27 protein-coding genes and 4 tRNA genes are annotated in these 47120 nt (G+C 55.4%); 21 read left to right on the top strand and 10 right to left on the bottom strand.

Features of this window, described 5'->3' with window-relative positions; translation table 11 throughout:
• Positions 1-645: 645 nt before the first annotated feature.
• The 11 genes from QZ170_RS04675 (at position 646) to QZ170_RS04625 (ending at position 14209) form a co-directional block, all read left to right on the top strand.
• Positions 646-719: transfer RNA gene (locus QZ170_RS04675), tRNA-Asn, on the top strand.
• Between the two features lie 650 nt (positions 720-1369).
• Positions 1370-1445 (top strand) — tRNA-Gly (locus QZ170_RS04670).
• Between the two features lie 378 nt (positions 1446-1823).
• Positions 1824-2528 carry a hypothetical protein gene (locus tag QZ170_RS04665; RefSeq protein WP_297177858.1) on the top strand — a complete coding sequence of 235 codons (705 nt, stop codon included), beginning with the start codon at positions 1824-1826 and terminating at the stop codon, positions 2526-2528.
• Positions 2529-2686: 158 nt separating this feature from the next.
• Positions 2687-3883: a tetratricopeptide repeat protein gene (locus tag QZ170_RS04660; protein ID WP_297177855.1), complete on the top strand. Its 1197-nt coding sequence runs from the start codon at positions 2687-2689 to the stop codon at positions 3881-3883.
• Positions 3880-5124 carry a peptidase T gene (pepT, locus tag QZ170_RS04655; protein ID WP_297177852.1) on the top strand — a complete coding sequence of 415 codons (1245 nt, stop codon included), beginning with the start codon at positions 3880-3882 and terminating at the stop codon, positions 5122-5124. The genes QZ170_RS04660 and pepT overlap by 4 nt, the downstream gene beginning before the upstream one ends.
• The gene (locus QZ170_RS04650) at positions 5124-6296 is read left to right on the top strand and encodes a 1-deoxy-D-xylulose-5-phosphate reductoisomerase (protein WP_297177849.1); all 1173 of its coding nucleotides are present in this window, start codon (positions 5124-5126) and stop codon (positions 6294-6296) included. The genes pepT and QZ170_RS04650 overlap by 1 nt, the downstream gene beginning before the upstream one ends.
• Before the next feature lie 22 nt (positions 6297-6318).
• The gene (rseP, locus tag QZ170_RS04645; protein ID WP_297177846.1) at positions 6319-7638 is read left to right on the top strand and encodes an RIP metalloprotease RseP; all 1320 of its coding nucleotides are present in this window, start codon (positions 6319-6321) and stop codon (positions 7636-7638) included.
• 18 nt (positions 7639-7656) lie between these two features.
• Positions 7657-8571 carry a ribonuclease Z gene (locus tag QZ170_RS04640; RefSeq protein ID WP_297177843.1) on the top strand — a complete coding sequence of 305 codons (915 nt, stop codon included), beginning with the start codon at positions 7657-7659 and terminating at the stop codon, positions 8569-8571.
• 121 nt (positions 8572-8692) lie between these two features.
• On the top strand, positions 8693-11710 hold the full coding sequence (locus QZ170_RS04635) for a tetratricopeptide repeat protein (RefSeq protein WP_297177840.1): 3018 nt from the start codon (positions 8693-8695) through the stop codon (positions 11708-11710).
• Between the two features lie 13 nt (positions 11711-11723).
• On the top strand, positions 11724-13523 hold the full coding sequence (locus tag QZ170_RS04630) for a hypothetical protein (RefSeq protein WP_297177837.1): 1800 nt from the start codon (positions 11724-11726) through the stop codon (positions 13521-13523).
• A 612-nt stretch (positions 13524-14135) separates the two neighbouring features.
• Positions 14136-14209: transfer RNA gene (locus QZ170_RS04625), tRNA-Met, on the top strand.
• A gap of 350 nt (positions 14210-14559) precedes the next feature.
• On the opposite strand, the gene QZ170_RS04620 is transcribed toward QZ170_RS04625, so the two are convergent.
• The 5 genes from QZ170_RS04620 to QZ170_RS04600 all read right to left on the bottom strand — a co-directional run bounded on the left by QZ170_RS04620 (position 14560) and on the right by QZ170_RS04600 (position 22657).
• Positions 14560-15117, bottom strand: a complete 558-nt coding sequence (locus QZ170_RS04620; RefSeq protein WP_297177835.1) for a pyruvoyl-dependent arginine decarboxylase — start codon at positions 15115-15117, stop codon at positions 14560-14562.
• A 554-nt stretch (positions 15118-15671) separates the two neighbouring features.
• Positions 15672-15742 (bottom strand) — tRNA-Cys (locus QZ170_RS04615).
• Positions 15743-16119: 377 nt separating this feature from the next.
• Entirely contained in the window at positions 16120-18273 is a 2154-nt protein-coding gene (scpA, locus tag QZ170_RS04610) for a methylmalonyl-CoA mutase (protein WP_297177832.1), read from the bottom strand.
• Between the two features lie 20 nt (positions 18274-18293).
• Entirely contained in the window at positions 18294-20153 is a 1860-nt protein-coding gene (gene mutA / locus QZ170_RS04605; RefSeq protein ID WP_297177829.1) for a methylmalonyl-CoA mutase small subunit, read from the bottom strand.
• Positions 20154-20482: 329 nt separating this feature from the next.
• Entirely contained in the window at positions 20483-22657 is a 2175-nt protein-coding gene (locus tag QZ170_RS04600) for a polyribonucleotide nucleotidyltransferase (protein ID WP_297177825.1), read from the bottom strand.
• Positions 22658-23524: 867 nt separating this feature from the next.
• On the opposite strand from QZ170_RS04600, the gene QZ170_RS04595 reads away from it, so the two are divergent.
• From QZ170_RS04595 to QZ170_RS04575, 5 genes are all read left to right on the top strand, one after another.
• Positions 23525-26104: a TonB-dependent receptor gene (locus QZ170_RS04595; RefSeq protein WP_297177822.1), complete on the top strand. Its 2580-nt coding sequence runs from the start codon at positions 23525-23527 to the stop codon at positions 26102-26104.
• A gap of 598 nt (positions 26105-26702) precedes the next feature.
• The gene (locus tag QZ170_RS04590) at positions 26703-29768 is read left to right on the top strand and encodes a carboxypeptidase regulatory-like domain-containing protein (RefSeq protein ID WP_297177819.1); all 3066 of its coding nucleotides are present in this window, start codon (positions 26703-26705) and stop codon (positions 29766-29768) included.
• A 24-nt stretch (positions 29769-29792) separates the two neighbouring features.
• Entirely contained in the window at positions 29793-31388 is a 1596-nt protein-coding gene (locus tag QZ170_RS04585; protein WP_297177816.1) for a RagB/SusD family nutrient uptake outer membrane protein, read from the top strand.
• A 17-nt stretch (positions 31389-31405) separates the two neighbouring features.
• Positions 31406-32557 carry a substrate import-associated zinc metallohydrolase lipoprotein gene (locus QZ170_RS04580; RefSeq protein ID WP_297177813.1) on the top strand — a complete coding sequence of 384 codons (1152 nt, stop codon included), beginning with the start codon at positions 31406-31408 and terminating at the stop codon, positions 32555-32557.
• A gap of 2 nt (positions 32558-32559) precedes the next feature.
• Positions 32560-33879: a DUF4302 domain-containing protein gene (locus QZ170_RS04575; RefSeq protein WP_297177810.1), complete on the top strand. Its 1320-nt coding sequence runs from the start codon at positions 32560-32562 to the stop codon at positions 33877-33879.
• 97 nt (positions 33880-33976) lie between these two features.
• On the opposite strand, the gene QZ170_RS04570 is transcribed toward QZ170_RS04575, so the two are convergent.
• The 4 genes from QZ170_RS04570 to QZ170_RS04555 form a co-directional block, all read right to left on the bottom strand.
• Positions 33977-34663 carry a GNA1162 family protein gene (locus QZ170_RS04570; RefSeq protein ID WP_297177806.1) on the bottom strand — a complete coding sequence of 229 codons (687 nt, stop codon included), beginning with the start codon at positions 34661-34663 and terminating at the stop codon, positions 33977-33979.
• A 135-nt stretch (positions 34664-34798) separates the two neighbouring features.
• Complete coding sequence (locus tag QZ170_RS04565) at positions 34799-35500, bottom strand: outer membrane beta-barrel protein (protein WP_297177803.1); 702 nt, start codon at positions 35498-35500, stop codon at positions 34799-34801.
• A gap of 210 nt (positions 35501-35710) precedes the next feature.
• A complete protein-coding gene (locus tag QZ170_RS04560) occupies positions 35711-37996 on the bottom strand; it encodes a BamA/TamA family outer membrane protein (RefSeq protein ID WP_297177801.1) in 2286 nt (761 codons plus the stop codon).
• Positions 37983-38783: a shikimate dehydrogenase gene (locus tag QZ170_RS04555; protein WP_297177799.1), complete on the bottom strand. Its 801-nt coding sequence runs from the start codon at positions 38781-38783 to the stop codon at positions 37983-37985. Before QZ170_RS04555 ends, QZ170_RS04560 begins: the two co-directional genes overlap by 14 nt.
• Before the next feature lie 1035 nt (positions 38784-39818).
• Between QZ170_RS04555 and QZ170_RS04550 the strand changes: the two genes are divergently transcribed.
• Together QZ170_RS04550 and QZ170_RS04545 are read left to right on the top strand one after the other, a co-directional pair.
• Entirely contained in the window at positions 39819-40256 is a 438-nt protein-coding gene (locus QZ170_RS04550) for a hypothetical protein (RefSeq protein WP_297177796.1), read from the top strand.
• Between the two features lie 278 nt (positions 40257-40534).
• Positions 40535-40900, top strand: coding sequence for a hypothetical protein (locus tag QZ170_RS04545; protein ID WP_297177793.1), 366 nt, complete (start codon positions 40535-40537; stop codon positions 40898-40900).
• A 193-nt stretch (positions 40901-41093) separates the two neighbouring features.
• Here QZ170_RS04545 and QZ170_RS04540 read toward each other — a convergent pair whose 3' ends face one another.
• Positions 41094-42146: an endonuclease/exonuclease/phosphatase family protein gene (locus QZ170_RS04540; protein WP_297177790.1), complete on the bottom strand. Its 1053-nt coding sequence runs from the start codon at positions 42144-42146 to the stop codon at positions 41094-41096.
• A gap of 133 nt (positions 42147-42279) precedes the next feature.
• On the opposite strand from QZ170_RS04540, the gene QZ170_RS04535 reads away from it, so the two are divergent.
• The 3 genes from QZ170_RS04535 to QZ170_RS04525 form a co-directional block, all read left to right on the top strand.
• A complete protein-coding gene (locus QZ170_RS04535; protein WP_297177787.1) occupies positions 42280-45054 on the top strand; it encodes a TonB-dependent receptor in 2775 nt (924 codons plus the stop codon).
• Between the two features lie 11 nt (positions 45055-45065).
• Positions 45066-45884, top strand: a complete 819-nt coding sequence (locus QZ170_RS04530; protein ID WP_297177783.1) for a DUF5689 domain-containing protein — start codon at positions 45066-45068, stop codon at positions 45882-45884.
• Positions 45885-45924: 40 nt separating this feature from the next.
• Positions 45925-47120, top strand: a 1196-nt coding sequence (locus tag QZ170_RS04525; RefSeq protein WP_297177779.1) for a BACON domain-containing protein, incomplete at its 3' end; no start/stop codon positions are given.

The raw sequence follows: 47120 nt of genomic DNA, 5'->3' as shown, positions 1-47120 counted from the left end.
TGTGTACACGTGGGTATACAGTTGTGTACACACGTGTATACTCATCCCTCCTAGGCAGGAGGTATACGCTGGGGATCTCTACACCTAGGACACGGATACTTCTATCTTCGGCGTATACTCCTTCACGACCTTGCCCTCGCACTATAGTGATTTCATGCGTCAGCCCTGGGGAGCCCCGCCCCCTCCCCGATCGGTCACTCATCCTTACCCATTCATTGACGCTCCGCACAGGGCTCCCTCTAGTGCACCAAGCCCCTTCCCTTAACACACTCTGTATCCCATATATCGAGAGGGGCACTAGAGGACATACCGAGAAGGGGGATATAGAACATATAATGAGCGCCTCCATCACCTATGTAAGGTGATGGAGGCGCTCATACCGAGAGCGCACTTGCGCTCTCGGTATGAGCGTTTTTGCCCTCTCGGTAGGCCTGATACCTAGCGTGTTACGTAGGGTGGATCTCGCCCCCCTCCGTTCCTAGGGGAGGGGGACAACCTCCCCCCTCTAGGCTGCGGCACTGGAGGCGGAGAATATAAAGCGACAGGGGACAGAGAACGAGAAAAGAGTACCATCATCTGCTCTGACTATTGCAAGAGTGAGGAAGTTGTACTACCTTTGCGGTGTCGAAAAGACGCTTTGAACACTCTTCCTTAGCTCAGTCGGTTAGAGCATCTGACTGTTAATCAGAGGGTCCTTGGTTCAAGTCCAAGAGGAAGAGCAGAGAGGCTGATAAAGCCTCTGTACAACATCCTGATCCCAAGGCTATATGGATAGCCTTGGGATCTTTGCTTTTCCTAGGGCTAAGTATACCCGTCCCCTTCTCTCGAGCGTACCCTCGTCCTCAGAGGAGATGCAGGACGGATAAGCACGGTCTCCAGCGAGGCAAGATACTCCCTCACACTCAGGAGGGCCTCCCCTACACTCCTCCGATAGGCTACCCTCTGAGCCCCCATCATACCACCCAAGCTACATACAGGCACTGCTCCTATACATTATTATATAGCTGACTCAGGATGTCAGGATAATGCTCTCGATACACTAATATATATGTAGAGAGCCCCTCTGTGCATCCCACGTCTCTCTCCCACTATGCAGACAGACACCCCCAAAGGCTCCTCTCATAGCCCCCGATCGGAGCACTAGAGAGCCGAGCTAGTGCTGTGGAAGGGTGCTGCAATGCCGTCCACCTAGCCCGGAAGTACCGAATTCTCCAGTGAGGCTATTCGTCTCACTATCACACATCTTAGGTAATAGATCTAGCAAGAAATCCGGTATAACTTTCAGAAGTATTTGGTCAGTTCAAAAACTTGCATTACCTTTGCAGTGCAAAAGGGAAAGGCAAGCCTCCCTGAGCAAGATTGAAATACTGCGGAAGTAGCTCAGTTGGTAGAGCATAACCTTGCCAAGGTTAGGGTCGCGGGTTCGAGTCCCGTCTTCCGCTCCACAAAAGGTTTCCATAGTTTTGATGTGTATTTGTTTGATGAGGCATTCTGAGATTACTTGTTAGTATCTTAGGATGTTTCCTCTTTTTATACTCCTATTTTATACTCCTAGCTATATCGGCCACTCCTCCCCCACCCTCCCAGAACCTCTGTCCAGAGAGCAGAAAGAGAGCTCCCCATCCACACCGCCCCTAGGCTACTCTGGAAGCCATACCAGGAGACAAAGAGGAGGTACACTCACCCTCGCTGGCATCCTTATTAGGGGAAAGTCACTATCTTTGCCCCTCAGAACTCTCCTAAGCTCCCCCTTCCCCTGAGGATGAGTGAGCTGGGAAGTGATAAGCATAGAACAAAAACGATTAAACATCCAGACAACAACAATGAAGAGATTACTGCTCCTCGCCCTAGGGCTTTTCGCTTGTGTGCAGCTCACCTTCGCCCAGAAGACTGTAGAGGCCGTTCACCTCAAGAATGGCAACGTCATCTATGGCACAATCATAGAGCAGATCCCAGGCCAGCGTGTGAGGATCCAGACCAGCGACGGATCGATCTTCACCTACACAGCAGAGGAGGTCAACCGCATCACACGCGAGAAGGCTCCCCAGCAGCAGCACGAGATCGTCTACCTAGACCGTAGCTATCCTCTACTAGCCGCTCATGCCGAGCTCGGTATCACGGGCTTCGGCAAGGATATGCGCCTAGAGCTCCTGCCCTCTGTAGGTGCCTATATCAATCGCCACATCTACCTCGGTGCAGGCATCGGGCTCAACTTCTCCACATGGAAGTATGCCCCCGATAGCAAGAGCTTCTGGCTTCTCCCCATCTATGCACACGGACGTGGTATCCTCCCCCTTGGGACAAAGTACTTCACTCCCTTTGCCGACCTCAAGCTCGGCTATAGTGCAGGGCTGACGAACTCGCAGCTCAGCGGGCTATACTTCTCGGCTGCACTCGGGGTAGCCGTGACGAAGTACACCTTCAGCGTCGGATACGGCTCTCAGTCTGTCAAGATCGGTACCCTCAACAATGCCACCACGACGGCTAATATGAGTGGCCTCTCCATCAAGCTCGGGATGACCTTCTAGCTCGACGAGTGCCCTTTACGTCCCGCCCCTAGAGGACGGGAGGCTATCCATTCGCCCCCGCATGAGGAGTTTGCTCCTCCTGTGGGGGCGTACTTATATCTATTCCTTTACAATATCGTATCTTTGTCACTGCATAAATTTTTGACAAGACGATCAATATGAGAAAGTATCTTGCCTGCATCGCGACGCTCTGCCTCCTCACCTCCTATCGTGGGGTAGCACAGCGTAGCAATGTACGCGCCGCTGATCGCCTGCTACAGAGTGAAAAGCCCAACTTCGCAGAGATCGATAGGCTACTCCGAGAGGCTGCAGCACACGAGGAAACGAAGAACGACCCCTATACCTACTATGTCATGGGGCTCGTCGAGCACAACAAATCCAAGGCTGAGTATCGTAAGCTCATCACCCCAGGGGTGTCCGGAGACACAGCGAGCATGTTCCGCTCCGTCGTGGCCGAGATCTATGGTTGGCGGAAGACCGACAGCCTAGAGCGTACCCCCGACAAGACCGGACGCATCAGCCTAAAGTACCTCAAGAAGGTACAAGACTACGTGAAGGAGGACAAGGACAGGATCTACAGCGCAGGACTCTTCTGGCTTGACCGCAAGAGCTACCAGGAGGCAGTCAATGCCTTCACCGCAGCCCTTAGTGCCCAGCACATCCTCCTCCCCCTAGGCGAACAAGACCTGCCCGCTGACTCCACGACAGCCAACCTCACCTACTATGCTCTGGTCTCTGCCTACACGGGCAAGCTCTACCCCGAGGTCATCCGACTGAGCAGGTACAAGGATCGGGCTGCCAACCGCAACGAGGTCTACCAGTTCGTCGCACGTAGCTATCTAGCTGAGGGGGACACCCTAGGTGCTATGCCCATCCTAGAGCGTGGGGCAGAGCTCTTCCCAGAGACCTCCTTCTTCTTCGGGACGATGATCTCCATCCATCAGGCACGCAAGGAGTACGACAAGGCTGTCGCCCTCATTGACCGAGCCCTGAAGGTCGCCCCCACAAACCCCAACCTCCTAGTGCTACGAGGTAATGTCTACTTCCTAGCACAGGACTGGGCACGAGCTACCGAGATCTACAAGCAGGTGCTCCAGCTCAGCCCAGACAACTACGATGCCCTCTTCAACCTCGGGCAGGTCTACTACAACAATGCAGTGACCCTCCTATCCAAGCCCCTCAGCACCAAGCTCGATGAGCACAAGGCCAAGGAATACTTCCGTCAGTCACTCCCCCACCTAGAGGCCGCCTACAAGCGTTCCCCTGACCAAGTGAGAGATCTGCTGGGCAACGTCTACTACCGCCTAGGCCTAGAGAAGAGGTACGAAGAGCTCTATAACGAAGCAAAGAAATGAACCAACCATCCATAGCCCATCAGGTACGTCAGTCCCTGCTCGACCGCTTCCTCAGCTATGTAGCGATCGACACCCAGAGCGACCTCAAGAGTACCAGCTATCCCTCCACAGAGAAGCAGCTCACCCTACTGCGCCTGCTACACGACCAGCTCCTAGAGCTAGGGGTCACCTGTGTGACCCTTGAGCCCAAGGGGTATGTCCTAGCACAGATACCTGCTACGGCAGGCTATGAGGATCGTCCTGCACTAGGGCTGATCGCACATGTGGACACCAGCCCTGACTTCTCTGGGCAGGATGTACGTCCACAGATCATCGAGGACTACGCAGGTGAGGCTATCCCTCTAGGCACGACAGCTGAGCTCACAGTTCGGGAGTTCCCTGAGCTCATGGAGCTACTAGGGCATACCCTCATCACCACGGATGGGACGACCCTCCTAGGAGCTGACGACAAGGCAGGTGTGGCTGAGATCATGGAGGCTGTACGCTATATCATGGCTCACCCCGAGCTCCCACACGGCAAGATCTGCATCGGCTTCACACCCGATGAGGAGATCGGAGCTGGTGTAGATCACTTCGATGTAAAGAAGTTCGGGGCGGACTTCGCCTTCACTGTAGATGGAGGGCGAGAGGGCGAACTGGAGTATGAGAACTTCAACGCTGCCTCGGCCAAAGTCGTCGCTACAGGGCGTAGCATCCACCCAGGCTATGCCAAGGGGAAGCTGGTCAATGCCATCGAGGTGATCTACCTACTACATGCCTCACTCCCCCACTATGCACGCCCCGAGTTCACGGAGGGCTATGAGGGCTTCTACCACTTGACCCACTTCAGTGGGGACGTAGAGCATGCAGAGGCCGAGTACATCATCCGTGACCATGATCGAGGCCTCTTCGAGGAGAAAAAGACCTACCTCGAGCAGATTGCAGCCGAGATCAATGCCGCCTACAAGCGCCCCGTCATACAGGTAGAGATCAAGGATAGCTACTATAATATGTACGATCAGGTAGCACCGCATGCCGAGATGATCGAGCGTGCCAAGCAGGCAATGGCTCAGGCAGGGGTCACCCCTCTCATCTCTCCCATCCGAGGGGGGACCGACGGAGCACGTCTCTCCTATATGGGACTACCCTGCCCCAATCTCTTCACCGGTGGAGCGAACTTCCACGGCAAGTATGAGTATGCCTCACTAGACACGATGTGTCGTGCGGTAGAGACGCTCGTTCACCTAGTCACCGAAGCCTAGTGAAAGAACCAAAGAGGCGTATCGCACTGCTGGGCTCGACGGGCTCTATCGGGACGCAGGCCTTAGACATCATCCGGGATCATAGAGAGGAGTTCGAGGCTACCCTTCTCGTAGCACGTAGCAGTGTAGACCTACTGATCGTACAGGCTCGGGAGTTCCATCCACGGGCTGTCATGATCGCAGACGAAAGCCTATATACCTCCGTCCACACAGCCCTATCTCCCCTCGGGATAGAGGTCTATGCTGGTAGTGCGGCTATCGAGGAGGCTGTCCAGCACCCCGACATAGATATCGTACTGACAGCTATGGTCGGCTATGCAGGGCTACGCCCTACGATGGCTGCTATCCGTGCAGGTAAGACCATTGCGCTGGCGAACAAGGAGACCCTCGTCGTCGCTGGTGAGCTGATCATCCGAGAGGCGAAGGCTCATCAAGCACGTATCATCCCCGTAGACTCGGAGCACTCGGCTATCTACCAGTGTCTCGTAGGAGAAGATACAGGTACAGAGTCCTCAGTCGAGAAGATCCTACTAACGGCCTCTGGAGGCCCCTTTCGTGGCTATAGCGCCACAGAACTCGAGCAAGTCACCGTAGAGCAAGCCCTACGACACCCCAACTGGGTCATGGGAGCCAAGGTGACGATCGACTCAGCCTCGCTCATGAACAAGGGACTCGAGATGATCGAGGCTCGTTGGCTCTTCGACGTTAGCCCCGAGGATATAGAGATCCTCGTACATCCACAGAGTATCATTCACTCGATGGTGCAGTTCCATGACGGCTCGATCAAGGCACAGCTCGGTCAGCCAGATATGCGCCTACCGATTAGCTATGCTTTAGGCCTAACAGAGCGTGTAGCCAATAGCTACCCTCGCCTAGACTTCACCCAGCAGAGCTTCACCTTTGAGCGCCCCGATATGGAGACGTTCCCCAACCTGGGACTGGCCTATGAGGCGATCCACCGAGGAGGGACAGCACCCTGTGTGCTCAATGCAGCCAATGAGATCGCCGTAGCGGCGTTCTTAGAGGGGCGTATAGGCTTTAGGCGAATGAGTGAGCTGATAGAGCATGCACTCGCCATCCATACCACCACTCCGCACTACGACCTAGAGAGCCTAGAGGGGATAGACCTAGAGGTGCGTAGGCACAGCACAGAGTGGCTATCAAGACATTAGAATTCCCCCTACCGACAAAGCAATGGATATAACGATTCGTATACTTCAGCTTCTCTTCTCCCTCTCGATCCTCGTCTTTATACACGAGCTGGGGCACTACTCGATGGCTCGCTTCTTCGGAGCACGAGTGGAGAAGTTCTACCTCTTCTTTAACCCTTGGTTCTCACTCTGCAAGTGGACCTCCAAGCGTAGCGGTACGACCTATGGTATCGGTTGGCTCCCTCTCGGGGGCTACTGCAAGATAGCAGGGATGATTGATGAGTCCATGGATACCGATACAATGAAGAGTGAGCCTAAGCCAGATGAATTTCGCAGCAAGAGTGCCTTCGCTCGCCTCATGATCATGGCTGGTGGTGTGCTCTTCAACGTGATCCTAGCCTTCATCATCTACACAGGCATCATACTCGTCTGGGGGAACAAGGTACTGCCCAGCGATCGAGTAACAGCAGGGATGACCTTCTCTGAGACGGCGAAGTCCGTAGGCTTCGAGGACGGAGACGTGATCCTACGTGTCGATGACCGGGTGTCACCTAATGTCCTTGACTCTCGCTTCATCTCCTCCCTGATCAAGGCCAAGAGTGTCACTGTACGTCGTGGGACAGAGGAGCGAGTGATCCCTATCCCCGAGGATATGATGACCCGACTACTGAAGGCCGAGGAAGGCTTCGGCGCACTGCGTCTACCCTTCGTCATCGACTCTGTGATGCCTACGAGTCCAGCCAAGGGACTACTACAGCATGGCGACCACATCATCGGTGTGGATAGCCTAGTCTGCTCGGACATCGCCGAGGTACAGCAGGCACTACAAGCAAGGAAGGGACATGAGGTACAGCTCCTCATCGACCGCTCCGGCAGCCCGATAGCACAGAGGGTACAGCTCGACTCCCTCGGCAACATAGGGGTACTGCTACAGAGTGCAGAGCACCTCTATCCCATAGAGCACGTGAGCTACAACATCCTCTCTGCCGTACCAGCTGGTATCGACCGAGCTGTACAGACGACCTCGAGCTATATCAGTGGGCTGAAGTACATCTTCACCAAGGAAGGGGCTCGGCAGATGGGTGGTCTAGGCACGATGGGCAAGCTCTTCCCCTCAAGCTTCGATTGGCAGAGCTTCTGGTCGATCACGGCCTTCCTCTCGATCATCCTTGCGGTGATGAATATCCTCCCGATCCCAGCACTTGATGGGGGACATATCCTATTCATCATCATCGAGATGATCCGTAGGAAGCCACTTAGCGACAAGGCGATGACCTATATCCAGACCGTAGGCCTTGTCCTGCTGATGGCGCTGATGCTCTACGCCAATGGGAACGACATCTACCGAGCCTTCTTCAAGTAAGGCCATCGCCACCATACGATGAGTGACTTCAAGGTACATATCCTAGGCTGTGGGTCTGCCCTACCGACCGTAGCGCACTACCCTACCTCGCAGGTCGTAGAGCTGCGGGACAAGCTCTTCATGATCGACTGCGGGGAGGGTGCTCAGCGACAGCTACGTCTGCAGCACTTGGACTTCGGTCGGCTCGTAGCGATCTTCATCTCTCACCTACATGGGGATCATTGCTTCGGCCTACCGGGGCTTCTCTCCACGCTAGGTCTGCTGGGACGCAGGAGAGCACTCCCCATCTACGGGCCTAAGGGGATCGAGGCCTTCCTCGCTCCCTTCATCGAGCAGAATAGGCAGTACCTCACCTACGAGATCGAGATCCATACCCTCGAGGATAGGACGCCCGTCGTCGCCTACGAGGATCGCTCTGTACTCGTCACTACCCTACCTCTGAGGCATGGACTACCCTGTATAGGCTACCGGCTAGAGGAGCGGGTGACGATGCGCCATATTGACCGGGCCTCCTGCGACTTCTACGGAGTACCGAGGAGCTACTACCCGATGCTCCGCGAGGGTAAGGACTACGAGACCGAGGAGGGGACGATCATCCCCAATAGTCGCCTCACCGCAGCTGGTCAGCCTGCTCGTAGCTATGCCTACTGCTCCGACACTGCCTACACCCCTAGTCTCGTCCCTCTCGTCAGGCATGTAGACCTACTCTATCACGAAGCGACCTTCCTACAGGATCGCTCCGCACGTGCCCGAGAGACAGGGCATAGCACTGCCGAGCAAGCAGCTCTCATCGCACGAGAAGCCGAGGTACGGCAGCTCCTCATCGGGCACTACTCCGCCCGCTACCCAGACCCTGCGCCCCTACTCAGGGAGGCGCAGGCTGTCTTCCCTCGTACGCTCGCTGCTCGCGAAGGGATGACGCTCACCCTCTAAGTACTCTCATCTCACTCGGTGCATCATCGCCCCCACAGGGGGATAGGACGACTCACTCAGAGGCGATATCTACCGAAGGTCTAGCGATCCGCACCGAGCCCACGTACATCCGAAGATCCGTATGACGACAAAGAAGAATATCCGACGCCTCATCCTCGTCGTAGGGTGCGCCTCGCTCTGCCTACAGAGCCTATCGGCACAGATCTCTGATCCGCACCCTGAGCGGGCAAGGCTCACAGAGCTACAGATCGCCTTCGCAGGGCACAACTACCTTGGCTATCAGCACGACCTCCCCAGACTTCCTCAGCTACCCATGCTCACCGAGCACACCGCCTATCGTGAGGCTATCGCTCGGATCATGACGGAGGAGCGAAGCCCCGAGGAGGTACTCAACCGCTACCTCAAGGAGCATCCCCTTGACCTCGATCGTCCCTCTGCCCAGCTCTTGCTTGGGCTCATCTATCTTGACCAAGGGCTATACCCACTAGCCGAAGACCAGCTGCTCAAGGGGGATACGAAGCTCCTGCCTCCACACGAAGCAGCTCAGCACGACCTAGCCCTCGGCTACCTCTACCTACGAGACCAGCGCAGACAGCCGCTCCTGGACGAGGCCCAGGTACTCCTAGAGAATGCCACACAGGATACCTCGATCGTCGGCGAGCAAGCCCTCCTCTACCTCGGCTCCGTGGCCTGGGCTAAGGGAGACCTACCGAGGGCGCAGAGACTCTTCAGCGACCAACGTTACTCGCCCGAGCTCGCCCCCGAGGCTGCCTATCAGTCAGCCCTCCTAGCCTTCTCCTCCAGCACCCCTGAGCAGGCACTTGCACGTGCTGCCGAGCTAAACCGCACCTACCCAGCTATGGCTGAGCGTCCTGCCCTCAGGAGCCTCATCGGTCAGACCTACTTCAGACAGGGTAACTATGCTGAAGCCGTACGCCTCCTCCAGCCCCTACAGGATATGGATGACTACATCCCTCTGACGGAGGAGTCCTATGCCCTCGGGACATCGCTCTACACCCTCGGACAATACCAGCAGGCTGTATCTCCTCTCAGCGTAGCAGCGGGTAGCAAGGAGGCGATCGGTGCTCAGAGCCTATTCCTACTAGGGAATACGCAGCTCAAGCTAAAGAACAACAATGAGGCTGCCCTAGCCTACAGCGCCGCAGGGGAGCACCTCGCAGCGGCAGAGCAGGTACGTGAATATGCACTCTACAATGCCATCCTACTGAATGACCAGACGCAGCGGTCCAATTTCGGGAAGACCATCCGTATGGCAGAGCAGTTCATCACGACCTTCCCAAGCTCTAAGTACCGCCCCGAGATCCTGCGCCTGATGAAGGATATCTTCCTCACGACAAAGGACTATGCCCAGTCACTGGCCACCCTAGAGCGCCTCACTGTCAATACCAGCGAGCTCAAGGAAGCCAAGCAGTACATCCTCCTTCGCCTCGGGGAGAATGCTCTGACCCAGAAGAAGTACCCCGAGTCAGAGAAGTACCTCACCCGTGCTATCGAGACAGGGGGTACCACAGCCTATACCGCTCAGGCCTATCTCCTACGTGCCATCACACACCTGGAGCGAGAGAACTTCGCTCAGGCGGAGGCGGACGCTACCAAGAGTATAGCACAGAGCAGTACCATCCCCCTAGCCTACTATATCCAGGGCTATGCCCGATACAATACCAAGCAGTATGGTAGTGCCTATCAGGCCTTCGACAGCTACACCAACAAGGCTCCTCGTGAGGAAGTCGCTCGCCGTGTAGATGCCCTAAGCCGCATGGGGGACTGCCTACTCATTCAGAAGAAGAAGGCTGAAGCACTTGCGCTCTACCGCCGAGCCAACGAACTTGCGCCAGAGGGAAGCGATGAGGCGGTCTATCGCATAGCTGAGATCTATGGGGACTGGGGACAGTATGCCAAGCAGACCGAGGCACTTGATCAGCTCCTCAAGACACACAAGAGCTCGACCTACGTCCCTCAGGCTCTCTACAACAAGGGACGTGCCCTCATTCTCAGCAAGGCTCCTATGGAGCAGGCCGAGGCTCCCCTCCTACAGCTCATCGAGAAATACCCCGACTCGCAGTATGCCCGACTCGCCTCTATGGAGCGCGCCATGCTCGCCTACAATAGTGGCAAGCACGACCAGGCCATCGCTGCCTACAAGTCGCTGATCGCTCGCTATCCCGACAGTGACGAGGCTCGCTCGGCACTCTCTGACCTGAGGAACATCTACATCGACCTCGACAAGGTAGACGAATACGCTGCCTATGCCTCCACACTTGGCAACCGCCTATCTCCCTCCGAGGAAGAGCGTGCACACCTGCAGTTCCTGTCCCTAGAGAGTCGCTACAAGAAGGACAAGCTCTCTGCAGCATCCGACCTCGAGAACTTCATCCGCGTCTACCCCAATAGCCGTGAGACTCCACGTGCACAGCTCCTACTGGCTGGCGTCTACAGCTCCACCGACCGTAGGCACGAGGCTATAGCTCTCTATACCACGCTCTCCTCTCCCACACGCTCCCTAGACCTACGCATCCCTGCCCTAGAGGCACTCACCGAGCTCTACAAGCAGTCTGGGGAGTCTGCCAAGCAGCTTGACTGCTGGGCTAAGCTCTATGCCATCGAGGGACTCGAGGCTCCGCAACATATCCGCTATGGTGTCCGTCTATCTCAGGTAGCCTACGAGCAGAAGGACTACCGCCGTGCCAAGGCCACGGCGAGCACCCTACTTGGCCGTAGTGATCTCTCCGCCTCCTCCCGTGAGGAGCTACAGCTACTCATCGCTAAGAGCGAGGAGGCCTCTGGCGCCACGGCTGCTGCTCTCAAGGCCTACGAACCTCTACTCAAGAGCACCGACAGCCCCTCTGGAGCAGAGGGCTACGTCCGCCATGCAAGCCTACTGCTACAGACCAACAAGCCTAAGGAGGCCAAGAAGGAGCTCGATAGCTTCATCGCCAAGGGTACGAGCCAGCAGTATTGGCTTGCCCGTGCCTTCCTCCTACTAGCTGACTGCTACCACCGCATGGGAGATACCTATGTCGCCAAGCAGTATGTAGAGAGTCTGCAAGCTAATTACAAGGGCACGGAGGAGGATATCAAGCAGATGATCTCCGAGCGCCTCGACACCTATTCCAAGTAAGACAAGTAAGATTATGAATAAGCTCATTGTCCGACCTAGCCTCGTACTCCTACTCGTAACCCTTGCGATGGGTGAGGCTCTACTGGCTCAGAGTACGCAGCCACGCCGTGCCGATACCCTCCGTCGTGAGCTCACGGTCATGACCGAGGATGCTGTCGTCCTAGGTACACGTCAGCCTCAGGACCTAGCCTACTCGATCCCCGCCCCCACGCTCACGCCTCTGCGCTACAGCTATCAGGATACCCCTATCCCCTTTGCCCTAACACCATCTATCGAACCGCTCTCAGCCCTTGGCCCGATGAAGGGTGGGTTCACACGTGCCGATCAGCGTGGCTACCTCACGTTAGCAGGGGGGATCAGTATGAACCTCCGTGCTGGAGCAGGCTATCGTATCATCTCCACCAAGGATGACCTATTCGACGTCTACGGACGTCTCTACTGGGGCGACAATCCTATAAGCAATGACCTCCTCGTCCAGCCCAAGGCCAAGGAGCTTGCCTGGGGCTTAGGTGCCTACTACCGCCATCACTTCGAGGATCCTACACTAGAGATCCGTCTAGGCTGGCGACAGCTCGGGCACAACTACTATGGGCTCTCCACCGTCACGACGGGACAGACCAGCTCGACCGTGCTGACTCAGCTCCCTATCACCAAGCTCTCGACGGGACTCTTTGACCTAGATGCTCGCCTAGCACTTGCCGATGACCCTACAGCGGAGTGGCTCTACGATGCCCGCTTCCGTCTAGGCTATGCTGGGACAAAGTATGCCGATGGGGTATGGCGTGCCGAGCCAAAGCCCACAGAGTGGCTACCCAAGCTCTCTCTAGACCTATCCAACCGCCTCAGCAGTACCACACGCTGGGGAGTACAGGGTGACCTCTCCCTATCCATCCTCAGCTTCCCCTCGCTCGTCTCAGGGCTAACGCAGGAGCAGGCGATCTCGACCAACCGCATGATCCTCTCCGCTGCCCCTTACTTCCTAGCTGACGATACGAACGACGACTTCTCTTGGAGGTTCCTCGGTGGACTACGTCTGAGCAATGGTAGCGACCGCAAGGGGGCACACCTCTACCTCTTTCCCCGTATAGATGCCTCCCTGACCTATACCCCCTACATACAGCTCCGTCTGGAGACCGATGCCGAGCATCGTCGCCTCGGGCTAGGTGATATGAGTCAGGTGATGCCCTACCTAGATGCCTATACCTTCCCCGACCTCCTAGAGCGTATCTACTGGGCTAAGCTCTCGCTGACGACGACCATCGCAGAGCGTCTATCGGCTGTACTATCTGCCCGATATGCTGGACATAGGGGGGCTGCTCAGTTTCGTCCCTTCGCCTACAACGGCTCTAGCCTAGGTGTCTCTGCTGTGCAGGTCTTATCTCCCATCTCCTTCACACCGTACTATGCCGACTATGGGGAGCTGGCTCTAGGGGCAGATCTGATGTACAATCATCGTGGACTCTTCCGAGCCTCGCTTGGGGGAGAATACATGAAGTACCTTGACCCAACCGACCTCCTCTCGGGTAAGGCCGAGTACAAGATCCGAGCCCTAGCCGAACTGAGCTTTATCCCCAAGGTGGACCTTCGTATCGGCTACGACCTAACAGGGGCTGTCCGCTACTACGACCTCAGTGGGAAGAGTACAAAGCTCAAGGCCTCGCACCTACTGCATGCCGACCTCGCACTTAGTCTGACGAAGTCTCTAAGTCTCACCGCAGAGGCTCGTGCCCTCCTACTGGGTAGCCAGACACGTTGGTGGGGCTATCACCAGCAGCCCCTCGTTGCACTTCTTGGGCTACAATACCGCTTCTAGCCCAGTACGGAGAGCGAAGGGTTCCCCCCACCTATTAGGAGGGTAGACCATACGTCCCCTAGCTCCCCTCTCTGAGCGAAGTTTCGCCCCACGTAGCGTACTCTGTATCAAACGCACCGAGAGGCCTCCAACGAACATACTTAGAGCCCCGAGACGCTCTCGGTAAGAACGCCCTCATCACCTTACATAGGTGATGAGGGCGTTCCTTATAGGAGCGCAGGTGCGCTCTCGGTATGTTCGTCTCGGGGGGTATGAGATGCCCCTAATAATGGGTCTACCAAAGCTATTCCCCCATCTCGTCCGCCATGGGGAAAGGCCTAAAGCTTCCCCGAGGGACTGAGGAGCCCTGTCTCCGAAAGAGGTGTAAAGGGTGACAGAATTGCCTTCAGGAGCTATACTCGGGAGCTCTACCACCCCACACCTAAGGAGTACACTCTATGGAGAGTAAAGGTTGGCAATCGCCAGATCCTAGTACGGCTCATATAGGAGTCTTAGGGGGATACTTTCCTTGGTGCCCCCCGGGGATACAACAGATATTCGAGGCTTCGTCTCGTAGTGTCTTGCGTAGACAAAATATTTATACTACCTTTGCAGTGCTTTTAGCAAGAAGGCGGCGAGATAGCTCAGCTGGTTAGAGCGTCGGATTCATAATCCGAAGGTCGGGGGTTCAAGTCCCCCTCTCGCTACCCTGTATGATTAAGATGAGACAAACAGAGATGAAGAGAGGCTACACCCCTTATTAGGTTGTGGCCTCTCTTGATTTTATACCAACACCCCTCTCCGTCAAGGCCGACGGTGGAGACCCCGAGAGTTGTAGCCTCTCTTGATTTTATACCGTCTCCTCCTCAATCAGACTTGATCTATTCCCCCGCTAGCAGCTCCTCACTAGAGCAAAGAGGGTATGCCCCCAGGCTCACTGTATGAAGATGGGAGACGTAAAGCCAGAGAAAAGAGAGAGACCGCAAGAGGGAGCCTGATGGGCTTCCTCTTGCGGTCTCTCGTCTATGTAGCTAGGAGAGGGCTTATCCAGCCTAACCTAGAAGGTGTGACGCTCCAGTGGCTCTACCTCGGGGAGCTGAAAGTCTACGAAGCATAGCCCTGCGAGAGCTGTACCGTAGCGCTTCTCGATCGTAATCCCCTCGGTCACGAAGTTGAGCTCACCAAGGAAGTACTGCGAATAGGTCTTCTGGTGTAGGTCGTTGATCACACGGATCAAGCGAGACTCGAGCTCTTCGATACGATAGCGACCACTGACCTCACAGACGAGTCCTCCGATCTTCTTGTCGAAGTTCTCATCCGCATACATCCACGCATAGACGATCCCAGCAGAGACGAACTCATCCTGCTGTCCGTGCGAGACTGACATGATCGTCTTGAGCTCAGAGCCGAAGGGGGGAAGGTCTATCTCATCCATTGTAGCCAAGTGGGCGGTGGCAGGTAGGACCGAGGAGTAGACCATGATGTTGAAGTCCGAGATCCCAGCATCATAGAGCGCCATGTGGTAGGATCCAGCATGGAGCTCGAGGTCAGACTCTCCGCTCCCCTTGGTCACGAAGAAGGTGTGGGGGATAAGATTCCCAACGTAGTTGCTCATCTAGTTTCTGTACAAATAAGTTCTAATAACCTGACTATATCGTTCTCTTTGGCAACCTTACCCCCTAGAGGGAGGAGCCTCAATAGGAGTAAAATGCGGGGGCAAAGTTACATTAAATTTACGTATTAAGCCCCTTGGCCTCTGAGTACTATCTACTCGTCCCATAGACACTACTTTTCATCCCACTCACCTTACCCTTCCCTACTCGCCTCCCGCCTAAGGAGGGCACTAAGTCACGAAGGACTCTTTTGACATAGTTAGCCCACTCCTATCACCGCAAGGTAAGGAGGCTAGTCATATATAGGAGGGTATAGGACTGGAGGAGCTATAGAGGGCGCAGGGCTCTTGCACATATAATTGGGGGGGACAAGCATACGTAGTATAGGTGCTCCACTGACAGACGGAGGGGATGGAGCGTCCGTAGGATACCTTATGCCCACTAGCACCGCCGAGGCTACCGAATAGAGAAAACCTCTATATCGGGTCGCTTTACACTCCTACGACAAAGAGAAAGCTCCGAAGGCCTTATCTTAAGACCTTCGGAGCTTCTATCGAGGTTCCTGGCGGAATCGAACCGCCGTAAACGGTTTTGCAGACCGGTGCCTAACCACTCGGCCAAGGAACCCTACGTTGCTTTTGCGGTGCAAAGTAACGAAAAACCTTTCATATGAGCAAATAGGCTGTCCCTACTCCGCCAAAGAGTTCGGAGTACCCCCTGAGTCTCTCTTAACCCCTAAATACCCTCTAGTCTGTATCTCCCCCAGAATAAAGCTGAGTACATAGCCTTCCCAATCGATAGTCGTAAGCGTACACCGTAGACAGTAAGTGCCTCCCCTCAAGGCAAGCATACCCTAGCGCAGAGATAAGCATACCCTAGCGCAGAGGTAAGCGTACCCTATAAAATGGGCAAGCTCTATAAAATGAGCGAGCCTTATCCCGGTTGGGATAGGGCTCGCTCTATACTTCAAGACGGGCATATAGAGTACCCGTCAGGGGCACGCATTATGCTTCTTCGCCGAGGAGGATCTCGAGGACCTTAGCAGCGGAGTAGGCGACTGGTGTACCAGGGCCGAAGATAGCTGCGACACCAGCGTTGTAGAGGAACTCATAGTCCTGTGCTGGGATCACACCTCCTGCCGTGACAAGGATGTCTGGACGGCCAAGCTTCTTCAGCTCCTCGATGACCTGAGGAATGAGTGTCTTGTGCCCTGCAGCGAGGGAAGAAACACCCATGACGTGTACGTCGTTCTCTACCGCCTGACGTGCAGACTCCTCTGGTGTCTGGAAGAGAGGACCCATATCGACGTCGAAGCCACAGTCTGCGTAGCCCGTAGCTACGACCTTCGCACCACGGTCATGCCCGTCCTGACCCATCTTAGCGATCATGATACGGGGCTGACGACCTTCACGCTCTGCGAACTTCTTCGCAAGAGCCTTAGCACGGACGAAGTCCTTGTCTTCGCCTGATTCAGATGAGTACACGCCTGAGATTGTTCTAATGATTGCTTTATAACGACCTACGATCTTCTCACAAGCATCGGAGATTTCACCGAGCGAAGCACGCAGAGCGGCTGCCTTGACAGCGAGGTCTAGGAGGTTACCTTCCTTGGTCTCTACGCAGTGAGTGATCGCCTCGAGAGCCTTCTTGACGGCAGCCTCATCACGGTTCTTACGGAGGTCGTTGAGCCGAGCGATCTGCTGCTCACGTACTGCAGTGTTATCGATTTCGAGGATGTCGATAGGATCTTCCTTCTCGAGGCGATACTTGTTGATCCCCACGATGACCTGCTGACGAGAGTCGATACGAGCCTGAGTACGAGCTGCAGCCTCTTCGATACGCATCTTAGGTAGACCCGTCTCGATCGCCTTAGCCATACCGCCCATGCTCTCTACTTCCTTGATGTGCTCCCAAGCCTTGTGCATGAGTTCGTTGGTCAGGCTCTCTACGTAGTATGAACCTGCCCAAGGGTCGATCTCCTTACAGATAAGAGTTTCCTCCTGGATGTAGATCTGCGTGTTACGAGCGATACGAGCGGAGAAGTCCGTAGGTAGAGCGATCGCTTCGTCGAGGGCGTTGGTGTGGAGCGACTGCGTGTGCCCGAGGGCTGCACCCATAGCTTCGATACACGTACGACCGACGTTGTTGAAGGGATCCTGCTCCGTGAGTGACCATCCAGAGGTCTGGCTGTGCGTACGCAGAGCAAGGCTCTTGGGGTTCTCGGGGTGGAACTGGTTCACGATCTTAGCCCACAGACAGCGAGCAGCACGCATCTTAGCGATCTCCATGAAGTGGTTCATACCGATCGCCCAGAAGAAGGAGAGACGTGGTGCGAACTTATCGACAGGGATACCAGCTGCGATACCAGCCTTGAGGTACTCCAGACCGTCTGCCAGCGTGTAAGCCATCTCGATGTCTGCCGTAGCCCCAGCCTCCTGCATGTGGTAGCCAGAGATAGAGATCGAGTTGAACTTAGGCATGTTCTGCGACGTGTACTCGAAGATGTCAGCGATGATACGCATCGAGAATTCGGGTGGGTAGATATAGGTATTACGCACCATGAATTCCTTGAGGATGTCGTTCTGGATCGTACCCGCCATCTCATCGAGCTTGGCGCCCTGCTCTAGCCCTGCGTTGATGTAGAAAGCCATTACGGGGAGTACGGCTCCGTTCATCGTCATCGAGACAGACATCTTGTTGAGGGGGATACCATCGAAGAGTACCTTCATGTCCTCTAGGGAGCAGATAGATACCCCAGCCTTACCGACGTCCCCGACTACACGTGGGTGGTCAGCGTCGTAGCCACGGTGGGTAGCCAGGTCAAAGGCCACGGAGAGCCCCTTCTGCCCAGAGGCAAGGTTACGGCGATAGAAGGCATTGGATTCCTCAGCGGTAGAGAAGCCTGCGTACTGACGGATCGTCCAGGGACGCATAGCGTACATACCGCTATATGGACCACGCAGGTAAGGAGGAATACCCGAAGCATAGTCTAGGTGCTCCATGCCCTCTAGGTCATGAGCGGTGTAGACGGGCTTGACGAGGATCTGCTCAGCCGTACGCCATACAGCGTCGTTCTTCTGCTCTTCAGCCCACTTGACGGGACAGGTATGAGCGAAGCCTGCAGACTTAATATCTATGTTCTTGAATTGTGGTTTCATTTCTTTCGTCTCCTTACCTATTAGTTAATACCGAGCTTTTGGTTAAACTGGCGGAGCGTTTCGAGGACGTTGCTCTTGACGTTGATGTAGTTCTCGATGCCGACGGCCTTGAGATCCTCCATGCAAGCAGGAGCACCAGCTACGACGAACTCTGCACGACCAGCGAGGTACTTGTAGGCCTCGGGGGCATACTCTGCGTACTCGTCATCGCTCGAGCAAAGGACGATGATCGAGGCGCCGGCTGCTAGCCCTGCATCTACCCCCTCCTGTACGGTAGCGAAGCCCAGGTTATCCTGGATCTTGTAGCCAGCACAAGCGAAGAAGTTACTAGAGAACTGAGAGCGGGCGAGACGCATCGCTAGGTTACCGATGGTGAGCATGAAGACCTTGACCTCCTTGCCACTACGTTCGGTAGAGAGACGGAGCGCCTCGAACTCAGAGGCACCACGGTCGAAGCATAGGGCTTCGATGGTTGGAGTACCACAGCCACAGCTGTGACCACCCTTCTCTTCAGCGTGTACCTTCTGTGAGGCGGTCTCGGTGAAGTTAGGGAACTGGTTCGTCCCGAGGAAGATTTCCTTACGTGCAGCTACGGCAGCGTGACGCTTGGTGTTGCTTGCATTGACGGCCTTCTGCACCGAGCCAGCCTCGGCAGCAGCAGCGAAGCCACCCTCTTCGTCGACGGCGAGGAAGAGCTTCCAAGCCTCACCAGCGATAGCGTTCGTTAGGTGCTCTACGTAGTAGGAGCCTGCGGCAGGGTCGATGACCTTGTCGAAGTGAGACTCTTCCTTGAGCAGGAGCTGCTGATTGCGTGCGATACGCTCAGAGAAGTTATCCGACTCCTGATAAGTAACGTCGAAGGGCTGTACGGTAAGCGAATCAACACCACCTAGCGTAGCGGACATCGCTTCGGTCTGTGTACGAAGGAGGTTCACGTGCGCATCATAGATGGTCTTGTTCCAGGTGGAGGTGACAGCGTGCATGTGGATCTTGGCTGCCTCTCCCTTATACTGGTCGCCATAGGCACCTACGATCTCAGCCCAGAGCCAGCGTGCGGCACGGAACTTAGCGAGCTCCATGAAGTAGTTGGATCCGACACCGAAGACGAACTTGATACGGGAGGTCAGCTCCTCGATCGAGTAGCCGGCATCACCGAGCTTGTCGAGCAGCTCAGCGCCCCAGGCCAGAGCGTAGCCGAGCTCCTGATAGATATAGGCACCAGCGTTGCTGATGTTCAGGGCATTCACCGTGAGGACACGGAAGGCAGGCAGAGGGCGGATAGCCTCCAGCACCTCGGTGCACATGGTGACCCACTTGGGATTGGAGATCCCCTTGACGAGCTGTCGCTTGAAGGGATCAAAGTTGATCGAGCCCTTGCACTCCTGGACGTTTGCGCCTACTTCTGTGAGGTACTCTGCCAGAGCCCCAGCGAGCTTGCTGGCGACAGAGATACAGCAGGCGAAGTTCAGTTCGACAGCTTCGGGCATGATGTCCTTGAGGAGGATGGCTAGGGTCTCCTTGTTCACCTGGTCACGGCTTAGCTTGAAGCCGAGCGAGGTCACCCCCTTGTTGAGGATGTCCAGAGCCTTGGCATTGGCCTCCTTAGGATCGAGGACGTGGATGTCTTGGCGGATGAGCCACTCGTTGTCCATGCGTGTGGAGCGCACGTACGGGTACTCACCAGGCATTACATTAGGTGTAGAGAGTCCTTCGAGGTCTTCACGGCGGTAGTAGGGGTTTACGTTAAACCCTTCGTTGGTACGCCAGACGAGCTTGCGGTCGAAGTCTGCTCCCTTCAAGTCGGCTATGATCTTATCCTTCCATTCCTGTGTGCTAATGGCAGGGAATTCACTCAATAACCGTTCTTTGTCAGTTGCCATAATAGTTCAATTTAGTGAATTGATTATTTATTACGCAAAGGTAAGGTAAATCACTGAGATAGCCTACCCTAGAGGGCTATGTCCGCCCTTTCGTCCGATCGACCTCCTCTCCCAGCTGGGGGAAGTAGCTCATAGATGGCACCTTAGGCGTGAACTACAGTAGGAGACGGGGTAGATCAAACCTTCGAATAGATGCGCCTCCATAGTGCCCCATACAAAGAGGTCGCCGTAGACCCGAGGCTCAGCCCTCTCTGGGGCGAGCTACTTGGGTCTACGGCGACTCAGGGGATAGAGGGGTAGAGGCTACCCCGTATACTTATAGTGGAGTGCTATCGGGGACGACGCTCGCCACGCTCAGGGCGGGGGCGACGCTCGGGCTCCTTGTAGCCCTCAGGCTTGGGGAGGAGGGCACGACGGCTGAGCTTGAACTTACCCGTCTTAGCATCGATGTCGATGAGCTTGACCTCGATCTGCTGGCCTTCCTGTAGACCCGTGTCTTCGATCTTCTCGTAACGCTTCCAGTCGATCTCCGAGATGTGTAGGAGACCATCCTTACCTGGGAGGAACTCTACGAAGCAACCATAAGGCATAACCGAAGAGATCTTACCTGAGTAGACCTCACCGACCTCAGGCATAGCGACGATGCCCTTGATCATGCCCACTGCGGCATCGATAGCATCCTTGTTGGAGGCGCTGATCTCGACGACTCCAACGCCATCGACTTCCTCGATGCTGATAGAGGCACCGCTCTTCTCCTGCATACCTTGGATGATCTTGCCACCAGGGCCGATGACAGCACCGATGAATTCCTTACCGATACGTAGGGTGACGATACGTGGAGCGTGTGGCTTGAGGTCATCACGAGTCTCTGGCTGAGCCTCTAGGATCTTGCCTAGGATATGTAGGCGTCCCTCACGAGCCTGAGCAAGAGCACGCTCTAGGATCTCATAGCTAAGACCATCGACCTTGATGTCCATCTGGGTAGCGGTGATCCCGTCTGCTGTACCTGTGACCTTGAAGTCCATGTCCCCTAGGTGGTCTTCATCACCGAGGATATCAGAGAGGATTGCGTAGTTCGTCCCCTTGTTCTCAGAGATAAGTCCCATAGCGATTCCCGAGACGGGCTTAGCGATGGGCACCCCAGCGTCACGTAGGGCGAGGGTACCGGCACAGACCGTAGCCATTGAGGAGGATCCGTTGGACTCGAGGATGTCGGAGACTACACGGATCACATAGGGGTAGTCTGCGGGGAGCATACGCTTCAGAGCACGGTGGGCGAGGTTACCATGACCGATCTCACGACGACCGACACCACGCTGTGGGCGAGCTTCACCGGTAGAGAAGGGAGGGAAGTTGTAGTGGAGGAGGAAACGCTCCTTGCCGTAGTTTAGGACGTCATCGACGAGCTTCTCATCGCTCTTCGTCCCGAGGGTAACGGTCGTCAGGGACTGTGTCTCACCACGGGTGAAGACCGCTGAGCCGTGGGGCCCTGGGAGGTAGTCGGTCTCGATCCAGATAGGACGGATCTCTGTGGTCTTACGTCCATCCAGACGCTTCCCCTCGTCGAGGATAGCACGGCGCATAGCCTCCTTCTCTACATCGTGGTAGTAGCGGGCGATGAGTGGAGCCTTCGTCTCGAGCTCCTCCTCGGTGTACTTCGCCTTGTACTCCTCTACGATAGCCTCGAAGGCCTCGGCACGGGCATGCTTGTCTGTGCCCGAGGTAGCTACAGCATAGGCCTTGGCATAGCAGGCCTCGTGGACGTCCTTGCGGAGCTCCTCGTCGTTCTCCTCGTGGCAGTAGGTACGCTTGACGAGCTTGCCCACAGCCTCGGAGAGCTCCAGCTGTGCTCGGCACTGTTCCTTGATAGCCTCGTGGGCGAACTTGATGGCTTCGAGCATCTCGCTCTCCTGTACCTCCTGCATCTCTCCCTCGACCATCATGATGTTGTCTAGGGTAGCGCCGACCATCAGCTCGATGTCTGCTCTCTTGAGCTGCTCGAAGGTGGGGTTGATGACGAACTCACCATCGACACGTGCTACACGTACCTCACTGATAGGACCATTGAAGGGAATATCAGAGACAGCTAGGGCAGCCGAAGCGGCAAGACCAGCTAGGGCGTCGGGCATATCGACACCATCGGTGGAGAGGAGGAGGACATTGACGAAGACCTCGGCATGGTAGTCGTCGGGGAAGAGTGGACGTAGGGCACGGTCTACGAGGCGGCAGGTCAGGATCTCGTAGTCCGAGGCCTTGCCCTCACGACGGGTGAAGCCACCGGGGAAGCGGCCAAAGGAGGCATACTTCTCCTTGTACTCTACTTGTAGGGGCATGAAGTCTACTCCGGGGTTGGCATCCTTAGCGGCGCAGACGGTAGCGAGCAGGACGGTATTACCCATACGGAGCTCTACCGCACCGTCGGCTTGCTTGGCAAGCTTGCCTGTCTCTAGGATGATCTCTCTCCCATCGAGCAGTGTGATGGTCTTGCTAATTGGCTGTAGCATTATCTTAAATTGAGTTACTGATATAATCCTTCTTAATCGGGCGCAAAGTTAGGTAAATTAACGCTATTAACCCGCACCCCCGCCGTATTCCTTAGTACAGCCGTATCCGACAGCACATCGCCCACAGGTGGAGTAATCGGATATGGGGATAGAGGATCATAGGATATAGGGGTAGCTTGAGCCCCTCCTTATCCCCGAGTCGCAGGGAGCTAATTCCGTACCCCTATCTCCTCCCATCCACTGCCTCTACGAGGCCTACGAAGGGATACTCTCCCCCCATACGACGGGCTTACCGAGAGGGCTACTGTGTACACGCATGTACACTACTGTATATACGCGTGTACACTCTTGTATACCTGCGTGTACACAAGAGTGTATACGATAGGAGCTCTTCCCCCTACTCTAGGAGGTACGCAGGGGGGGGTAGGTAAGTGCCTCACCCCCTCACCCCCTTAGTCGGCGACCCAATCCTATCTCCTACCTTTATATATAGCTAGCTTAGGAGGGGAGTCCATCTCCTATCACAGAGGGGGCGTAGGTACAGCGACTCGATGACGACGAGCTGGCTAGTCGGCTACCCCGCCCTACCTCCTACCTTTTATATATAGTTAGCTTGGGAGGAGAGTCCCCCTTACCACTGAGAGGGTACGGGGGCGAGGCATTAGGCATCCCCACATATAGGTATAATGAGTCTGATATAGAGCTAGATGGAGAGCTTGTTATATTTTTGCACCGCTTTTCCCCCGAGGGCGAGCCTACAGATTGCTTCCACCCCTCGGGTGTGATTACGAATTGGTATCAGCACCCTAAGGAGTGGGTGCTACGTCCCTAGGGGACACCATCCTTACTCAAAATTATATACACTAGATGAAGCTTTTACGACTTTCCCTATCCCTATACCTCGTCGCCCTGGCGATGAGTGTAGATACGGTGGCTCAGAACCCTGCAGATAGCCTGCGACAAGGGCGGGCAGAGGATGCCTCTGGATACGGCTCCGAGGGTCGTGGGCACCAAGCCCCACAGAGCCAATACTACGACCTACGTGGACAGCTCACCGACGCCAACGGCGTCCCCCTCTCTGGCGTCCTCATACGACTCCAGGATACACCCCTACAGGCAGTGAGTGGCCGAGGGGGCTTCTACCACCTGACAGGGATACCTCAGGGGAAGTACCTCCTGAGGGTACACGGCGCAGGCTATGAGCCTCAGGAACGACTGATCATCTTCGGGCTAGACGGGAGGAATAAGGATAGCCACCAGCACGAGGACTTTGTCCTCACCGAGCGGGAGAGTATCCTCCCCGCAGTAGATGTCGTCGGGCGTCGTGAGCAGACCTACAAGAATACGCTCTCCTTCGCAGGGACCAAGACGGCGACTGCGCTACGTAACGTCCCTCAGTCCATCGGCTACGTCACCAAGGAGCTCGTCCTAGACCAAGCAGCCACGACCGTCAATGACGTCGTGAAGAATATCAGTGGTGTGAACCAGTACTCCTTCTACAACGACTTCTCCATCCGAGGCTTCCGTGCTACGGGCAATCGGAATTCGGGCAACCTCGTCAACGGCATGCGCTCCCAGACCAGCCTCTGGCGTCAGTCCTCGCTCGCCAACGTAGAGCGTGTGGAGGTGATCAAGGGGCCGGCCTCAGCACTCTTCGGCAATGCCGCCCCGGGTGGGGTGATCAACCGAGTGACCAAGAAACCCCTCGACGTCGCCCGACGCTCCGTGACCCTCACCACTGGGAGCTTCAGCACCACGCGTGCCTATACCGACCTCACGGGCCCGCTAGACGAGAAGAAGAAGACCCTGCTCTACCGCCTCAACCTCGGCTACGAGAGCTCTGACAGCTTCCGTGATCTACAGGGGGTCACGACCTATATCGTCGCTCCCTCCTTCTCCTACCTGCTCTCCGAGCAGACCCGACTAGGGATGGACCTCGTCTATGACCGTAGCCTAGGCAAGATAGACCGTGGAGTAGCCGTCTTCGGGGACGGGGATCTCTTCTCTCGCCCAATCTCTGCCACCCAGTCCGCAGCCAACGACTACCTCAAGGAGCAGAAGGTCAATCTCACCCTCAGCCTCTCCCACCAGATCACCCCGGGACTGCTCTTCAATAGCACCTACCTCTACTCCTCCTACGACGAGGATATGCTGGAGCACTCCCAGGACAATGCTTTCGTCAAGAAGGCCGATGGCTCACTCGACCCAACCAAGGTCTTGATGCGTGTTACGCAGCGTATCCGCCAGTTCCGCAACCACAGCTTCAACAACTACCTGACCTGGGATGTGGAGACAGGAGCCGTCCGTCACAAGCTCCTCCTAGGCTACGACTACTTCGCCACCGATCTCCTCCCCACCTCCTCATATATCGAAGCCGGGGGCTACCTACTGAAGAACGGACGTACCGCCAAGGACTTCGACCCGACGAAGAGTAGTAATTACCTCCTCGACAAGGATGGGAACCCACGGACCAACGTCCCGGCCTTTGACCTCAACACCAACGATGGCAACCGCTATCAGGACATCACCAAGTATCTCTACACCTCCAAGGCGATGCTCCCCTCCACACAGTACTCCCAGGGGATCTACCTCCAGGAGCAGCTCTCGTGGTGGAAGCTCCAGCTCCTCCTCGGGGCTCGTCTGGAGTGGTTCACCGACGTGACCAAGCTCGCCTCGGGTGCGGAGACCAAGACCCACCAGCAGGCCTTCACCCCTCGTGTCGGTCTCGTCTACAGCGTCCTGCCGACGACCAACCTCTATGGCACCTGGATACGAGGCTTCGAGCCCCAGAGTGTCGCCGTACAGAGCAACCCCGCTACGGGTGGGCCCTTTGCCCCCGTACAGAGTGAGCTCTGGGAGGTCGGAGCCAAGGGCGAGTACCTCCATGGACGACTCAGTGTCACAGCTGCTATCTTCGACCTACGCCAGCGCAATACCCTCTACAACGCAGGGGTCTCCGGACAGCCTGACCTGATGATACCCATCGGAGAGGAGCGCTCCCGAGGTATCGAACTCGACGTAGCAGGCACTATCCTCCCCTACTGGAGCGTAATGGCCAGCTATGCCTACAACGAGGCCGAGATCACCAAGGCACCAGCCTCCACCCGTGACCTCAACCTCCAGCGTCCAAGTACCCCCAAGCACTCTGCCAACCTATGGACGAAGGTCATCGTCCCCACGGGGGCACTGCGTGGGCTCGGCCTCGGCTTCGGGATCAATGGCGTCTCGGAGCGTCTCGGTCAGGTCGCCAAGCGTGCGAACGTCATCAGCTACCCAGGCTATGCCCTCCTGAACCTCGCACTCTACTATAAGATCCGTGCCGTACAGCTCCAGCTGAACCTCGATAACGCCCTCGACAAGCGCTACTACATCTCGGGCTACGACCGTCTACGCTCCTTCCCCGGAGCCCCTCGCAACCTCATCCTCTCCGCTACCTACCGCTTCTAGCCTCCGTACATCCCGAAGCCCGAGGGTGGGTACCCCTCTCTATGGCCTCCCCCCTCAGGTAGTCCCTGAGTAGCAGGAGTGGCTAGTAGATCTCTCCACCGAGACCTACTAGCCACTCTACTTTTCCTCCCATAGCCTCAGGCACCATCAGCCTAGGAGCATACTAACGACTCCGTGATAGCGCCCCGATACAGATGCGCCCCCCCGATTTTCTTCCCATCTATCCCTCCACGCTCTCCCTCTTGACCCCGAGGGTGCAGTATCTCCAGCTTCGGTCAGACCAGAGAGTGGGCTCCTAGACGGCATATACCCTACTCCCCCAGATACTCCATAGCTACTCCCCGACCCAGCGAACCTCTATTTCCACACCTACGCCATACGCTCCTCGTCCTCAGCTAGATGTAGGCCTCGTATACACCTTATTATATAATAGGGGATGGAGCGGAAGGGGAGAGGGGATACGGGGGCTTGATGAGGGCGGATACTTCCTTAAATTTTATAGGAAATCGAATAATCCTCAACACCTTAACTTTTTAAAATCTTTTGACTATATTTGCTATGCAACTAAGCACTAACCAATAAACGTATCTATCCGATTATGACTATTAGACTACGTCGTCTGATCTTGAGCTTGATCCTCCTGATCAGCTCTATGGGTATCGTTTGTGCTCAGACGCTTCGAGTGAGTGGTACGGTACGAGACTCCAAGGGCAGCCCCCTGCCTAACGTCTCCGTCACCATCAAACTAGACAACTCCAAGCGCACCACAACGGACTCAGAAGGTAAATTCGCCCTAGAAACTCCTCAGCAGGCAGTACTCGTATTCACCCTGACAGGGAAGAAGACCGCAGAAGTCGCTGCCACCGACAAGCCCCTAGAGGTCACCCTAGAGGATGCTGACAAGAAGGGTGCAGTCGTGACGACTATGCGCCAGACGACTTCTATTAACACTAAGTACTACCCCCTATGGGTTATCGACGGAGTCGCCTACAAGCAGGACAAGGACTTCAACACAGCCGACCTCGCCTCTCCCGATGCCCACCGTATCATAGCAGCTGCCCTGCCTGGGCTCTCGGAGCGTGACATCGAGGATTTCACAGTGATCACAGATGCCTCCGCCACAGCCCTCTATGGGAACCAAGCTACGGGGGGGGTAATCTCAGTCCGCACACGAAAGGCCCAGCAAGGGACGAACTTCCTCAGCTATACCTCGCAGCTCACCTATCGCTTCCGCCCCTCATATCGGGAGTTCAATATCCTCAACTCACAGGACCACCTGTCGATGATGAAGGAGCTAGAGGCTGGAGGAACACTAACCCCCGAGAATGTCCTCTACAAAGACACCTACGGGATCTACGGGTGGATGTACGACAACTCGATCAAGTACGAGAATGGGAAGTTCTATCAGGATAACACCCGCGCAGGCCAGCTCGCCTACCTAAGACAAGCAGAGCTAAGAAATACGGACTGGTTCAAGGAACTCTTCAAGAACAGTATCAAGCAACAGCACACCATCACCCTCAACTCAGGTAGCCAGAAGGCCTCCTACTATGCGACCCTGGGGGTCACACTAGACCCAGGATGGGCAAGGGAAACACACTCCAGAGACTACTTCTTCTCACTGAACGCAACCTTTAAGCCCCTAGCGAATTGGACCTTCGGGATGAGAGCAAATGCCTCCTACGGCCAATACCATGGCGGGAACGACTTCACTGCCCTAGATCAGGCACAGAGCCTATCCCGCACGATGGATCCAAACACATACTACCGGTATAAATACACTCCCTTCAACATCAAGAACGAGCTACGGCAGAACTATCGAGATGATGACGATCTCAATCTCCGTCTCCAGGCTTCTCTCGAGTGGAACCCTATCCGACAGTTCAGAGCATCCCTCGTCACCTCGCTGCAGGTCAATAGTGTGGCGTATGAGTTCACTCGTACCGAGCACTCCAACGTCGCTCAGCGATTCCGTGCGATGGACAAGCGACTCATCCGTAGCAACAACCCCTACCTCTACAAGCCTGCCGAGGATGTCTACGCCCTGCCCCAGACCGTCATGCCCTCTGGTGGATACCGTACAGTGCAGGACTATCTCTCACGTAAGGTAGACGTGATGGCTCGTGCTATCTACACCGACAGCTTCGATGAGGGGAAGCACTCCCTCACGGCCACCGTCGGGTCAGACCTCTACGACAATATGCAGCGCAACGGCTGGCATAATGAGTATGGGGTGAACTTTGACCTCGGTCAGCTACAGACCTACGATCCACTGATCTTCCGCTGGCTACGTGACCGGAGTGAGGACTACTTCAAGCGTACGACGACGATCGACCGCAACGTCGCCTTCGTGGGTAGCGCCTCCTACCAGTACCTAGGCCGCTATACCCTAGATGCTTCGTTCCGCTACGAGGGGACCAACAAGTATGGGAAGGCCACCATCGCCCGCTGGATGCCGACCTGGAACGTAGCTCTCGGCTGGGATGTGACGAGTGAGCCCTTCTTCGAGCACCTCAGACCTCTATCCTCGCTCTCCACCAAGCTCTCCTATGGGATGACCGCTACGCTCCCCTTCGTCTACAACTCCAATCAGCGTATCAAGCCCTATCTCCCCTTCCGTCCCAACGGTGTCAGTGAGACAGAGCTCTATATCGACCAGCCAGCGAACCATGACCTCACCTATGAGAAGATGTATGAGCTGAACTGGGACCTCAATCTAGGCTTCCTAGAGGACCGCATCTCGGCCTCGCTGAGTGTCTTCTCTCGTCAGGGTCGTGACCTCGTGGACATCTCCTACAATCAGGGTACAGGGGGCTTCTTCAAACTCTATGGGAATGTAGCCTCCATGACGGCTAAGGGTGTCGAGCTCTCCCTGACGACACAGAACATTAGGACCAAGGACTTCGCTTGGACGAGCACATTCTCCTACTCACGCAATACCAACAAGGTCACTAGGCTGAACTCTCGCCCAGACGTCTCTACGCTGGTAGGCTCCTCGGGTGCTGCACGCGAGGGCTATCCCCTACAGTCGATCTTCTCGATCCCCTTCTACAAGCTATCCTCTGAGGGCTTCCCCCAGTTCTACAATGCTGAAGGGAAGATCGAGCGAGACCATATCGACTACAGTGCGACGACGAATCTAGACTACCTCAAGCACTCAGGTACGAGAAGGCCTATCGACGAAGGGGGCTTCAATAACGCCTTCCGATGGAAGGACTTTAGCCTCAGCGTCTATGTCCTCTACTCCTTCGGAGCTGTGAAGCGTCTGCCTAGCCAGTTCGGTACGACCTATGGGGACTACTATACCCTAGGACACGAGTTCAACCGCCGATGGATCAAGGCTGGAGACGAGGAGCGTACGAACGTGCCTAGCCTCCCCACCTCCGCACAGCGGGAGAAGAACCCTACCCTATCGAATGCCTACACCAGCTACAACAACTCTGATGTCCGCATCGCCCGCCTAGACTTCATCCAGCTACGTGATATTACCCTTGGCTATAGTATCCCCAAGCCCGTACTGGAGAAGACCTTCCTCTCCTCTGTAGATCTAAAGCTACAGGCCTCCAACCTCTTCCTGATCTACTCGGACAAGAAGCTCAATGGTGCCCTACCCTATGGCTATGAGCCCCACTCGATCATCTTCACCTGTACTGTAGGTATCTAGTCATCATCATAATACGAGAGAATTATGAAGCTAAGAATTCGCCCACTAAGGGGCTTGATCGCACTCGCTCTACCCCTACTGATGAGCTCGTGCAATGCCTTCCTCAGTGAGAACCCAGACTCCGATCTAGTAGACCCAACGTCACCAGCTCAGATACAGAAGATGCTCATCGGCGTCTACTCCACCAGCTCGATCAACTTCCTCACCGAGCTCTCCTCGGATAATATCCTAGACGACGGGACGAGTAACCCCAATACCAGTACCTTCGCCGAGGATGCAGCCTACTGGAAGGCTATCCACAATGCTGATGACTACTACGATGCACCCTACAAGCTCTGGGAGAAAAGCTACTATGCCATCGCCCTAGCAAACGAAGTCATCCAAAAGGTCAACTCCCTAGGACTAAAAGACAATGTCGCCATGGTCAGCAAGGGTGAGGCGCTTGTGGCACGAGCCTGGACACACTTCCAGCTCGCCAATACCTTCTGCCTCCCCTACGACCCCCAGACGAGCTCCAAGGATCTAGGTATCCCCTACGTAGCAGAGCGTGTGGTGAACCTACAGCCCGATTACCCTCGTGGTACCCTAGCTGAGACCTATAGGCATATAGCGAGTGACCTCAAGGAGGGGATCGCCCTGCTCGAGCGCTATCCATCCAACTACAGTGAGGACATCAAGAAGTTCCACTTCAACCCTACCTCTGCCTATGCCTTCGCTGCTCGCTTCTACCTCTACTATCAGGACTGGGCCAAGGCTGAGGAATATGCTACGAAGGTACTCGGGAACAACCCCAGCCTCGTGCTACGAGACTGGAGTATCTTCACCAAGATCCCCCGCACCGAGAAGGCCTATGCACTCGCCTACTACGACACGAAGCTAGCGGCCAACCTACTCTCCGTCTCCACCTACAGCTCCTACCAGTGGCAGACGACGAGCGGTACGAGCTACTATCAGTCTCGCTTCACCCAAGCCAAGGAGCTGACACAGAACGAGACCCTCTTCGCTCAGAACATCTGGGGGCAGAGCGATGCCTACTACTTCGCTCCATTCATCTATGTGGAGGGGAATATCAACAAGACGGTGCAGGCCAAGCTCCCATCCTTCCCTAGCAGCGACTACCAGACGATGGATACCCCGCTGACCACAGACGAGACCCTGCTGGTACGTGCTGAGGCTCGTATCCACCAGAAGAAGTACGATGAGGGGGTGGCAGACCTCAACCTCTGGACCTCTCGCTACCTCAACGATGGCGACAACGCTCAGAAGCCACGTAAGAAGACCTTCACAAAGGATGAGATCATCGCCTTCTATAAGGCGCTTAGCTACGACTCCAAGGTACGCCCTACGATGAAGAAGAAGCTCAACCCACACTTCACCATCACGGCAGGTGATGAAGAGTTCCTCCTACACCACGTACTGCAGTGTCGTCGTATCCTCACCCTACACGAGGGACTACGCTGGCAGGACATCAAGCGCTACGGCATCACCATCTACCGCCGTATCAACAAGAACAGCAACTACAGTGTCGCCGCAGAGCTCGGTGATCGTGACCCTCGCCAGGCTATACCTCTCCCCCAGCAGGCGATCAAGGGTAGCATCGTTCAGAACCCTACGAAGTAACTCAATAAGAAACAGCTATGAAGAAGCTAATATTCCCCTTCGTCATCGCTTGCGCCCTAGGAGCACTCGCCTCATGTAGCTCCGATATCGATAGGGTTAAGCCCGACCGCAAGGTCATCGACACCGAGGATGTAAGCCGACTGACGAGGCTAGATAGATATATACAGAAGGCCTTCGCCGAGAAGTACAACGTCAGCATCGACTATCGCTACGACGATAAGATGACCGACCGTCGCTACCTCCTAGCCCCAGTCAAGGAAGAGAAGGCAATAGAGTTCCTCAACCTCATTGACTTCGTCTTCTTCGAGACCTACAAGGAAGCAGCTCCCGAGGGTTATGCCCAGAGGCATACCGTCAAGTTCGTCAACCTCTATGGCTCCTCCGGCTACGCCATGGACAGGCGTATGGCTGGGGCAGCTCCACAGGGTATGATTTGGATGTACAATATCAATGAACTGAATACTCATATCGATAGGACGAGGCTCGATACTCGAGCTAAGGACTATGCCTACTGGATTGCCTCCAAGCGTGTGACAGCAGAGATCGAGAGACTCGATGAAGAAGCCAAGGCAAAGACGGGCACAGGGCTCACCGATACAGAGAAGAAGAAGCTCAAGGATGAGCTGACACCCAAGTACGAGCAGGAGGAACTGTCTGGTGAGAAGTACCAGGGGCACATCAAGACAGCTACACTTGAGCTCGAGCAGCGTATGCGTAGCAGCTACATCAGTACCCTCTTCCACGAGTCGGCCCATACGCTCCATGAGGAGCGTGCTTACCCACCTGAGTACGACAAGCTCTCTGCACTAGACTATCAGAAGCAGGATGCCTTCTCCTACTGGTGGCGTAACGGTAAGGATTCACGTCACGCGGGCTTCGTTAGTGACTATGCTAGTACTGATGCCGACGAAGACTTCGCAGAGCTCTTCGCCACCTATGTCCTCTCCTCCGAAGGCGAGTGGAATGAGCTCCTGGCGTATGCAGACGCAAAGATCCGACCCAGCGCCAAGTACACGGGCAAGGAGATCATCCTACAGAAGCTCGCCATCATGAAGCAGTACATCCGTGACGAGTACCATACCGACCTCGATGCCATCCGCCAGAAGGCACTCGAGAAGCTCTACCAAATCCCCTATAAGGACTTCACCCAATACCCAGCAGGATACTAACTATGCGCTACTATCATATTTGGTCTCTGGTTCTAGCACTCGCCCTAGGGGCATGCAGCCAGTACGAAGAGATGCCCAGTGGCAAGGACTATGCCGCGACAGTGATCACTCAGCAGGAGCAGGAGATCATCAGTCTCCTTCGCTCCAGTGAGTATGGCTGGTCGCTCATCCTCATCCCCGACGAGGGGAACCATGGGGGGATCAACCTCTCGATGAAGTTCATCTCTGACAAGGAGGCTACCATCGCCTCCGAGGAATACGGAGAGACGGTAGAGGTACCCAAGGATCCCAAGAACCCAGGTGCTGGGACGGAGCAGATCTACCAGACGGAGTTTACCTCCAACTATCACTTCTCCCATAACTCAGGCCTTCGGCTGACCTTCGACACGTACAACAAGCCCCTGAACTACTACTCTACACCCGACTGGGGGATCCCCAATGGCTACAACGGAGACTATGAGTTCATCGTAGATAAGGTCAGCCCCGACAAGGATGTGATCTACCTCACGGGCTGTCGCACAGGCAACAAGATGCAGATGATCCGCCTCAAGGGAGACACTAAAGCCTACCTAGAGGGGACAAAGGTCATCAAGCAGGCTGTGACGGGTAAGGCGCTTGCCCCACTAAAGCTCGGGGGGAAGACGGTCGCCCTCTCCATCTTTGGGCTTGCACGCCAGCTCTGGGTACGCTACGATGACAAGTCTGAGCTCCTCCCCTTCTACTATACAGACAAGGGGATCAAGCTTATCAAGCCTCTTACCCTAGGTGGCGAGACGCTTGAGGGACTGACACTAGACAAGGATAAGGCAACTATGACGCCCCTGCACGGCGGAAGCAAGCTAGCCCTCCAGGTCGGGAAGTACGACCTGACGAAGAAGCATCTGTACCTATACTTCTACGAGGGCTATGCGAGTAATGTAGCTCTTGATGCCTTTAAGACAGCTAACGAGATTCAGAGGACGGATACCTACAAGGGATTATACGAGGAGTACATCGACCTAGGACTGTCACCTGGTATCTCCAGACCATCTATGAGCCTGACTCTCGAGAAAGGAATAGAGGGACTTTCGAAGGGCTTCCGACCCGTCTACTACATGGACTTTACCTCTATCTATGGTGAGCCCAACCAGTTCCATACGATACGTATCATCCAGTATGGATCGACCTACTTCTATGCTCGTCGTGCACAGGAATTCTTACTAGAGTACCTCGTGTATTACTCTCCCTACACGGTGACAGATGCTACGGATGCACATGGCTATCACTGGTTGACCTCGCCGAAGGACAATGATGAATTCTGGTGCAAGGTAGAGAGTTTCTAGGTGCAGGTAGGCTAGGCCTACCTACCCCCTAAGTAAAGGAAATCGCCCCGAGGCTTCGAGCCTCGGGGCGATTTCCTTTACTCTATGACTACGACGTCTATAGCTTGAGGTCTGGGATGCGAGAGGGAGCAGCACCCGTACTGCCGTCCTTCCCGTACTTAGGGAGGTAAGGCCCGAGTGGTAGGTCGGAGAAGGCTTCGTTATTCACTTGATTGATAGCGGAGCGCCTACCCTTGAGTCCTACTCCAACGGCATTAACGAAGAGACGAAAGAGCCAACCGAAGAACCCGCCATCCTCCCCCTCGGCTAGCACACGTCTATCCATGCGCCCCTTGAGTTCCCTTGTATAGAGGATCTCATTACTCTTAGTGGATCTGAGTATGTACTGAACCTCGAACTCTAGCTCGGCGTTCAGATGCTGGTCCCACTGATGAATCACTGTGAAGAGCACAGCATCCGTCCCAAAGATTTTGCGGAAGGGTTCAAGGTCTTTCCGTAGGTATTCCTCTGGACGTAGCAGGCTCTTATCTCGGAGATACTCGCTCATGAAGGAGGGTGCGTAGACGTAATACCCTCGGTTGGTCAGTATCGGAGCCAGCCCTGCGTACAGCTGATCTCGGAGGTCTGGCCACCCGATCCTATCGATAGGTGGCACTAGGAGGATCGTCTTCGGGCTCTCCGCATACATGCGAGGATAGAGCTGGGCACGCTTATGAGGGTACATAGAGCGGCAGGAGGAGAGGGTGAGTAGTGCTCCCAATAGAGCTGTGAGAGCAAGGCGCATAGGTCGGTAGGGTCGAGGCATTCCTGGATATACTGGAGGTAAAAAGGCAGCCACCTAATGGGTATGGTTATATGATCCCATTAGGTGGCTCACACGTCCCTACGCTAGGGCAGGGAGGTTAGTTGTGGGTGTGCGTTAGAACTCGTACCCTACAGTCAGGAAGCTCGACACGTAGCGCGAAGCACCGGTATCCCGAATGAAGAGCCCTTCTTGACCTGCACCAGAGAACTGGTTGAGGGCGCTAAACTCTAGCCCCGCACGTGCGTAGAGGCTATTGAAGCGGTACATGAGGCTGAGCTGAAGACCGGCCTCGAACTTCTTGGCATCGCCCCCAGAGAGCATATCGTATTCCTTGATATTCAGTGGATCCCCGGCCTTGTCTACGATAGGGCTACCTCCACGGGTGAGCTTAGCACTCAGGAGATAGGCAGCATAGGGAGATACGTTCAGGAAGATGTGCTGGTTCTCCTCAATAGTGATGATGCGGAAGGAGAAGTCCACGGGCACCTGTATAGCATAGGTCTGTAGCTTAGCGAGCGAGCCTGGTGCGCTGTTGCGGTTGCCGGTCTGCTTCTCTCCTCGTCCGTTGATGAAGACCCCAGTAGCTAGGGTAAAGGGTGTATGGACGAAGGGTAGGGCAAAGCTTACCCCTGCACGGAAGTTCAGTAGAGCCTTACCGCTATCACTAGCGTGGTCGAGCGCAAAGTTCGAGACCTTGGAGAGCGTTGGACCAGCCTCTACACGATAGCGAACCTTGCCGAGCTCCTGAGCTGATGCGTTGGTGATGAAGCCAGTCAGAAGCAGTGCTCCTAAGGCGAATAGTTTAAGTTTCTGCATATCTAAGACATTTATAATGTTACTATTATTAGATCACGAGGTACTCCTTGGTGTAGAGCATTCTCTCCCCGTGCACATAGCGATAACTTCACAAAGGTACACAAAAAAAGTATCTCTGTATCTCTGTATCACCTCCATCTGGAGAGTATCCCATCCTCAGGTTCACATCCCCCTCGACCCTACTCCCCCCTTAGGAGAGTCTTCCTCTCGCTAGAAGGGGTAGCCGATGGCGAAGTGTAGCGCAAGCACATCCCTCGGGCTCTGGTAGGTGATCACCCAGGGGCGACCATTCTCTACCTGAGGGTCATAGACCTTTGCCCCTGTATCGAAGCGCAGGACGAAGTACTCGAAGTCCCAGCGTAGACCCAGCCCAGCCGACAGCGCTATCTCTCGGTAGAAACTCTGCCATCGGAAGTCCCCCTTGGGCTGGTTCTCATACGGCCGTATCGTCCAGACGTTCCCAGCATCTGCGAAGAGAGCGAGCTGGACGGGGCCGAGGACACGCATCCGATACTCAGCATTGAGCTCCAGCTTGATGTCGCCTACCTGATCGAAGATAGAGCGACTCATTGATCGGGGCATACTCCCTGGTCCTAGGCTACGGGCACTCCAGCCTCGTATGCTATTGGCTCCCCCTGCGAAGTAGCGGAGGTCCACAGGCACGAATGAGCTATTCCCATAGGGTACTGCTAGAGCCAACCCCAGATGGTAAGCAAAGGAATTGCCCTCACTCAGCTTCCGCAGCCCGCTGTAGTCGAACTCCCCCTTGACGAACTGTGCGAAGTTCGTCCCAAAGAGCCGATACGTCCCATAGCTGTCACGCTCCCGGTGAGTCAGCTGGGACAGCCCATAGAGTATCGCCCCCGAGGACTGTAGGTAGAGCCTGAGGTTGTGTACCCAGGGTGAGGAGGAGAGGCGGTAGTCATTGAGCGAGTTGTAGCGGAAGAGGTAGGAGGCACCGAGGACAAACTGATCCCGATAGTTCAGGATCTGTGTGATCAGAGGCATCGACTGGCGGAAGCTCTCGTTGATATAGGCGAAGTGTAGGAAGTTTAGATCCAGTACCTTCAGGTGGTGCTTGTAGGCTGGAGTGTAGTGGCTGTGCCAGCTATATCCCCACTCGAGGGAGAAGATATCTCGGCTAAACTCTGGACGACCATGGTAGTCATAGCTCGCCTGGAAATTCGTCGACGACTGGAAGGTAGAGGGGCCACGGGTATAGAGGAAGGGGACAAGGAGCTTCGGGAACGTCAGCGAAGCCTCCATCCCGTAGCTGAAGTGATCGTTGGCTCGGCTACGAAAGGACTCATAGCCCCCGCGTACCTGGAGCTGCAGCTGCTCGCCTCCGTTAAAGAGGTTGTTGTGTCTGAAGGTCAGCGAGGCACTTACCCCGAGGTTGCCCGAGGAGTTCGTCCCGACGATATCTCCGCCGAAGCTCTTGCTCGGCTCCGAGCCTGTCACTATATCACAGTTGAGGAGCGAAGAGTCCCCCGAGAGGCTATCTATCTGATAGCGCACAGAGATATTCCTCAGCGGGGCGAGGTCGGATAGGGCAGCATAGGTACGGGAGGTATTCTGTAGAGAGTAGTCTGCCCCTAGGCGTACCCAGATGCGGTGAGCGAGCTCCCCCGGGCGCACATAGTGCTCTGGGTCGATCGCGAAGGCTATACCTGCTAGGGTATCCCGTCTGAGAGGTAGGCTCCGATCATTCCCCTCATGTCGCAGGGTCACTCGGCCTATACGGTAGGTGGTGGGAGGGACGGAGATGAGCTTGCGCACCCAGCCATTGTCCACCTCCAGCGTATCCACCTCGTAACGGATGCTGTCGGAGGAGAAGCCATAGTAGCCTCGGTTAGCTAGGATCAGGGCGATGCGCTCCCGCTCGAGCTGCATGTTCTGAGGCGAGAGTACCGAACCTGGGGCGAGGTAGGAGGTGTATCGCTCGCCACGGAAGAGCTTCTTCTGCTGAAGGCTATCCCGGGGATGCAGGAGGGGGCGGATGAGGGTGTCGGAGAGGACTTCCTCCTCCCGTCCCACATAGTAGCGTGGGCCAGGCTGGATCTGGTAGAGGAGCTTGGCCCGCTTATGCTCTGTAGTGTCGATGTATAGGCGAGTATGAGCATCGAGGTAGCCTAGGTTATACATCGCTGCAGTGAGGTTGGCTCGGCCAAACTCTGCCTCCTGCTCGCTGTACAGTACGGGGGGATCGCCCCACTTACGGAGCTGTCTATTGAGGAAGCTATTGCTCTTCGGGTTACTTAGGCTGTACACGGCTAGCGTCCACTTGACGAGCCCCAGCAGGCGGGCATTGGGCTGCTGCGTCAGGTAGGGCTCTAGCTCTCCGAGCTGCTCTTGCTCGTAGGCCGTGAGCGAATCCACACGGATGCTGACCTTGGAGAGGAGGTAGCTCCCATCGGGCACATACTTGGTCGTCGAGCAGGAGACGGCGAGTAGGCAGGCGATCAGTGCGAGGATCGGGTACTTATACTTGTTCATCTGTAGTCCATATCTCCCAGGCCTCATCTGCCTGGATGTAGAGCATCTCTAGCCCATCCTTGGTCTGGGCTCCTCTCAGCTGTGCCTCCCGGAGGAAGGCTGTGGGAGAGGGATTGTAGATCAGATCGTAGCAGAGGTGCTGATCCGACAGAGCCTCATAGGGCAGGGGAAGGAGCTCTCCGGGACAAAGCCCGACAGGAGTCGCATTGATCCACAGCTGACACTCCTCGGCTAGTCCCCCACGGAGCTCCTCGTAGGCGATCATCCCTAAGCGGGGATGACGACTGACCTGTAGCCCCTCCAGCCCCAGTAGAGATAGGGCGTAGAGGACTGCCGAGGCTGCGCCCCCACTCCCGAAGACGAGAGCCCTTGGCCTCGTCCCATCTAACCACGTAGATAGAGAGCGTCTGAAGCCCTCCACATCCGTATTATAGCCGTAGACCCGGGGGAGCCCCGTAGCGCTTCGTCTGATCCGCAGGACATTGGTTGCCTGGAGCGCCTCCACGTCAGGGCTGGAGACGTCTACGTAGCGTAGTATCTCCCGCTTGTAGGGGAGGGTTACATTGAGCCCGCAGAGGTCTGGCTCTCGGGCTAGTAGACTCGGGAGCTCCTCGATCGAAGCAAGCTCATAGGCTCGATAGGTCGCATCAATACCCTCACGAGCGAAGAAGTCCCCGAAGTATCTGGGGGAGAAGGAGTGAGCGAGCCTCCGACCGATCAGACCGTATTTACGTCCTGAGCCTTGGGGGGCTTGGCTCTGTTGCCTCTGTTCGCTTTGTAGTACCATCAGCTCTGTCTATTAGGACAAAAATACAACAATTCACATCTCACACACGCTCTACTCCTACTCTTCACTCCGGATGGAGCTTAGCCGACCTATTCGTCCGATCCCTAGGGAGCGGAGGTAGATCCCATAGCTTCGATAGCACGGACGCCTCTAACGACTAGGATCACTGAGGGGCTTCCAGCTCCCCTATCATGCGTATACCCAGCAGACGAAAACGAGCATACCGAGAGCGCTGATGTGCTCTCGGCATGTTCGTTGAGGCACTCTCGGCGTGCCCGATAGATAGCTGATCGAGAGCAAGATACCGACCTACCCTTATCCCCTACTCTAGCACCAGATCTTATGGATGGGATGTATGATGATGCCCCCCAGGGCTGACGCATGAAATCACTGTAGTGCGAGGGCAAGGTCGTGAAGGTGTATACGCCGAAGATAGGAGATAGAAGATAGAAGTATCTATGTCTTAGTCTAGATATGCCCAGCGAATACCTCCTACCTAGGAGGGATGAGTGTACACGTGTGTACACAACTGTATACCCACGTGTACACAACAGTATACACGCGTGTACACTACCTCGCTCTAAGTATATCCTCTGTAGGGCTCGCTAGTATGTCTATTCCTTGGAGATAATACGTAGGATCTCTAGTGATGGGCTAAGGCTCCCTGGGATATGAAATGCCCCCCGAAGATCCAAAGGCAGGAGTGTACGAGCGAGATTATGCGTCGACCCCGTATCCCCCCGACGAGATGCTTACCTCTACTGAGGAATACCTATATTTGCCACACTACTAAACTATAAATAAGGAGCTCTATGCAGTATCTATACCTTATCATCCTACCACTCTCTGTGGGTGGTAGCCTACCCCTCGTAGGGCGGGGGCAGTTGCACCTCGCCGATGATGCTACGGGAGCTTCAATAGTCTTAAAGACCAAAGCCCTATCATAGGGGCACAATTCTCACCCTTGGGGGATGTTGGTATCCCTCTACTATCGTCCCTTCTTGTTGGTTCCCTCATGTAGACAAGCAATAGATCATGAATAAGAGAATAACATTACTCGTTGCCGCCCTTCTGCTACTGACAGGGTGTGACTTCATACCGAAGATTGTGGCACGTAGAGTAGTATACACGGTTCAAGAGATTAATGCAACTCCTGATACGATGTATTATAGCTCCTATTTCCGTCGAATGGGTGATCCCTTCATCGTTGCGCCGAGTATTTTTGTCCCAATTCTCCCCGGAGATTCAAGTCAACAATCTGTTCTTGATCGTAGTGAACTGTATAGCCATCCAGAGCGCTACCGATATTATATCTGGTTTGCCTCTCGGGAGACCTACTGGAAGAATGAAAGCCTGTGGCCAGCCAACTATGGTAAGCCTTCCCTATATGATACGGTGCTATCGTACACGATAGAGGAACTCAAGGCGATGAACTACCGGGTGGTCTACCGAGGCAAGCCAGTCACCCCCTGAGGTGTGCAAAGCTTATAGCGAGGGAGCAGGAAGGCTATGGCCCCATGGATCGTACAATACTGCATTTGCTCATGGCTCAAGCTTATCTCTTGAGCCAAAGGCTGACACCTTGTTCTTTTCACCCCTTATATTCACTTCGTATGAATACTAAAGGCTCTTTTTGCTGGATAAACCCCTGGCGAGCAATCATCTTCATATTGGTCTCGCTATCATTTGAGTCCTGCTTTCTATTAGGACATTCTCTCCATCGGATTAGCTCACCGATTGATTCGATCTCTGTGACGACCTCATTCCTTCGTGGAGGACGCACAGGATGGTTCCGAAGGGCACTCTCGGGACAAGGGCCAGGGCAGTATCCTCTCGTTCCAGCGCCTGAGCCAGAGCTCCGTGAGCTGCTCTATACGGAGATGACCCGAGCTAAGCTGGAGCGAGATTGGGGGCTGAAGGAAGTCGTCGCTGGAGGTGGAATATTTTGGTCTTCTGGCAGGAAGCACCAGTTTGTTGTCTCTCATGAGGAGGATCGGCCTATCCTCATTGATGTGACAGAGCGAGTGATCTATAAATTTAGGGAGTGTGGATATGATACGCCTCTCTATATGATCCTCAAGCAATACTATCCTCTTCTTGACCCAAGGAAAGAGTAAGGAGATGAACCGCTGGTAAGATAATAGTAGGAGTATACCCGACCTCGGCTCAAGGCCTAGGGGGAGAGGGAGAACCAGAGGATGTTAGGACAGAACAAACCCCGCTAGTGCAACTCGCCCTAATGGGGAGATGCACTAGCGGGGAGCGAAGTACCAGCGGTAGATCTGGAGGATCGAATAGCAGACTATCCCCCTATTCCTCGACCGTACGGGTCAGATAGAGATAGACGGGATAGTGGTCGCTGTAGCCCCCCTGGAAGCGTCCCGAGGAGAAGGTACGGAAGGGATAGCCCTTGAAGTGCCCCGTCTTCTGCGTCAGGAAGTCGGCGCTGTATATATAGGCATAGTCCCCACTCTTCTTGTCTTGTTGGAGGTGGAGCGAGGTGTCTGGCCCGCCGATGAGGTTGGCCGTCACCACGAGGTTGTCGAAGAGGTTCCACACGTCACGATAGGCGAGCGTACCACGCCCTGAGGCATGGATCTTGGCCATGGGATTGTAGAGATCCTCGGGGGCTAGTCCCTCGGGGGTCGTCTTGGCTCGTAGTCCCTCGACGACGCTAGCTGAGGTAGGATCGTCGTTGAAGTCCCCCATGAGGATGACCTTGTTCGCAGGGTTGGCTTGCAGGAGGGAGTCTGTGACCGAGCGCATGACCTGCGCTGCCTGCATACGCCGACGCAGCGAGATCTGCTCCCCTCCGACACGAGAGGGCCAGTGGGCGACGAGGAAGGAGACGGGCTCCCCGAGGAGCAGACCATTGACCTCGAGGACATCACGTGTCTTGATATACTCCTCGCCCTGGAGGCGTACGGGGTGAGGGCGAGCGTCTAGGAGCTGGTAGTACTTAGACCGATAGAAGAGTGCGCAGTCTATGCCCCGCTTGTCTGGGGAGTCGAAGTGGACGATCTCGTAGCCTAGGTCACGGAGCTCGGGCTCACGCAGCAGATCCTGGAGTACCTGGCGGTTCTCTATCTCACACAGGCCGACGATATCGGGACCATGCTTGGAGCCTATCTGGCTGAGGGCATAGGCCATATTGTGGAGCTTCTGCTTGTACTTCTCTGGGGTCCATTGGTTCTTCCCCTCGGGGAGGAAGTCCTCGTCGTTGTTGTCTCCATCGATGGTATCGAAGAGGTTCTCCAGATTGTAGAAGGCTACAGTCAGTCGTACCTGCTTCTTCGTCTGCCCCGAGAGGCCATAGAGGGAGAGGCAGAGCGAGAGTAGGAGGGTAAGGAAGGGTCGCTTCATCGTTGTCGGTGTATTATAAGGAGTGAGTATCCAGCATATTATCTATCTTTATGGTGCAAAAGTAATAATTATCACTCGCTATATTGCTCTATTGTCCCCTAGGGACGGGCATTATACCCATACGTGCCGACGCATGAACAAACTTATTACCACACTCGTCTGCGCCTCCCTCCTAGGGGGTGCAGCCCTAGCACAGCAGACTGAGGGGACAAAGGTGTTGGACAGCAAGAGCGGTAAGCCTATCGCTCAAGCTACGATCAGCATCTACGGCCCCGTATCGAAGCGCCTCAAGACGGCTAAGGATGGCTCTTATCGTCTCTCCGACCTTCCTAATGGACGCTACACCCTCACCCTAAGTGCCGGAGGCTACGAGACCCGACAAATCGAGTACGTGAAAGACCAGTACCACACCACTCTCCCCACTGAGCTCCAGCTCACACCCCTACCACAGGGACGTGAAGGCCTCTACGATGACCTCCTCGTGAGCGAGGGGAGCGATGACGGAGAGAGTGGCACACAGGATCGGGTCACGCTACTGACCTCCTCCAAGGATCCCTTCCTCAATGCCTCGGGCTACGTCTTCAGCGCTGCACGCTTCCGCAACCGGGGCTTCGACAGCCAGTACAGCGAGCAGATGCTCAACGGGGTAGCGATGAACGACCTAAACACGGGCTACTCACCCTGGTCACTCTGGGGTGGGCTCAACGATGTGACACGTCTACAGGAGACCTCACAGAGCTTTGAGCCTATAGCCTCCGCCTTCGGTAACGCAGGCGTAACGAACAATGTGACGATGCGTCCCTCCATGTACGGAGCACAGCGTAGAGCGACAGCCTCGCTAAGTAACCGTACCTATACGGGACGCCTAGCCTTCACCTGGACAACAGGCGAGATGAAGGGGGGCTGGTCACTTGCCCTGAGCGCAGCCCGCAGAGCCGGCAGCGGACAATACTCCTACGTCAGAGGACAATTCTATGATGCCTGGAGCTACTTCCTCGGGATCGAAAAGAAGTTTGACGAGATGAATAGCGTGAGCTTCATCGCCCTAGGTGCTCCCACCCGCCGAGGGGTAGCCAGCGCCTCTAGCCAAGAGGCCTATGACCTAGTTGGCTCAAACTTCTACAACCCTAACATCGGTCGTCAAGGAGGGAAATGGCGTAATGCTCGAGTACGTAGTAATCACGAGCCCATCCTACAGCTCAACCATTACTACTCCAATGCGCTATCGAACCTCCACCTACACACCACCTTCAGCTATCGCTTTGGGAAGAATGCCTACTCGGCACTGAACTGGTATAATGCTCCAGACCCTCGCCCCGACTACTACCGCTACCTCCCCTCCTACTTCACCCGCATGGCTGACCCCAATGCACAGGATCCCTCTGCCGCTGCTCGCTATGAGGAGCTATGGCATAGTGATCCCAACATGAGGTACATCGACTGGGATCGTCTCTATGAGATCAATCGACTCAATCAGACGACCGTACGTGATGCCTCTGGGCGTGTCTTAGCCACAGGGAAGAAGGCTCTCTATATGGTCGAGGACAGGCATACAGACCAGAGGGAGTTCGCTTGGGCTACCACGATGGATTGGCTCCCTCTCTCTTGGCTCGAAGTAAACGCTGGAGGGAATGCACGTACCAACGTCACCGAGAATTACTCTGAGGTCGCTGACCTCCTAGGGGCAGACTTCGTCTACGACATCGATAAGTTCGCCGAGCGAGACTTCGGTGGAGATCCTACCAAGAGTCAGGTGGACCTCAACCACCCCGACCGTATCGTCCAGAAGGGGGATCGCTTTAGCTACGACTACGACTCTCGTATCAACCGCTACCAAGCTTGGCTCAACCTCACCTACCGCCTCCCTAGACTGGATGCCTACACGGCACTCAGCTACACCCACACAGCCCTACAGCGTGATGGGAAGCAGCGTAGAGGTCTATTCCCAGACAACTCCTTCGGCTACTCAGACCACATCAAGTTCAATGACCTAGCAGCCAAGGCTGGGGTGACCTACAAGATCACTGGGCACCACTACCTGCAGGCTAACCTCGGGTATATCGAGCAGGCTCCTACCTTCCGTAACCTCTTCATCTCCCCTAGGACACGAGATAGCTATATCAGCAACCCCAAGTCCGAGAAGATACTCACTGCGGAAGCATCCTACCTCGTACGTCTTCCCTGGCTCAGAGGACGTGTAACGGCCTTCTACACCCACATCGCCGACCACGTGCAGAACGTGAACTTCTACGACGATACCCGTGCTTCCTTCTCGAACTATACGATTACAGGTATTGCCACTCAGCACGCTGGCGTAGAGCTCGGCCTCGAGGCTAAGCTCTCTCCCACCCTCACGGCAAATGCAGCGCTGGCTCTCGGGCAATATAAGTATGCGAATAACCCCTCCTATGTCCAGACTATCGACAACTCCAACGAGATCGTAGACCAGGATATCGTCTACTGGAAGGGGCTCAACATCAGCGGTACTCCACAGACTGCTGCTACCCTAGGGCTGACGTACTACTCACCTTGGTATGCCAACTTCGGAATCAATGCCAACTACTTTGGTCGCAACTTCGTCTCCATGGCACCGCTGGTACGTACCGACCGTGGCCGTAGTGCACTGCCCGAGCGGTACATCCTGCCAGAGAAGCTACAGGATGGCTTCACGGTGGATGTCTTCGCCAGCTACTCCTGGAGGCTCAACTACAACACCTATCTGCGCTTCAACCTCTCGGTGAGCAACCTACTGAACAACAAGCGCCTGCCCAACAGTGGCTACGAGCAGCTCCGCATACGTACGCTACGTGATGACAATGGAGTGCAGCAGCTTCATCAGCCCTTCGACAGCAAGATCTCCTATGTGTATGGGACGACCTTCTTCTTCAACACGTCCCTCCAATTCTAAGCTTTGTGATTATGAGATCTCTAGGTAAGTATATCCTCCCTCTGCTCACACTTTGCACCCTATCGCTGGTGAGCTGTGAGAAGTACAATGAGGTACCAGCCCCAAGCTATAAGCCTGCTACCCCAGGTCAGGAGCTTCCCCTACCTACACATACGATCAGCCAGCTCAAGGCACTCTATCAGAAGGGGGGGGTGACCCTCAGTAGCCCAGTCGTCGTCTCCGCCGTTATGGCATCGGATGATAGCGAGGGCAACCTATACAAGAGCTGCTTCATACAGGACGAGACGGGCGGGATCGAGCTGAAGTTCGCCATGGGTAGCCTCAGTACCCTCTACCCACAGGGCTCACGAGTACTCTTGCTGTGTCAGGGGCTCACCCTCGGAGCCTACGGGGGACAGATCGGCCTAGGCTACCGCTCCAGCGACCCTAAGTACGAGACGGCTTTCTACCCCGAGAAGCTCGTACCTCTAGCCCTACATCGTCTAGGTGCAGAGGAGCTTCAGCCCCGTACACTCACCATCGACCAGCTCAGCAAGCAGTACGCCGCCACACTTGTTCGTATAGAGGGGGTGCAGTTCGTCTCCTCGGAGCTAGGGCAGACCTATGCGAGCCCCGAGCAGAAGACCAAAGTCTCTAACGTCAATCGTACCCTCACCGATCGCTCTGGCAAGACCCTCATCGTACGCACTAGTAGCTATGCCAAGTTCGCAGGTAAGACCCTGCCCGAGGGCTCAGGGAGCATCGTCGCCCTACTGACCTACTTCAGGGACACGCCTCAGCTCCTGATCCTCCGAGAGCATGACGTCCAGCTCTCCTCTCCTCGCTTCTAGGACGAATACACTTCCGTACAACCCTATAACACCTCGCAAGATGACTAAGAAAGCACTTCTTCGCTGGTCGCTCACTGCTCTGAGCTGTGTGCTACTATCCGTAGGCTTCTCGTCCTGTAAGGACAACGATGACACCTACACCAAGCCCACCTACTCCATCACCAAGGATGGGAAGGCCGACAAGACCTTCTCTCTAGCCAAAGAAGGGGGGACACTCACCCTACACCTAGAGACCAACCGACGCTGGGAGGTAAGCTCCACAGCCGACTGGGTCAGCATCAACCCCACCTCTGGGGAAGCTGGCGTCCTCGACATCACGGTGCGAGTGCTCCCCAACAGCACGGCTCAGGCTCGCCGAGCACAAATAATCTTCAAGATCAGCGGCATCACCGAGATCTACACCATCGAGCAAACCTCGGGCGACACCCCCGGTGGCGGTGGCAACCAAGGTGCAGAGACTGCCCTAGCAGACTTCATCAAGAAGTATGACCAAGGCAAGGAAGTAACCGTAGATGAGGAGATCGTACTCAAGGCATCCCTCATCACGGACATCGAGGGCAACAACTCCGCTAGCAACAAGAACATCGTCCTACAGGCAGGCGAGGTCGGTATCACCGTCCGACTCAAGACCCCAGCCAACAAGGCTTGGAAGCCTGGTACGGTCTTCGCCGTCAAGGCTAAGGGTGGGAAGGTCACTCGCTACCGCGAGGGCTCACTCCAGCTCGACATGAGTGCTGTCGCCGATGAGAGTGCCGTGACTCCGACCACCGAGGTCATCACCATCCAGCCCAAGGCGGTTACCCTAGCCGACATCTACGCAGGCAAGTACGACAATATCCTCCTCGCTGTAGAGGGTGTACAGTTCCAGACCGCAGGCAAGGCACTCAACCCGAACAAGCCTCAGGGTGGGAAGGCTCCAAACACCTTCTTCAATACCCTCACCGACTGCGTCACTACTCCTCCACAGGGTGTAGGAGCTCTCTCCGTACCCATCTCGGGCTATACCTCTGAGGCACTACGCTCTACCCTCTCCTCCGATAAGAATGGACGCATCGTAGGGATCATCCAGATCAATGTGACGGAGAACAGCAAGGACAAGAGCAAGGTCAAGCACTACAACCTCTGGATACGTAACCTCCAGGATCTCGACGGTCTGAAGGGTACCCGCTGTACAGAGCATGGTGGCACCCCTAATCCTCCCACGCCTCCCACACCCAACCCCAATCCTCCCACGCC

Source organism: uncultured Porphyromonas sp., from assembly GCF_905372525.1.
Lineage (GTDB): Bacteria > Bacteroidota > Bacteroidia > Bacteroidales > Porphyromonadaceae > Porphyromonas.
This window is presented reverse-complemented; position numbering and strand designations above follow the sequence as displayed.

Coding starts and splice junctions, on each gene's coding strand:
- QZ170_RS04620 (WP_297177835.1), bottom strand. CDS start 15,117: ATGAGCAACTACGTTGGGAATCTTATCCCCCACACCTTCTTCGTGACC.
- pepT (WP_297177852.1), top strand. CDS start 3,880: ATGAACCAACCATCCATAGCCCATCAGGTACGTCAGTCCCTGCTCGAC.
- QZ170_RS04595 (WP_297177822.1), top strand. CDS start 23,525: ATGAAGCTTTTACGACTTTCCCTATCCCTATACCTCGTCGCCCTGGCG.
- QZ170_RS04565 (WP_297177803.1), bottom strand. CDS start 35,500: ATGCAGAAACTTAAACTATTCGCCTTAGGAGCACTGCTTCTGACTGGC.
- rseP (WP_297177846.1), top strand. CDS start 6,319: ATGGATATAACGATTCGTATACTTCAGCTTCTCTTCTCCCTCTCGATC.
- QZ170_RS04540 (WP_297177790.1), bottom strand. CDS start 42,146: ATGAAGCGACCCTTCCTTACCCTCCTACTCTCGCTCTGCCTCTCCCTC.
- QZ170_RS04530 (WP_297177783.1), top strand. CDS start 45,066: ATGAGATCTCTAGGTAAGTATATCCTCCCTCTGCTCACACTTTGCACC.
- QZ170_RS04570 (WP_297177806.1), bottom strand. CDS start 34,663: ATGCGCCTTGCTCTCACAGCTCTATTGGGAGCACTACTCACCCTCTCC.
- QZ170_RS04580 (WP_297177813.1), top strand. CDS start 31,406: ATGAAGAAGCTAATATTCCCCTTCGTCATCGCTTGCGCCCTAGGAGCA.
- QZ170_RS04635 (WP_297177840.1), top strand. CDS start 8,693: ATGACGACAAAGAAGAATATCCGACGCCTCATCCTCGTCGTAGGGTGC.
- QZ170_RS04550 (WP_297177796.1), top strand. CDS start 39,819: ATGAATAAGAGAATAACATTACTCGTTGCCGCCCTTCTGCTACTGACA.
- QZ170_RS04555 (WP_297177799.1), bottom strand. CDS start 38,783: ATGGTACTACAAAGCGAACAGAGGCAACAGAGCCAAGCCCCCCAAGGC.
- QZ170_RS04585 (WP_297177816.1), top strand. CDS start 29,793: ATGAAGCTAAGAATTCGCCCACTAAGGGGCTTGATCGCACTCGCTCTA.
- QZ170_RS04590 (WP_297177819.1), top strand. CDS start 26,703: ATGACTATTAGACTACGTCGTCTGATCTTGAGCTTGATCCTCCTGATC.
- mutA (WP_297177829.1), bottom strand. CDS start 20,153: ATGGCAACTGACAAAGAACGGTTATTGAGTGAATTCCCTGCCATTAGC.
- QZ170_RS04560 (WP_297177801.1), bottom strand. CDS start 37,996: ATGAACAAGTATAAGTACCCGATCCTCGCACTGATCGCCTGCCTACTC.
- QZ170_RS04600 (WP_297177825.1), bottom strand. CDS start 22,657: ATGCTACAGCCAATTAGCAAGACCATCACACTGCTCGATGGGAGAGAG.
- QZ170_RS04535 (WP_297177787.1), top strand. CDS start 42,280: ATGAACAAACTTATTACCACACTCGTCTGCGCCTCCCTCCTAGGGGGT.
- QZ170_RS04575 (WP_297177810.1), top strand. CDS start 32,560: ATGCGCTACTATCATATTTGGTCTCTGGTTCTAGCACTCGCCCTAGGG.
- QZ170_RS04630 (WP_297177837.1), top strand. CDS start 11,724: ATGAATAAGCTCATTGTCCGACCTAGCCTCGTACTCCTACTCGTAACC.
- QZ170_RS04660 (WP_297177855.1), top strand. CDS start 2,687: ATGAGAAAGTATCTTGCCTGCATCGCGACGCTCTGCCTCCTCACCTCC.
- scpA (WP_297177832.1), bottom strand. CDS start 18,273: ATGAAACCACAATTCAAGAACATAGATATTAAGTCTGCAGGCTTCGCT.
- QZ170_RS04665 (WP_297177858.1), top strand. CDS start 1,824: ATGAAGAGATTACTGCTCCTCGCCCTAGGGCTTTTCGCTTGTGTGCAG.
- QZ170_RS04640 (WP_297177843.1), top strand. CDS start 7,657: ATGAGTGACTTCAAGGTACATATCCTAGGCTGTGGGTCTGCCCTACCG.